The organism is Thermus sp. LT1-2-5, assembly GCF_040363165.1.
Taxonomy (GTDB): domain Bacteria; phylum Deinococcota; class Deinococci; order Deinococcales; family Thermaceae; genus Thermus.
This window is the reverse complement of sequence record NZ_BSRG01000001.1, coordinates 109,846-163,739: the sequence shown is the minus strand read 5'-3', so window position 1 is coordinate 163,739 and position 53,894 is coordinate 109,846. Positions and strand designations below refer to the sequence as shown.

General features: G+C 67.8%; 58 protein-coding genes (2 of these 58 only partly in view). 32 read left to right on the top strand and 26 right to left on the bottom strand.

The genetic code is table 11. The annotated features are described in order from the left end of the window. From ABXG85_RS00845 to ABXG85_RS00780, 14 genes are all read left to right on the top strand, one after another. A protein-coding gene (locus ABXG85_RS00845; RefSeq protein WP_353511842.1) for a VWA domain-containing protein crosses the window boundary here: on the top strand, window positions 1–1,245 show its 3' portion. It extends 66 nt beyond the left edge of the window; only the last 1,245 of its 1,311 coding nucleotides appear in the window; its start codon lies off the left edge, out of view; its stop codon occupies window positions 1,243–1,245. 7 nt (window positions 1,246–1,252) lie between these two features. Continuing rightward, window positions 1,253–1,678: a DUF1999 family protein gene (locus tag ABXG85_RS00840; protein WP_353511841.1), complete on the top strand. Its 426-nt coding sequence runs from the start codon at window positions 1,253–1,255 to the stop codon at window positions 1,676–1,678. Between the two features lie 5 nt (window positions 1,679–1,683). Further along, a complete protein-coding gene (locus ABXG85_RS00835) occupies window positions 1,684–1,893 on the top strand; it encodes a heavy-metal-associated domain-containing protein (RefSeq protein WP_039459244.1) in 210 nt (69 codons plus the stop codon). A gap of 12 nt (window positions 1,894–1,905) precedes the next feature. Next, a complete protein-coding gene (locus ABXG85_RS00830; RefSeq protein ID WP_353511840.1) occupies window positions 1,906–3,063 on the top strand; it encodes an acyl-CoA dehydrogenase family protein in 1,158 nt (385 codons plus the stop codon). Beyond that, window positions 3,064–3,966: a DNA polymerase III subunit delta gene (gene holA, locus ABXG85_RS00825; protein WP_353511839.1), complete on the top strand. Its 903-nt coding sequence runs from the start codon at window positions 3,064–3,066 to the stop codon at window positions 3,964–3,966. A gap of 9 nt (window positions 3,967–3,975) precedes the next feature. After that, complete coding sequence (locus ABXG85_RS00820; RefSeq protein ID WP_353511838.1) at window positions 3,976–5,370, top strand: TldD/PmbA family protein; 1,395 nt, start codon at window positions 3,976–3,978, stop codon at window positions 5,368–5,370. Then, window positions 5,367–6,680 carry a TldD/PmbA family protein gene (locus ABXG85_RS00815; RefSeq protein ID WP_353511837.1) on the top strand — a complete coding sequence of 438 codons (1,314 nt, stop codon included), beginning with the start codon at window positions 5,367–5,369 and terminating at the stop codon, window positions 6,678–6,680. Before ABXG85_RS00820 ends, ABXG85_RS00815 begins: the two co-directional genes overlap by 4 nt. Next, on the top strand, window positions 6,677–7,615 hold the full coding sequence (locus ABXG85_RS00810) for a 2-hydroxyacid dehydrogenase (protein WP_353511836.1): 939 nt from the start codon (window positions 6,677–6,679) through the stop codon (window positions 7,613–7,615). The genes ABXG85_RS00815 and ABXG85_RS00810 overlap by 4 nt, the downstream gene beginning before the upstream one ends. 5 nt (window positions 7,616–7,620) lie before the next feature. Then, entirely contained in the window at window positions 7,621–8,373 is a 753-nt protein-coding gene (locus ABXG85_RS00805; RefSeq protein WP_353511835.1) for a sulfite exporter TauE/SafE family protein, read from the top strand. 57 nt (window positions 8,374–8,430) lie between these two features. After that, window positions 8,431–8,760: an SPW repeat protein gene (locus ABXG85_RS00800; RefSeq protein ID WP_353511834.1), complete on the top strand. Its 330-nt coding sequence runs from the start codon at window positions 8,431–8,433 to the stop codon at window positions 8,758–8,760. Between the two features lie 200 nt (window positions 8,761–8,960). After that, window positions 8,961–9,506, top strand: coding sequence for a bifunctional pyr operon transcriptional regulator/uracil phosphoribosyltransferase PyrR (gene pyrR / locus ABXG85_RS00795; RefSeq protein WP_353511833.1), 546 nt, complete (start codon window positions 8,961–8,963; stop codon window positions 9,504–9,506). Continuing rightward, window positions 9,503–10,411, top strand: a complete 909-nt coding sequence (locus ABXG85_RS00790) for an aspartate carbamoyltransferase catalytic subunit (protein ID WP_353511832.1) — start codon at window positions 9,503–9,505, stop codon at window positions 10,409–10,411. Before pyrR ends, ABXG85_RS00790 begins: the two co-directional genes overlap by 4 nt. After that, entirely contained in the window at window positions 10,408–11,688 is a 1,281-nt protein-coding gene (locus tag ABXG85_RS00785; RefSeq protein ID WP_353511831.1) for a dihydroorotase, read from the top strand. The genes ABXG85_RS00790 and ABXG85_RS00785 overlap by 4 nt, the downstream gene beginning before the upstream one ends. Before the next feature lie 4 nt (window positions 11,689–11,692). Further along, window positions 11,693–12,172: a Uma2 family endonuclease gene (locus tag ABXG85_RS00780; RefSeq protein WP_353511830.1), complete on the top strand. Its 480-nt coding sequence runs from the start codon at window positions 11,693–11,695 to the stop codon at window positions 12,170–12,172. Here the strand turns inward: ABXG85_RS00780 and ABXG85_RS00775 are convergent. Beyond that, window positions 12,162–13,196 carry a quinone-dependent dihydroorotate dehydrogenase gene (locus ABXG85_RS00775; protein WP_353512060.1) on the bottom strand — a complete coding sequence of 345 codons (1,035 nt, stop codon included), beginning with the start codon at window positions 13,194–13,196 and terminating at the stop codon, window positions 12,162–12,164. The genes ABXG85_RS00780 and ABXG85_RS00775 overlap by 11 nt on opposite strands. Before the next feature lie 28 nt (window positions 13,197–13,224). Here ABXG85_RS00775 and ABXG85_RS00770 point away from each other — a divergent pair, with 28 nt between their 5' ends. Both ABXG85_RS00770 and lon (ABXG85_RS00765) read left to right on the top strand, forming a co-directional pair. Further along, window positions 13,225–13,749 (top strand): lipoprotein, encoded by a 525-nt coding sequence (locus ABXG85_RS00770; protein WP_353511829.1) that lies wholly within the window; start codon window positions 13,225–13,227, stop codon window positions 13,747–13,749. A 59-nt stretch (window positions 13,750–13,808) separates the two neighbouring features. Next, window positions 13,809–16,196 (top strand): endopeptidase La, encoded by a 2,388-nt coding sequence (gene lon, locus ABXG85_RS00765; RefSeq protein ID WP_353511828.1) that lies wholly within the window; start codon window positions 13,809–13,811, stop codon window positions 16,194–16,196. Here lon (ABXG85_RS00765) and ABXG85_RS00760 read toward each other — a convergent pair. After that, entirely contained in the window at window positions 16,193–17,827 is a 1,635-nt protein-coding gene (locus ABXG85_RS00760) for a hypothetical protein (RefSeq protein ID WP_353511827.1), read from the bottom strand. The genes lon (ABXG85_RS00765) and ABXG85_RS00760 overlap by 4 nt on opposite strands. Before the next feature lie 230 nt (window positions 17,828–18,057). On the opposite strand from ABXG85_RS00760, the gene ABXG85_RS00755 reads away from it, so the two are divergent. The 6 genes from ABXG85_RS00755 to ABXG85_RS00730 all read left to right on the top strand — a co-directional run bounded on the left by ABXG85_RS00755 (window position 18,058) and on the right by ABXG85_RS00730 (window position 24,554). Beyond that, window positions 18,058–18,858 (top strand): hypothetical protein, encoded by an 801-nt coding sequence (locus ABXG85_RS00755; RefSeq protein ID WP_353511826.1) that lies wholly within the window; start codon window positions 18,058–18,060, stop codon window positions 18,856–18,858. A 68-nt stretch (window positions 18,859–18,926) separates the two neighbouring features. Then, entirely contained in the window at window positions 18,927–19,664 is a 738-nt protein-coding gene (locus ABXG85_RS00750) for a hypothetical protein (protein WP_353511825.1), read from the top strand. Window positions 19,665–19,675: 11 nt separating this feature from the next. After that, on the top strand, window positions 19,676–20,380 hold the full coding sequence (locus ABXG85_RS00745) for a hypothetical protein (RefSeq protein WP_353511824.1): 705 nt from the start codon (window positions 19,676–19,678) through the stop codon (window positions 20,378–20,380). 56 nt (window positions 20,381–20,436) lie between these two features. Next, window positions 20,437–21,222, top strand: coding sequence for a P pilus assembly protein, chaperone PapD (locus tag ABXG85_RS00740; RefSeq protein ID WP_353511823.1), 786 nt, complete (start codon window positions 20,437–20,439; stop codon window positions 21,220–21,222). Further along, window positions 21,222–21,692 carry a hypothetical protein gene (locus ABXG85_RS00735; protein ID WP_353511822.1) on the top strand — a complete coding sequence of 157 codons (471 nt, stop codon included), beginning with the start codon at window positions 21,222–21,224 and terminating at the stop codon, window positions 21,690–21,692. Before ABXG85_RS00740 ends, ABXG85_RS00735 begins: the two co-directional genes overlap by 1 nt. Before the next feature lie 3 nt (window positions 21,693–21,695). Further along, window positions 21,696–24,554 carry a hypothetical protein gene (locus tag ABXG85_RS00730; protein WP_353511821.1) on the top strand — a complete coding sequence of 953 codons (2,859 nt, stop codon included), beginning with the start codon at window positions 21,696–21,698 and terminating at the stop codon, window positions 24,552–24,554. Here the strand turns inward: ABXG85_RS00730 and ABXG85_RS00725 are convergent. From ABXG85_RS00725 to gap, 10 genes are all read right to left on the bottom strand, one after another. Next, window positions 24,551–25,108, bottom strand: coding sequence for a molybdenum cofactor guanylyltransferase (locus tag ABXG85_RS00725; protein ID WP_353511820.1), 558 nt, complete (start codon window positions 25,106–25,108; stop codon window positions 24,551–24,553). The genes ABXG85_RS00730 and ABXG85_RS00725 overlap by 4 nt on opposite strands. Window positions 25,109–25,117: 9 nt before the next feature. Then, window positions 25,118–25,993 carry an FAD-dependent oxidoreductase gene (locus ABXG85_RS00720; protein ID WP_353512059.1) on the bottom strand — a complete coding sequence of 292 codons (876 nt, stop codon included), beginning with the start codon at window positions 25,991–25,993 and terminating at the stop codon, window positions 25,118–25,120. After that, the gene (locus tag ABXG85_RS00715; protein WP_353511819.1) at window positions 25,990–26,322 is read right to left on the bottom strand and encodes a hypothetical protein; all 333 of its coding nucleotides are present in this window, start codon (window positions 26,320–26,322) and stop codon (window positions 25,990–25,992) included. The genes ABXG85_RS00720 and ABXG85_RS00715 overlap by 4 nt, the downstream gene beginning before the upstream one ends. Before the next feature lie 9 nt (window positions 26,323–26,331). Continuing rightward, window positions 26,332–27,654, bottom strand: a complete 1,323-nt coding sequence (miaB, locus tag ABXG85_RS00710) for a tRNA (N6-isopentenyl adenosine(37)-C2)-methylthiotransferase MiaB (RefSeq protein ID WP_353511818.1) — start codon at window positions 27,652–27,654, stop codon at window positions 26,332–26,334. A gap of 69 nt (window positions 27,655–27,723) precedes the next feature. Further along, on the bottom strand, window positions 27,724–28,704 hold the full coding sequence (locus tag ABXG85_RS00705; protein ID WP_353511817.1) for an alpha-ketoacid dehydrogenase subunit beta: 981 nt from the start codon (window positions 28,702–28,704) through the stop codon (window positions 27,724–27,726). Beyond that, the gene (pdhA, locus tag ABXG85_RS00700; RefSeq protein ID WP_353511816.1) at window positions 28,704–29,744 is read right to left on the bottom strand and encodes a pyruvate dehydrogenase (acetyl-transferring) E1 component subunit alpha; all 1,041 of its coding nucleotides are present in this window, start codon (window positions 29,742–29,744) and stop codon (window positions 28,704–28,706) included. Before pdhA ends, ABXG85_RS00705 begins: the two co-directional genes overlap by 1 nt. Beyond that, entirely contained in the window at window positions 29,734–30,858 is a 1,125-nt protein-coding gene (locus tag ABXG85_RS00695; protein WP_353511815.1) for a pyridoxal phosphate-dependent aminotransferase, read from the bottom strand. The genes pdhA and ABXG85_RS00695 overlap by 11 nt, the downstream gene beginning before the upstream one ends. 10 nt (window positions 30,859–30,868) lie before the next feature. After that, a complete protein-coding gene (tpiA, locus tag ABXG85_RS00690) occupies window positions 30,869–31,621 on the bottom strand; it encodes a triose-phosphate isomerase (protein WP_353511814.1) in 753 nt (250 codons plus the stop codon). 55 nt (window positions 31,622–31,676) lie between these two features. Beyond that, window positions 31,677–32,846, bottom strand: a complete 1,170-nt coding sequence (locus tag ABXG85_RS00685) for a phosphoglycerate kinase (RefSeq protein ID WP_353511813.1) — start codon at window positions 32,844–32,846, stop codon at window positions 31,677–31,679. Further along, window positions 32,847–33,842 (bottom strand): type I glyceraldehyde-3-phosphate dehydrogenase, encoded by a 996-nt coding sequence (gap, locus tag ABXG85_RS00680; protein WP_353511812.1) that lies wholly within the window; start codon window positions 33,840–33,842, stop codon window positions 32,847–32,849. 187 nt (window positions 33,843–34,029) lie between these two features. On the opposite strand from gap, the gene ABXG85_RS00675 reads away from it, so the two are divergent. Further along, complete coding sequence (locus ABXG85_RS00675; protein ID WP_353511811.1) at window positions 34,030–34,635, top strand: biotin transporter BioY; 606 nt, start codon at window positions 34,030–34,032, stop codon at window positions 34,633–34,635. Further along, window positions 34,636–35,397: a carbon-nitrogen hydrolase family protein gene (locus ABXG85_RS00670; RefSeq protein WP_353511810.1), complete on the top strand. Its 762-nt coding sequence runs from the start codon at window positions 34,636–34,638 to the stop codon at window positions 35,395–35,397. It abuts the gene before it with no gap. On the opposite strand, the gene ABXG85_RS00665 is transcribed toward ABXG85_RS00670, so the two are convergent. Next, window positions 35,328–35,750, bottom strand: coding sequence for a hypothetical protein (locus tag ABXG85_RS00665; RefSeq protein WP_353511809.1), 423 nt, complete (start codon window positions 35,748–35,750; stop codon window positions 35,328–35,330). The genes ABXG85_RS00670 and ABXG85_RS00665 overlap by 70 nt on opposite strands. Then, the gene (locus ABXG85_RS00660; RefSeq protein ID WP_353511808.1) at window positions 35,747–37,177 is read right to left on the bottom strand and encodes a polymerase; all 1,431 of its coding nucleotides are present in this window, start codon (window positions 37,175–37,177) and stop codon (window positions 35,747–35,749) included. Before ABXG85_RS00660 ends, ABXG85_RS00665 begins: the two co-directional genes overlap by 4 nt. A 65-nt stretch (window positions 37,178–37,242) precedes the next feature. On the opposite strand from ABXG85_RS00660, the gene ABXG85_RS00655 reads away from it, so the two are divergent. The 3 genes from ABXG85_RS00655 to bshA are packed head-to-tail and all read left to right on the top strand — an operon-like array spanning window position 37,243 to window position 40,120. Next, window positions 37,243–37,863, top strand: coding sequence for a hypothetical protein (locus ABXG85_RS00655; protein WP_353511807.1), 621 nt, complete (start codon window positions 37,243–37,245; stop codon window positions 37,861–37,863). Next, window positions 37,860–38,966, top strand: a complete 1,107-nt coding sequence (locus ABXG85_RS00650) for an LptF/LptG family permease (protein WP_353511806.1) — start codon at window positions 37,860–37,862, stop codon at window positions 38,964–38,966. Before ABXG85_RS00655 ends, ABXG85_RS00650 begins: the two co-directional genes overlap by 4 nt. A 56-nt stretch (window positions 38,967–39,022) precedes the next feature. Then, window positions 39,023–40,120 (top strand): N-acetyl-alpha-D-glucosaminyl L-malate synthase BshA, encoded by a 1,098-nt coding sequence (gene bshA, locus ABXG85_RS00645; protein ID WP_353511805.1) that lies wholly within the window; start codon window positions 39,023–39,025, stop codon window positions 40,118–40,120. 4 nt (window positions 40,121–40,124) lie between these two features. On the opposite strand, the gene lon (ABXG85_RS00640) is transcribed toward bshA, so the two are convergent. After that, window positions 40,125–42,539 (bottom strand): endopeptidase La, encoded by a 2,415-nt coding sequence (gene lon / locus ABXG85_RS00640; RefSeq protein WP_353511804.1) that lies wholly within the window; start codon window positions 42,537–42,539, stop codon window positions 40,125–40,127. Window positions 42,540–42,653: 114 nt separating this feature from the next. Between lon (ABXG85_RS00640) and ABXG85_RS00635 the strand changes: the two genes are divergently transcribed. The 4 genes from ABXG85_RS00635 to ABXG85_RS00620 all read left to right on the top strand — a co-directional run bounded on the left by ABXG85_RS00635 (window position 42,654) and on the right by ABXG85_RS00620 (window position 45,754). Continuing rightward, window positions 42,654–43,478: a DUF1517 domain-containing protein gene (locus ABXG85_RS00635; protein WP_353511803.1), complete on the top strand. Its 825-nt coding sequence runs from the start codon at window positions 42,654–42,656 to the stop codon at window positions 43,476–43,478. Between the two features lie 158 nt (window positions 43,479–43,636). Continuing rightward, window positions 43,637–44,575, top strand: a complete 939-nt coding sequence (locus tag ABXG85_RS00630; protein ID WP_353511802.1) for an alpha/beta hydrolase-fold protein — start codon at window positions 43,637–43,639, stop codon at window positions 44,573–44,575. Continuing rightward, on the top strand, window positions 44,572–45,246 hold the full coding sequence (locus tag ABXG85_RS00625) for a TerC family protein (RefSeq protein ID WP_353511801.1): 675 nt from the start codon (window positions 44,572–44,574) through the stop codon (window positions 45,244–45,246). Before ABXG85_RS00630 ends, ABXG85_RS00625 begins: the two co-directional genes overlap by 4 nt. Further along, window positions 45,239–45,754 carry a class I SAM-dependent methyltransferase gene (locus ABXG85_RS00620; RefSeq protein WP_353511800.1) on the top strand — a complete coding sequence of 172 codons (516 nt, stop codon included), beginning with the start codon at window positions 45,239–45,241 and terminating at the stop codon, window positions 45,752–45,754. Before ABXG85_RS00625 ends, ABXG85_RS00620 begins: the two co-directional genes overlap by 8 nt. Here ABXG85_RS00620 and ABXG85_RS00615 read toward each other — a convergent pair. Next, window positions 45,744–47,729 (bottom strand): (Fe-S)-binding protein, encoded by a 1,986-nt coding sequence (locus tag ABXG85_RS00615; protein WP_353511799.1) that lies wholly within the window; start codon window positions 47,727–47,729, stop codon window positions 45,744–45,746. The two genes, ABXG85_RS00620 and ABXG85_RS00615, sit on opposite strands and share 11 nt — an antisense overlap. 74 nt (window positions 47,730–47,803) lie before the next feature. Here ABXG85_RS00615 and ABXG85_RS00610 point away from each other — a divergent pair, with 74 nt between their 5' ends. Further along, window positions 47,804–48,004 carry a hypothetical protein gene (locus tag ABXG85_RS00610; RefSeq protein ID WP_353511798.1) on the top strand — a complete coding sequence of 67 codons (201 nt, stop codon included), beginning with the start codon at window positions 47,804–47,806 and terminating at the stop codon, window positions 48,002–48,004. Here the strand turns inward: ABXG85_RS00610 and ABXG85_RS00605 are convergent. From ABXG85_RS00605 to ABXG85_RS00560, 10 genes are all read right to left on the bottom strand, one after another. Next, complete coding sequence (locus ABXG85_RS00605; protein ID WP_353511797.1) at window positions 47,983–48,438, bottom strand: divergent PAP2 family protein; 456 nt, start codon at window positions 48,436–48,438, stop codon at window positions 47,983–47,985. The two genes, ABXG85_RS00610 and ABXG85_RS00605, sit on opposite strands and share 22 nt — an antisense overlap. Next, window positions 48,422–49,273, bottom strand: coding sequence for a tetrahydrofolate dehydrogenase/cyclohydrolase catalytic domain-containing protein (locus tag ABXG85_RS00600; RefSeq protein ID WP_353511796.1), 852 nt, complete (start codon window positions 49,271–49,273; stop codon window positions 48,422–48,424). The genes ABXG85_RS00605 and ABXG85_RS00600 overlap by 17 nt, the downstream gene beginning before the upstream one ends. Window position 49,274: 1 nt before the next feature. Next, entirely contained in the window at window positions 49,275–49,730 is a 456-nt protein-coding gene (gene nusB / locus ABXG85_RS00595; protein WP_353511795.1) for a transcription antitermination factor NusB, read from the bottom strand. Then, complete coding sequence (locus ABXG85_RS00590; protein WP_353512058.1) at window positions 49,723–50,052, bottom strand: Asp23/Gls24 family envelope stress response protein; 330 nt, start codon at window positions 50,050–50,052, stop codon at window positions 49,723–49,725. The genes nusB and ABXG85_RS00590 overlap by 8 nt, the downstream gene beginning before the upstream one ends. Before the next feature lie 12 nt (window positions 50,053–50,064). Further along, the gene (gene accC, locus ABXG85_RS00585; protein WP_353511794.1) at window positions 50,065–51,402 is read right to left on the bottom strand and encodes an acetyl-CoA carboxylase biotin carboxylase subunit; all 1,338 of its coding nucleotides are present in this window, start codon (window positions 51,400–51,402) and stop codon (window positions 50,065–50,067) included. Further along, on the bottom strand, window positions 51,399–51,896 hold the full coding sequence (gene accB / locus ABXG85_RS00580; RefSeq protein WP_353511793.1) for an acetyl-CoA carboxylase biotin carboxyl carrier protein: 498 nt from the start codon (window positions 51,894–51,896) through the stop codon (window positions 51,399–51,401). Before accB ends, accC begins: the two co-directional genes overlap by 4 nt. 96 nt (window positions 51,897–51,992) lie before the next feature. Further along, window positions 51,993–52,547 (bottom strand): elongation factor P, encoded by a 555-nt coding sequence (efp, locus tag ABXG85_RS00575; RefSeq protein ID WP_353511792.1) that lies wholly within the window; start codon window positions 52,545–52,547, stop codon window positions 51,993–51,995. Beyond that, window positions 52,544–53,446: a quinate 5-dehydrogenase gene (locus ABXG85_RS00570; RefSeq protein WP_353511791.1), complete on the bottom strand. Its 903-nt coding sequence runs from the start codon at window positions 53,444–53,446 to the stop codon at window positions 52,544–52,546. Before ABXG85_RS00570 ends, efp begins: the two co-directional genes overlap by 4 nt. 6 nt (window positions 53,447–53,452) lie before the next feature. Further along, on the bottom strand, window positions 53,453–53,617 hold the full coding sequence (locus ABXG85_RS00565) for a hypothetical protein (protein WP_353511790.1): 165 nt from the start codon (window positions 53,615–53,617) through the stop codon (window positions 53,453–53,455). 11 nt (window positions 53,618–53,628) lie between these two features. Beyond that, on the bottom strand, window positions 53,629–53,894 hold the final stretch of the coding sequence (locus ABXG85_RS00560; protein WP_353511789.1) for an alpha/beta hydrolase family protein. Its footprint extends 619 nt past the window's final position; only the last 266 of its 885 coding nucleotides appear in the window; the start codon falls outside the window, past its right edge — the gene reads right to left on this strand; its stop codon occupies window positions 53,629–53,631.

Genomic DNA, 53,894 nt, shown 5'->3' with positions numbered 1-53,894 from the left:
CGGCCCTGGGCGGGGGTGTGGCTTTGGCACAAGGGAAAAAGCCGCCGCTTCCGCCCTCGGCTCGACCTAAGGCTATTCCTCCTGCTTCTGGCCGCAGCCCTCCTGGTCCTGGCCCTGGACGACCCCCCCTTGGGCCCCTCCCCCATGGTCTTCGTGGTGGACGCCTCCGCCAGCATGAGCGCCAACGAAGGCGCCAAAACCCGCCTGGACTTGGCCAAGGAAAGGCTTCTTCCCCTCCTGGAAAGGGCCCCGGAAGCGGTGGTGGTGCGGGCCGGGGAAACCCCCATGGCCTTCGGCCCCGCCCCGGGGGTGGCCCTGCGGGACGCCCTCCTGGCCCTAGAGGCGGAAGACCGCCAGGCGGACCTGGAGGGGGCCATGGCCTTAGGGAGGAGGCTCCTAAGGGCCCCGGTGGTGGTGGCCACGGACGGCCCCCCGCCCCCGGGGGCGGAGGGGTACGTGGGGGTGGGAAGCCCCCGGGAAAACCTGGGCCTGGTGGCGGTGGACCGGGGGTTTTTGGCCCTGGGGAATAGCGCCCAAAGGCCCCTTACCGCAGAGGTGGAACTGGAGGGGAAGCGCTTTCGCCTGGAGGTTCCCGCCCGGGGGTATGCCCGCCTCCCGGATCTCCCCCCCACCTTCGCCGCCCGGCTTAGGGGCAAAGACGCCCTGGCCCTGGACGACGAGGCGGGCTTTGGCCTTAGGCGGCCTGGGGTGGACTACCCCAAGCTGCCCGCCCTGGTGCGGCTATTTTCCCTCCTTGGGGTTAGCCCGGGGAGGGAGGTCTTGGTACGGCTTGGGGTGCCGGAAGGGGCCCCCGAAACCCCTACCCTCTTCCTGGCCCCAAGGGGCGGCGCCCCCATCCCCGTCCTCCTCACCGCCCCTCACCCCCTCTTGGAAGGGGTAGCCCTCCTGGGGGAGGCCCTGCCCCCGCCCCCTAGGCCCCAAGGCCCCTGGCGGGCCCTGGCCGAGGGGGAAGGTGGGGTGGGGCTCCTCTACGCATCCGACGGGGGGCTTTACCTTCCCTCCTTGGAAGCCCTCCAGGACCAGCCCTTCTTTCCCCTTTTGGTCTACAACTTCCTCAAGCCCTACCGGGAGGTGCGCGCCGGCCTCCTCGCCCCCGAGGAAACCCTCCTTCCCACCCCGGGGGAAAGCTTCCTGCCCAAGACCCCAGGGGGCGGGGGGAGGTTCTTCGCCCTCCTGGCCGCTTTCGTCCTCCTCCTGGAGGCCCTCCTCTTCCGGAGGCGATAATGGGGCCATGCGCTTTCGCCCCTTCACCGAGTTTGACCTCGAGGCCCTGAACCAGGTGGCGGGAGACCGTCCCCTAAGCCTCGGCGCCGTGCGCCACTTCGCCCGCACGGGCCACTCCTTCCTGGCCGAGGAGGGGGAAGCGCCCCTGGGCTTCGCCCTGGCCCAGGCGGTATGGCAGGGAGAGGCGGCCACCGTCCTCATCGCCCGCATAGAGGGGCAAAGCCAAGAGGCCCTGGAAGGCCTTCTCGCCGCCGTGGTCAAAAGCGCCTACGACGCCGGGGTCTACCAGGTGGCCCTCCACCTAGACCCTGAACGGAGGGACCTGGAGGAAGCCCTAAAGGCCCAGGGCTTCGCCATCGGACCCTTGGTCCTGGCGGTGCGGGTCTTGGGCAGCCGGGGGGCGAGGGGCGAGACCCGGGGCGTCTTAGAATGAGGGGCATGAACCGCGTCCTCATCGGCATCCGGGGGGAACCCACCCCCGAGGGGATGGAAAGGATCCTCACGGCGCTCAAGGCCCTGGAAGGGGTGGCCCAGGCCCAGGCCACCGGCCCCGCCCAGGTCCTGGTGGAGTACGACCCCCAGTCCCTCACGGTCATGGACCTGATCCGCACCATCCGGGAAGAGGGCTTCCTGGCGGGTATGCTCTAGAAGAGGTGCCCCATGCTGGACTTTTACGCCCTGGAAGACCTCCTTACCCCCGAGGAGAAGGAGGTACAGAAGGCCGCCCGCCGCTTCCTGGAGAAGGAGGCCCTGCCCTATATCCGCGACTGGTGGGAGGAAGGGGTCTTCCCCACCCACCTCATCCCCCGCTTCGCCGAGTTGGGCTTCCTAGGCCCCACCCTGCCCCCGGAGTACGGGGGGGCAGGGGTTTCCAGCGCCGCCTATGGCCTCATCGCCTACGAGCTGGAACGGGTGGACTCGGGGTTAAGGAGCTTCGTGAGCGTGCAGAGCTCCTTGGTCATGTACCCCATCTACGCCTACGGGAGCGAGGCGCAAAAGCGGGAGTTCCTGCCTAAGCTCGCCCGGGGGGAGCTGGTGGGGTGCTTCGGCCTCACCGAGCCCGACGGGGGCTCGGACCCCTACGGCAACATGAAGACCCGGGCCCGCCGGGAGGGGGACACCTGGGTCCTCAACGGCACCAAGATGTGGATCACCAACGGCAACCTGGCCCACCTGGCCGTTATCTGGGCCAAGGACGAGGAGGGGCGGGTTCTGGGTTTCCTCGTCCCCACGGACACCCCTGGGTTCCAGGCCCGGGAGGTGAAGCACAAGATGAGCCTCAGGGCCTCGGTGACCAGCGAGCTCATCCTCGAGGAGGTGCGGGTGCCCGAGTCCTTGCGCCTGCCCAAGGCGGAAGGGCTCAAAGCACCCCTTTCCTGCCTCACCCAGGCCCGCTTCGGCATCGCCTGGGGGGCCATGGGGGCCCTGGAGGCGGTCTACCAGGAGGCGGTAGCCTTCGCCCAAAGCCGCGCCACCTTTGGCACCCCCATCGCCCAAAAGCAGCTGGTGCAGGCCAAGCTGGCCGACATGCTTTCCTGGCACACGGAAGGGCTTCTTTTGGCCTGGCGGCTCGCCCGGCTTAAGGACGAGGGGAAGCTCACCCCAGCCCAGGTCTCCCTGGCCAAGCGGCAAAACGTCAAGAAAGCGCTGGAGGCGGCCAGGCTCGCCCGGGACATCCTGGGGGGAAGCGGAATCACCCTGGAGTACCACGCCATCCGCCACATGCTCAACCTGGAAACCGTCTACACCTACGAGGGCACCCACGACATCCACACCCTGGTCCTGGGCCGGGAGGCCACGGGGCTTAGCGCCTTCTAGATGGTCCTCGCCTTCACCGGCGACCCCTTTTTGGCCAAGGAGGCCCTCCTGCAAGAGGCCCGGGTCTGGGGGCTTTCCCGCTTCACGGAGCCCACCCCGGAGGCCTTGGCGGAGGCCCTCTCCCCGGGGCTTTTCGGCGAGGCGGGGGCCCTTTTGGATCTAAGGGAGGTGGGGGAGGGGGAGTGGAAGGCCCTCAAGCCCCTCCTTGAGCGAGTTCCGGAAAACGTCCCTGTCCTCCTCCTGGACCCCAAGCCCACCCCCGCCCGGGCGGCCTTCTACCGCTCCCGAGAGCGGCGGGACTTCCCCACCCCCAAGGGCAAGGACCTCCTGCGCCACCTGGAGAACCGGGCCAAGCGGCTGGGCCTCAAGCTCCCTTCGGGGGTGGCCCAGTACCTGGCCAGCCTCGAGGCCGACCTGGAGGCCTTGGAAAGGGAGCTGGAGAAGCTTGCCCTCTTAACCCCGCCCCTCACCCTGGAAAAGGTGGAGCGGGTGGTGGCCCTAAGGCCCCCCGTCACCGGGTTCGACCTGGTGCGGGCGGTGCTGGAGGGGGACGCCAAGGAGGCCTTCCGCCGCCTTAGGGCCCTTTGGGAAGAGGGGGAAGAGCCCCTCAAGGTCCTAGGGGCCTTTTCCTGGCAGTTCGCTCTCCTGGCCCGGGCTCACCTCCTTCTCAGGGAAAATCCCAGGCCCAAGGAGGAGGACCTCCCCCGCCTCGAGGCCCACCCCTACGCCGCCCGGCGCGCCCTGGAGCTCGCCCGCACCCTCGAGGCCCCCGCCCTCCGGGAAGCCCTGGACGTCCTCATCGCCGCCGAGCGCCGGGCCAAGGAGGGGAAGGACCCCTGGCTTGCCCTGGAAGGGGCCGTCCACGCCCTCCTCCCCTTGACCCGCCGGTCAGTCTCCGGGTAGAGTCTTGCCATGCTCCCAACCGAAACGGTGGAGGCGGTGCTCCGGCGGGCCCTTCAGGGCGGGGCGGACTTCGCCGAGGTCTACGCCGAGCGCTCCCTGAAACGGCGCATGCGGGCGCGCTCGGGAAGGCTAGAGGAGGCTATCTCCGGCCTAGACTACGGGGCGGGCATCCGGCTTTTCTTCGGCCCCCAGGTGGTCTACGCCTACACCAACCAGCTCACCCGCGAAGGCCTCCTGGAGGCCTTGGAAACCCTCCTCCGCGCCCGGGGAACCTTGGGACGGGTGGACGAGCGGGGCCAGGGGGGCTTGGACTTCCGCAAGCGCCTCCCCCAGGGCCTCCACGCGCCCAAGGTCCCCCTTTCCGCAAAGGACAAGCGCTACCGCTTAGAGCGCCTCCGGGAGGCGGAAGCGGGGGCCCGCATCGCCCCAGAGATCAAGGAGGTGGAGACAACCCTCTTGGAGTGGGAGCAAGAAGTCCTCATCGCCAACAGCGAGGGCACCTGGGCCGAGGAGAGGCGGGTCCGCACTCGGCTCCACGTCCTGGCGGTAGCCCAGGACGGGGCCGAGGTGCAGACCGGGGTGAGCGCCCCGGGGAAAAGCGTGGGCCTAGAGCTTTTTGACCTCTACCCTCCTAAGGCGGTGGGGGGAAAGGCCGCCCGCCAGGCCCTGACCAACCTCCGGGCCAAGCCCGCCCCCGCCGGCACCTTCCCCGTGGTGGTGGGCAAGGGCTTCGGTGGGGTCCTCTTTCACGAAGCGGTGGGCCACCTCCTGGAGACCACCAGCGTAGCCAAAAAGGCCAGCGTCCTGGCGGACCGCCTCGGGGAGAGAGTGGCGAGCCCCGCCGTCACCTACATCGACGACGGAACCCTGCCCCACGCCTGGGGCTCCAGCGAGGTGGACGACGAGGGCCACCCCACGGAGCGCACGGTGCTCATTGAAAAAGGGGTTCTAAAGGCGTACATGGTGGATCGGCTCGGCCACCTCCTCACCGGCTACCCCCTCACGGGCTCGGGCCGCCGCCAGGACTACACCTTTGCCCCCACCTCCCGCATGCGCAACACCTTCCTTGCCCCCGGGGACAAGGAGGTGGAGGAGCTCTTCCAGGGCATAACCTTCGGCCTCTACGCCAAGGAGATGGGCGGTGGCCAGGTGAAGCCGGGATCGGGGGAGTACAACTTCGCCGTGCAGGAAGGGTACATCATCCGCCACGGGCGCATAGAGGAGCCGGTGCGCGGGGCGGTGCTCGTGGGCAAGGGGCCAGAGACCCTAAAGCGGGTGGTGGCGGTGGCCAAGGACCTGGAAAACGCCCCCGGGATGTGCGGCAGCCTTTCCGGCTTCGTGCCGGTGGAGGTGGGCCAACCCCACGTCCTGGTGGAGGCAATGGTGGTGGGAGGCCAGGCATGACCGTGGAAGAAGCTAAGCGGTACGTGCTCCTGCGGGCGAAGGAGATGGGCCTCGAGGCGGAACTCCTTTTCCTGGAGGAGAGGGAGCTTTCCCTCCGGGCCCGGGAAGGCGCCTTAGAGGAGGTCAAGGAGGCGCGGCAGGGAGGCTTGGGCCTCCGGGTGGTGGCGGGGGGAAGGGTGGGCTACGCCTACACGGAGGACCTGCGGCCCGAGGCCCTGGACTGGGCCCTGGCGGAAGCCCGGGAAAACGCCCTCCTCACAGAGCGGGAAGGAAGCCTTCCCCCGGGAAAGCCCCTCGGCAGCCAGGACCTCCTGGGCGAGGGGCTTTCTGCCCCCCTGGAGGCCAAAAAGGAGGCCGCCTTGGCCCTGGACGCCGCCCTCCGCCAAGACCCCCGCACCCAGGCCCTCCTCTTCGCCACCTACAGCGAGCGGGAACGCCGCCTGAGCCTCGCCAGCACCCTGGGGACGGAAGGGAGCTACCGCACGGGCCTCGCCGCCCTCATGGGCAGCTTCGTCTTGGCCGAAGGGAATAGCCGCAAACAGGGGTGGGACCTTGCCCCGAGCAAGGAGTTTCACGCCCTGGACCCCGGGCGCACTGCCTTGGCCTTCCGGGAAGGGACCTCCCGCCTCCTCCACGCCCGGCCCCTCAGAACGGGCCGCTACCGGGCCTACCTGGAACCCCGGGCCATGGCGGGCCTCCTGGCCATCCTGGCCGAGGCCCTTTCTGGCCAAAACGCCCTGGAGGGGAAAAGCCGCCTCCTGGAGCGCCTGGGGGAAAGGATCGCAAGCCCCCTCGTCACCCTCCTGGACGACCCCACCCTGCCCCAGGGCTTCGCCTCTCGCCCCTTCGACGCGGAGGGCACCCCAGCCAGGCCCGTGACCCTCATCGAGGAGGGCGTGTTCCGCACCTTCCTCCACAACTCGGAAACCGCAAGGGCCCTGGGCCAGGCCAACACCGGCCACGCCCACAGGGGCTACCGCACCGCCCTGGGCGTGGCCCCAAGCAACCTCTACCTGAAGCCTCTCGGCAACCTCACCTTGAAGGAGGGTGTCCTAATTGCGGAGTTCATGGGCCTCCACGCCGGGGCCAACCCCATCACCCTGGACTTCTCCCTGCAGGCCCTGGGGCTTTGGGTGGAAGAGGGCAGCCCCCAGTACGCCGTGGAGAACTTCGCCGTAAGCGGGAACCTCCTTGAGCTCCTGCAAGGGGTGGAGGGCCTCGGGGCGGAGCTAAAGTGGCACCCCATGGGTCCAAGCGCCTACGGCAGCCCCATGGTGGCGGTGGCGGAGCTCTCCTTCGCCGGAGCATGAGGGTCTTCGTCACCCGCACCCTACCAGGGCAGGCCCTGGAACGCTTGAAGGCAAAGGGCCTAACGGTGGAGGTCCACGAAGGGCTTTTCCTCCCCCGGGAGGAGCTCTTGAGGAAGGTGGAAGGGGCGGTGGGCCTCATCCCCACGGTGGAAGACCGCATAGACGCCGAGGTCATGGACCGGGCGGGCAAAAGCCTCAAGGTCATCGCCTGCTACAGCGTGGGGGTGGACCACGTGGACCTTGGGGAGGCCCGGCTCCGGGGCATCCGGGTCACCCACACGCCCGAGGTCCTCACCGAGGCCACCGCCGACCTCACCCTAGCCCTCCTCCTGGCCGTGGCCCGGCGGGTGGTGGAAGGGGTGGACTATGCCCGGGAGGGGCAGTGGCGGGCCTGGCACCCCGAGCTCCTCTTGGGCCTAGACCTCCAGGGCCTCACCCTGGGCCTCGTGGGCATGGGCCGCATCGCCCAGGCGGTGGCCCAAAGGGCCCTAGCCTTCGGCATGCGGGTGGTCTACACCAGCCGCACCCCGAAGCCCCTCCCCTACCCCTTCCTGTCCCTGGAGGCGCTTCTCAAAACCGCGGACGTGGTCTCCCTCCACACCCCCCTCACCCCGGAAACCCACCGCCTCATGAACCGGGAAAGGCTTTTCGCCATGAAGCCCGGGGCCATCCTCCTCAACACCGCCCGGGGCGCCCTGGTGGACACCGAGGCTCTGGTGGAGGCCCTAAAGGGCCACCTTTTCGGAGCGGGCCTGGACGTCACCGACCCCGAGCCCCTGCCCCCAGGCCACCCCCTCTACGCCCTGAAAAATGCCGTCATCACTCCCCACATCGGCTCGGCGGGAAGGCGCACCCGGGAGCGCATGGCTGAGGTGGCGGTGGAAAACCTCCTGGCGGTCCTGGAAGGCCGAGAGCCCCCAAACCCGGTAGTATGAGCCCCATGAGCCTTCTCATCGGCTTCCTGGGCGGGGCTTTTGGGGGCTTGGTGGGCCTGGGCGGGGGCACGGTGATGATCCCCCTCATGGTGGGCGTCCTCAAGCTTTCCCAGCACAAGGCCCACGGCACGAGCTTGGTGGCCGTCTTCTTCACCGGACTGGTGGGCGCCCTCACCTACGGCCTCCAAGGTTCCTTGGACCTGAAGGCGGCCTTCCTCCTGGCCCTCACCGCCGTCCTCACCGCCCGCCTGGGCGCCCGTTACGCCCACGGCCTCCCGGAGAAGGAACTCAAGCGGGCCTTCGGCGGGTTCCTCATGGCCGTGAGCCTCCTCCTTCTCCTCAGGCCTTACCTGGCCCCCGTGGGGCTGGTGCGGGGCGAGCTCTTAGAGGACCTCACCCTCCTCTTGGCGGGGGCCTTCACCGGCTTCCTCTCCGGGATGATGGGGGTGGGCGGGGGGACCATCATGGTCCCCGCCATGGTCCTCCTTCTGGGCATGCCCCAGCACGCCGCCCAGGGGACGAGCCTCCTCGCCATGGTGCCCGCCAGCCTGGTGGGGGCCTACACCCATCTGCGCCTGGGCAACGTGGAAAGGGAGCTGGCCTTGGGCCTGGTGCCCGGGGTGCTCTTGGGCACCTTTTTCGGAGGGGAGCTCGCCCACTTCCTGCCCGAGGGCGCCCTGCGGGGGGTCTTCGCCGCCGTCCTCCTCTGGACGGGGTGGCGGTACGTCCGTCCCTCCCGGGGAAAAGGTAACTTTTGACACTATTCCTCGCGCTCAACCCCTTTCACAATAAAGGCTGAAAGGAGGTGGGCAACCATGACGCGTTGGCAGGACTGGGCCAATCTCGTCCTGGGCGTATGGCTCATCCTCTCCCCGTGGCTTTTGGGCTTTAGCGGCGCCCCCGCCGCCATGTGGAACGCGGTGATCGTGGGGGTGGTGGTGGGCCTTATGGCCCTCATGCACCTCAGGGGCGGCCCCATGTGGGAGGAGTGGCTGAACGTCCTTTTGGGCGTTTGGCTCATCCTCTCCCCTTGGATCCTGGGGTTTAGCGGGATGGCGAACGCCCTGTGGAACGCCGTTCTCGTGGGCCTTTTGGTGGGCGCCTTGGCCCTAAGCGTCACCCGGGAAAAGCCCAAGGCGGCCTAAGGCCTGCCCGAACCCCCCGCCCAGGGCTTCCTGGGCGGGTTTGGCTTGCGTCGAGCTGAGCCAGGGTGTAAGGTGGGGTTGGCCTTTAAACCGGTCCTGTGAGGCCGGAAAGGGGGAAGACGTGAAAGGACCAAGGACGACACGGCCAACAGAAGGAAGCGCGGGGGGTTTGGCCCCCGCTTTTTTTATGGGGGTGGGCCGTGCGCTTTAAGGCGGAGCTGATGAACGCCGAGGAAATGCGCCGGGCCCTCCACCGCATCGCCCACGAGATCGTGGAGGCCAACAAGGGGGTGGAGGGCCTGGCCCTCATCGGCATCCACACCCGGGGGATCCCCCTAGCCGAGCGCCTGGCCCGCTACCTCCGCGAGTTTGAGGGGAAGGAGGTGCCGGTGGGCACCTTGGACATCACCCTCTACCGGGACGACCTCACGGAAATTGGGGTGCGGCCCAAGGTGCGGGAAACCCGCATCCCCTTTGACCTCACCGGCAAGGCGGTGGTCCTGGTGGACGACGTCCTCTACACCGGCCGCACCGCCCGGGCCGCCTTGGACGCCCTCATGGACCTGGGCCGCCCCCGGCGCATCTACCTGGCGGTCTTGGTGGACCGGGGCCACCGGGAGCTCCCCATCCGCGCCGACTTCGTGGGCAAGAACGTCCCCACCGCCAAAAACGAGGTGGTGAAGGTGAAGGTTCTGGAGGTGGACGGGGAGGACCGGGTGGAGCTATGGGAAAAGGAGGAGGCATGAGGCACCTCCTGGACTTCCAAGGCTGGAGCCGGGCCCAGGTGGAAAGCCTCCTGGACACCGCTCGGGTGATGCGGGAGGTCCTAGAAAGGCCGGTGAAGAAGGTGCCCGCCCTCCAGGGCTTCACCGTGGCCACGGTGTTCTTCGAACCCTCCACCCGCACCCGCATCTCCTTTGAGCTGGCAGCCCGGCGGATGTCCGCGGACGTGGTGTCCTTCGCCGCCGCCACCTCCAGCCTCCAGAAGGGGGAAAGCTACAAGGACACCCTCCTCACCCTCGAGGCCATGGGGGTGGACGCCTACGTGATCCGGGCCGACGCCGCCGGGGTGCCCCACCAGGCCACCCGTTGGGTGAAAGGGGCCATCATCAACGGCGGGGACGGGCGCCGGGCCCACCCCACCCAGGCCCTCCTGGACGCCTACACCCTCCTGGAAGCCCTGGGGGGCCTGGAGGGGAAGAAGGTGGCCATCGTGGGGGACATCCTCCACTCCCGCGTGGCCCGCTCCAACGCCGAGCTCCTTTCCCTCCTGGGGGCCGAGGTGGTCTGCGCCGGGCCCCCCAGCCTTCTGCCCCAAGCCCTCCCCGGGGCAAGGCTCACCCCGAGCCTCGAGGAAGCCCTGGAGGAGGCGGATGCGGTCATGGTCCTCCGGCTGCAAAAGGAGCGGATGGAAGCCGGGCTCATCCACCTGGAGGACTACATCGCCCGCTACCAGGTGACGGCGAAAAGGCTCAAGCGGGCCAAACCCCAAGCCCCCCTCCTCCACCCGGGCCCCATGAACCGGGACGTGGAACTGGAGGGCACCTTGGCGGACTCGGAAAGGAGCCTGGTGAACCGGCAGGTGCAAAACGGCGTGGCGGTGCGCATGGCGGTGCTCTACCACCTCCTGGTGGGAAGGGAGGGAGCGTGATCCTCATCAAGAACGTGCGCCTGGTGGACGCCGCAGGGGAAAGGGGCCCTGCGGACGTCCTCATCGGGGAAGGCCGGGTCCTTTCCCTAGAAGGGGGAAAGGCCCAGAGGGTGGTGGACGGGACGGGGTGCTTCCTTGCCCCCGGCTTCCTGGACCTCCACGCCCACCTCAGGGAGCCCGGGGAAGAGGTGAAGGAGGACCTGGCCTCCGGCCTCCTGGCGGCGGTTAGGGGGGGGTACACGGACGTGGTCAGCATGCCCAACACCAAGCCCCCCGTGGACACCCCCGAGGCGGTGCGGGCCCTCAGGGAAAAGGCGGCGGCCCTGGGCCTCGCCCGCCTCCACCCCGCCGCCGCCCTCACCCTGGGGCAGGAGGGGAGGCACCTGGCCCCAGCGGGGCTTCTACAGGAAGCGGGGGCGGTGCTCCTCACGGACGACGGCCGCACCAACGAGGACGCCAGCCTCCTGGCCCTCGGCCTGGTGCAGGCCGCCCCCCTGGGCCTTCCCGTGGCGGTGCATGCGGAGGACGCCTCCTTGCGCCGGGGCGGGGTGATGAACGATGGGCTCCTGGCCGACCGCCTGGGTCTGCCCGGAAACCCCCCCGAAGCGGAGGCGGCCCGGATCGCCCGGGACCTGGAGGTCCTCCGCTACGCCCTGCGGCGTAGCCCGGCCAGGCCCCACCTCCACGTGCAGCACCTCTCCACCCGCCGGGGCTTGGAGCTCATCCGGGAGGCCAAGCGGCAGGGCCTCCCCGTGACGGCGGAGGCCACCCCCCACCACCTCACCCTCACGGAGGAGGCCTGGGCCAGCTTGGATCCCCTCTTCAAGGTGGCCCCGCCCCTCCGGAGCAAAGAGGACCAGGAAGCCCTCCTGGAGGGGCTTCTGGACGGCACCCTGGACGCCATCGCCACAGACCACGCCCCCCACACCCAGGCGGAAAAGGAGATGGACCTTCTGAGGGCTCCCTTTGGCATCCCGAGCCTCGAGGTGGCCTTCCCCCTCCTCTACACCGAGCTCCACCTCAAGCGGGGCCTGCCCCTTCCCCGGCTGGTGGAGCTCTTCACCGATGGCCCGAGGCGGGTCCTGGGCCTAACACCCCTCCGCCTGGAGGTGGGGGCGGAGGCAAGCCTCGTCCTCCTCTCCCCCAAGGAAAGGCCCGTGGATCCCAAGGCCTTCGCCTCCAAGGCCCGCTTCTCCCCCTGGGCGGGTTGGGTCCTCGGGGGGTGGCCCGTCCTCACCTTGGTGGAAGGCCGGGTGGTCTACGAGGCGCTAAAATAGAGGCATGCTGAAGAAGCTCCTGGAAGCGGACGAGGTCGGCCTCCGGCTGGAATGGGTGGTTGGGCTTCCCCTCTGGGAGGCCCATCCCCCCTACCGCCACCAAAAGGCCGTGGACCGCATCCGCCAAAGCATCCGCCCCAGGGAAGGCGCCTCCTGCCCGTGCATCCACGTGGCCGATGTGTACGTGCGCTTCCCCGATGGCTCCTACAAAAGGCCTGACATTGCCCTCTTCTGCCGCAAACCCGAGGAGCTGGACGAGGCCATCACCCTCCTCCCCGAAGCGGTGGTGGAGGTGGTGAGCCAGGGCTACGAGGCCAAGGACCTCGAGATCGCCCCCCGCTTCTACCTCTCCCAAGGGATCAAGGACGTGGTGGTCTTTGACCCCTTCACCCTCCTCGTGCTCCACCTGCGCCAAGACGGGGCCTTCCGCTACGTGTCCCCGGTGGAGCTGGAACTCCGCTGCGGCTGCCGCCTCACCGTCTGAGGTCCCTTATGGCGGCCACCCCTTCCGCCGCCATGAGGGCGAGAAGGCCCTTGAGAAGCCGCCTCGGGAAAAGGGGCCCCCCGTAGACGAACCCGGTGTAAACCTGCACCAGGCTCGCCCCCGCCTTGAGCCGCTCCCAGAGGTCCTCTGGGGTCTCCACCCCCCCCACGCTCACCAGGGTGAGGCCCGGGACCTGGGCCAGGTGCCGCAGGACCTCCAGGGCCCTCCGCTTCAAGGGCCTTCCCGAAAGCCCCCCCGCCTCGCGGGCCAAGGGGCCCCTCAGCCCCTCGCGGCTCAGGGTGGTGTTCACCGCCACCAGGCCCTCGAGGCGGTGCTTTAGGGCCAAGGCCACCACCTGGTCCAAGGCTTCCCAGGAGAGGTCGGGGGCCACCTTGAGGAGGAGGGGCTTAGCCGTGGCGGGGCGAAGGCGAAAGAGGAGCTCATCCAGAAAAGGGCCCTCCTGAAGGGTGCGCAAGCCTGGGGTATTGGGGGAGCTCACGTTGAGCACGAAGTAGTCGCCGTGGGGCTCCAAAAGGCGAAGGGCCTCCAGGTAGTCCTCCGCCGCCTGTTCCAAAGGGGTTTCCCGGTTCTTCCCCAGGTTCACGCCCACGGGAAGGGGAAGCCCCCGCGCCCGGAAGGCGGCGAGCCGTTTTGCCGCCTCGAGGACCCCGCGGTTGTTGAACCCCATGCGGTTGATGAGGGCCCGGTCCTCCGGCAGGCGGAAGAGCCTCGGCTTGGGGTTTCCCTCCTGGGGCCTGGGGGTGAGGGTTCCCACCTCGGCGAAACCGAAGCCTAAGGCCCACCAAGCCCCCAGGGCGCGGGCATCCTTGTCCATCCCCGCCGCCAGGCCCAAGGGGTTGGGGAAGGCGAGGCCCAAGGCCTCCACCCTAAGCCTAGGGTCTTCCACCCTAAGGAGCCTTCCCGGCACCCGCAAAAGGGGCCCCCTCCCCGACCAAAAGGCGAGGGCCTGCAGGGTGAGCTCATGGGCGGTTTCCGGATCCAGGGCGAAGAGAAGGCGGTGCATCGTTTCCATTCTCCGGTAGAATGACCGCGTGCGGAAGACGCTTTTTTTCTTCCTCCTAGCCACTCTCCTCGCCGCCTGCAGCTACACCCTCACCATGGACCTAGGCTCCACGACCCTCGACCTCAACAGCCTTCCCCCCACAAACCCGTTTGGGGAGCCCTACGTGGTCTACCCCACCACCCCCCTCACCCTAAGCCCGCCCCCCTTGGACGTGGTGCGGGCCCTGCGGGTGGAGGGCGTGGCCCGTGCCAACGTGCCCCTTCAGGCCCGCATCCACGTATACGCCCACGCCCGGGACCCCCGGGAGGAGGAAGGATGCCAGAGCCTGGGCGAGCTGGTCCTTTGCCCTGCCAGCAAAGCTGGGGAAAGGGTGGGAACCCTGGACTTCGGAGGTCGGCCGGAAACCGCCTTCACCCTCACGGGGGATACCCTACTCCAAGGCCTCCGCCAGGGGCGGCTCTGGCTGGGGGTAGCCGTGGAGGGTAGCCTGCCGCCCGGGCTTAGCGAAATCCGGCTAGAGGAAATGAAGGCCCACGTCACCGTGGGCCTCTAAGCCTTCTTTGTGCCCTCGGGCGCTAAAGCGCCCGCCCCCTGTCTTATCATGGAAGGCAGATGAAGGACGTCTTGCGCCTGGAACTTCCCGTTCTCCCCTTGCGGAACACCGTAATCCTCCCCCACACCACCACCGGGGTGGACGTGGGCCGCCCCAAGAGCAAGAAAGCGGTGGAGGAAGCCTTGGCCGCCGACCGCCTCATCTTCCTGGTGGCCCAGAAGGACCCAGAGGTGGACGACCCCACCCCCGAGGACCTCTTTGGGGTGGGCACCTTGGCGGTGGTCAAGCAGGCCATGCGCCTCCCCGACGGCACCCTGCAGGTGATGGTGGAGGCCAGGAGCCGGGTGCGCCTCCAGGGCTTCGTGGCCGCCCCCTACCTGCGGGCCGTGGGCGAGGTCCTCCCCGAACCCCCCTTGGCGGACGCCGGCCTGGCCCGGGTCTTGGTGAGCGAGGTGCAGGAAGCCTTTGAGCGCTACCTGCAAAACCATAAAACCCTGCGCCTGGACCGCTACCAGCAAGAAGCCGTCAAGAGCACCCTGGACCCCGCCGTCCTGGCGGACCTGGTGGCCCACCACGCCACCTGGGCCCTGCAGGACAAGCAGGACCTCCTGGAAACCCCGGAGGTGGAGGAGCGCTTGAAGAAGGTCCTGGCCCTGCTCCTCCGCGACCTGGAGCGCTTTGAACTGGACAAGAAGATCGCCGCCCGGGTCAAGGAGCAGATGGACCAGAACCAGCGGGAGTACTACCTCCGGGAGCAGATGAAGGCCATCCAGAAGGAGCTCGGGGGCGGGGAGGACTTCCTCACGGAAATCGAGGAGCTCAGGGAGCGCATCGAGCAAAAGGGCATGCCCGAACCCGTCAAGGAGAAGGCTCTCAAGGAGCTCAAGCGCCTGGAAAGGATGCAACCCGGCTCCCCTGAGGCCACGGTGAGCCGCACCTACCTGGACTGGCTCCTGGACGTCCCCTGGACCGAGGCGGACCCCGAGGTCCTGGACATCTCCGTGACCAAACGGGTCCTGGACGAGGACCACTACGGCCTGAAGGACGTCAAGGAGCGCATCCTGGAGTACCTGGCGGTGCGCCAGCTCACCCAGGGCAAGGAGGTGCGGGGCCACGCCCCCATCCTCTGCTTCGTGGGGCCGCCGGGGGTGGGCAAGACCTCCTTGGGCAAGAGCATCGCCCGGAGCATGAACCGCAAGTTCCACCGCATCTCCTTGGGCGGGGTGCGGGACGAGGCGGAAATCCGGGGCCACCGCCGCACCTACATCGGGGCCCTTCCCGGCAAGATCATCCAGGGGATGAAGCAGGTGGGGGTGGTGAACCCCGTCTTCCTTTTGGACGAGATCGACAAGCTCTCCTCCGATTGGCGGGGAGACCCGGCCTCGGCCCTTCTGGAGGTCTTAGACCCGGAGCAGAACCACACCTTCACCGACCACTACCTGGACGTGCCCTACGACCTTTCCCGGGTCTTCTTTATCACCACCGCCAATACCCTCTCCACCATCCCCAGGCCCCTTTTGGACCGGATGGAGGTCATAGAGATCCCTGGGTACACCCTGCCGGAAAAGCGGGCCATCGCCCGACATTTCCGTTGGCCCTTCCAGGTGAAGGAAGCGGGGCTTGAAGGGAGGCTGGAGATCACCGACGCCGCCATTGACCGCATCGTGCAGGAGTACACCCGGGAGGCGGGGGTGCGGAACCTGGACCGGGAGCTTTCCAAGGTGGCCCGCAAGGCGGCCAAGGACTACCTCGAGGCCCCCTGGGAAGGGGTAAGGGTGGTGGAGGCGAAGGACCTCGAGACCTACCTGGGGGTGCCCAAGTACCGGCCCGACCGGGCGGAAAAGGCTCCCCAGGTGGGGGCAGCCCAGGGCCTCGCCTGGACCCCTTATGGGGGCGCTCTCCTCACCATCGAGGCCGTGGCCGTGCCCGGCACGGGCAAGGTGAACCTCACCGGAAACCTGGGCGAGGTGATGAAGGAGTCGGCCCACGCCGCCCTCACCTACCTCCGAGCCCACCGGGAGGAATGGGGTCTCCCTGAAGGCTTCCACAAGGACTTTGACCTGCACGTCCACGTGCCCGAGGGGGCCACGCCCAAAGACGGCCCCTCCGCCGGCATCACCATGGCCACCGCCTTGGCCAGCGCCCTCACCGGCCGCCCCGTGCGCATGGACATCGCCATGACCGGGGAGATCACCCTAAGGGGCAAGGTCCTCCCCATCGGCGGGGTGAAGGAAAAGCTCCTCGCCGCCCACCAGGCGGGAATTAAAAGGGTGATCCTGCCCAAGGAGAACGAAGCCGAGCTCAAGGAGGTGCCGGAGGAGGTCCTGAAGGACCTGGAGATCACCTTTGTGGAGGAGGTGGGGGAGGTCCTGAGGCTCCTCCTCCTGCCCCCCCCTCCCCCGCCCGTGGGCGCCGGGGACCGGCCCCAGCCTGGGGCGGGGGCCTAAACCTCTACCAGGGCACCCATGGAGACGAGAATTGGGGTGTCGCCTTGGGTGATCCGGTTGGCGCCCACCCTAAGGCGAGCCAGTCCCCGCGTACCCAGGCTCAAGCGGTAAACCCCCGGGGGCAAAGCGAAACGGTAGGCAAGGGGCGCGTCGGGAAGCACGGTGCCCCAGAAGAAGGAACTGGGCCCTCTAACCGGGAGGAAGTATACCTCCCGGTTTGCCCCGGCGAGGCGCAAGGGAAAATGCTCCTGTTGAAGCCCCAAACCCAGGGGAAGTTCCTGCCAGACCTCCCCTTCCAGACTCAGTATGAGGGGTTCCTCCACCGCAAAGGACACCTCCGCCACCTCGCCATCCCAAGAAACCAGGAGTAGCTCCTCGGGTAGATCCAAAGAAACCCTCCTCCCCAAACCCAACGTCGCCTGGGGAGGAGGGTGGTCCTTCCAAGGAAAAGCCGGGTCCCCCACCAAACGCCGCCACCCTTTAAGCTGGCCCAAAAGGGCGTGGGCCTGAAGGGCTTCCCCCGCCTTAACCCAGTGGTAAAGGCTTGCCACCTCGTCCCCCAAAGATAAGAAGTGCTCCGCCATCCTTCGGTGTAGGTGGAGGCGCTCCCCCAAAGCCAAGGCCTCGGCCAGGTAACGCCTTAGCGCAGGCTCGCACCACCCGTAGCGCTTCTCCCGCAAGCAAAGCCAACCCCTGTGCTCCAGCTCGCCCAAGGCTCCCGCCACCCCCAAAGCCCCCGCTAGGGAGGGAGGAAAAGGCCCGGGGTGAAGGGCCAAGACCTCCAAGGCCCTTCGCGCCTCCAGGGGAAGGTAGCGGGCCTCCAGGGCCACCTTAGCCCGCACCCTTTGGGGTAGGGCCTCCGGGCTTCCCATGGCCAAAAGCTCCCTGAGGATACCCGGCCTACCCCCGCTGGCCAGGTAATAGCGAGCCGCCTCTCTAAAGGGCAAGTGGGCCAAAAAGCGCTCCTTGGCCTCCTCCCAAGAAAGCCGGGGCACCTGCAATACGAAGGTGGACTCGGCAGGAAAGCGGGCCCGAAGGGCCAGGAGAAGCCCTGGGTCCTCACCAAAAAGGCTCCGGGCCAGGACCAAAACCCGCCCGGGAGCCGGCGTTTCCCTAAGGCCCTCCTCCTTCCCCGGCAAGGGGTCCGCCAGGTAAAAGACCCCCTGGCCCGGGCCCAGGGCTTCCCGGAAAGGGAGGCCAAGCCTCTGGGCCAAGGCCCGGGCCAGGGCCTCGCGGCCCGACCCCGGAGGGCCGATGAGCACCACCAAGGCGGGCGGACGCACCTCCTTGAGGCGCTCCGGTAAGGGCGGAAGAGCGTTCGCCACAAGCTGAAGGCGCTTGAGTTGAAGCCAATCGTCCCACGCCGGGCTTAGGCCCTCGAGGCCCTCCAAAGGCTCCCCAACCCCAGCCGAGCGGTCCAGCTCCACCCCGGGGGGAAGCTCCAGGACCCGGCCCCACAAGGCCTCCCGCCCCAGGAAGCCCCGCAGGTGGGCCAGCTCAGCCCGGAGGTTCTGCAACGCCGCCCCGTGGCCCCAAAGGAGATCAGCAAGCCGCTCCCTTCGGCTTGGGCCCTCCAGGGCCAGGTAGTAGAGGAGGGCCAGGGCCTTACGCCGCAAAGGTAGGGGTCCCATCGGCCCTTCCGCTCGGGCAGGACCGTAGAGGGGAAGCCGGATACGCCGTCCCATACGAGATCCCCTTCGTGCCGTGAAGCGAAGCGTTAACTACCCGTGAAATCCCCTGCTGGCCTCCTAGGTATAGATTAACGTCCGCGTGTCAACTTCCTGTGAAATCCGCACATCTCTCCTTCACGCTCCCTTCACATCCCCTAGCGTAGCCTGCCCCCGGAAGGGAGGTGAGAAGGATGAGGCTTGGTACTCTGGGCCCGTTGGTTCTGCTACCCCTCCTCCTTGGGGCGGCGGGCCCCCAAGCCTCGGTGCGGATACAGGTGATCCTTCCCGAACGGGCAGCCCTGGTGCTAGAGCCCCCGGCGGTAGGGGGTTGGAAGGCCGAACCGCTTTGGGCCAGCCGCGACGGCGGAAGTCCGCGGCAACCCCCTTACTGCCCCAGAAACCCCAGCGACCCCACCCTCTGCCTCCGGGACCCGGTGGTGGTCTTCGATCTCCGTTGCGCCACCTTGGGGCCGGTACCGCCCCACTGCGCCACCCTATACGGAGGGAACGGCCGCTTCCTGGACGAGGAGGGCCGGCCCTACCCCCCCTACCTCCTGGACGGGGAGGGCCGGGTGATCCCGGGCTCCAAGCGCTTCCCCCAGTTCTTCACCCACCCTTCCATGCGGCTTCACGTCTTCACCCAGCGGCGGCACTGGGCCTTGGAGGTGGCCTTTGAGGTGGAGCCCGCAAGCCCCGAGGGCCACGTTCTGGACGCCAGCCACTTCGCCGTGCACTCCATCCTCACGGGCCGGGGGGGCTTACCCCCCACGCCCCCTTGGAAATGTATGGCCTACCACCCCGACTGGGACCGCCCCCCCTCCCACCTCTGCCCCGCCCCCCAGGGGCCCCAGGGCGGAGTGCTCCTGGAGGAGGTGACGGACCACCCGGGGGGCTGGCAGTCCGTGACCCTGGGCATCAAGCTTCGCCTGGACGGCTCTGAAGCACCGGGGGAGTATGAAGGTTGGCTCGTCTACACCCTCACCCTGCTTTAGGCTCAAGGCTTTCGGCACGGTAGGCATGATCAAGGCGTTTAGGCAACCCAGCGGATAGGAGGTAAACCATGCGGAAGTGGCTCGTTGGTCTCTTGGCCCTGGCCCTCGCCGTGGGCTACGCCCAGGTGAACTTCCCCAGCGAGGGCGATCTGGACAGCGACGTGGAGGAGCTTTACGACGATAACCACGACCAGGCGGCGGTGAAGGAGAAGGTGCGGGTCATCATCCCGCCCCGCTACGCCCTCCACCTCACGGAGGACGAGTGGAACCTGGACCTTAACAACCCCCCTGAGGCCCCGGGGAACTACGCATATGATCCCAATAACCCCCAACCCCCCGCGGAGGGGTGCTACCTGGTGCCCAAGACGGTGAAGACCATCCAAGGCCTGATCCAATACTTCAATAGTGGCGGCGTCTTCCGCCCCATCGGCACCTACCCCGCCGCTAAGGACTACGACAACGACGGCATGTTGGAGAACGACGAGAAGGGCACCCTCATCTGCGTGAACCACAAGGTGCTCCAGAAGTTCTCCAATGACCCCGACGGGTGGCAGCTTTCCGTCTCCGTCACCGGCCAGCCCGCTAGCGGCTTCGGCTACTTCGGCCTGGCCGACTACACGAACACGACGCCCATGGGAGGCTTCTACACCAACCAGCTGCCCGTTGGCCCCGTGGCGGTGGCCCAGGGCCCAGGCACCACCAACGGCTGGCTGGACGACCTCATCGTGGAAGCCTTCTGGTTTGACGGGACGGAGCTGGACGGCACGTACACCCTCGACGTGACCTTCACCCTGGCGGGGCTCTAAGGAGGTGAGCCATGCGGTTTAGGAAGCTGAGCATCCTCGCTACCCTGGCCCTGATCGTGGGGGTTCAAGAGGGTTGCAACACCGCCCTCGCAGGCGAGGCCGTCAACGCGGGCGACCAGCAGGCCACGGTCACGGAGCGGATCAACCTCACCATCCCCCAGCGGGTGGCCCTCCACCTCACGGAGGACGAGTGGGTGGTGGACCTGAACAACCCCATCCCCGGGCAAAACGGAGAGGGGTGCTACCTGGTGCCCAAGGGGTACCAGGGTTCGCTGGAGCAGGCCATCCAGGACGCCTTGGATGGCGACTTTACCCCCATCGACACTTACCCCGCCATCAAGGACCTGAACGGCAACGGCCAGATTGACCCCGGGGAGAAGGGCACCCTCATCTGCCTCAACCAGAAGGTCCTGCAGAAGTTCTGCAACAACGGCGACGGGTGCGAGCTGGACCTCAAGGTAACCCGCACCCTGGGTGGCCCCACCTACGGCCAGCTCGGGGTGGTGGACCAAGCCCAAGACATCGGGCACTCCAGTTTCGTGCAGATCCAGCCCGGCTCTACCGACGACGGCGACCCCTTGGAACTCCTGAAGGTGCTCAACGCACGCCTTCCCGGGTGGCTGGACGACCGCATCATAGAGGCCTTCTGGTTTGACGGGACGGAACAGGCGGGCACCTACGAGTTCAACTTCCTCTTCCAGCTGGCGGCGCTCTAAGGCCCTTGGGGCTGCCCCCACTGGGGGGCAGCCCCTTTTTTGCCTAGAATGGAACCATGCGGAAACTCCTTCCCCTTCTAGCCCTCCTAACCCTGGCGGCCCAGGCCCAGACTGGGGTGGGGGTGAGCCCCCCCCGGGCCCTCTACCCGGCAACCCCGGGGGCCAGCCTCACGGGAAGCGTTCTGGTGGACCACCCGGGGCGAAGCGGCACCCTGCAGGTGGAAGTGGTCTTGCAGGACGTTCTCCTCCAGGCGGATGGGCGCCCCCTCTACCTGGACCCGGGAAGCCACCCCCGCTCCTTGGCCCGCTGGCTCTCCGTAAACCCCCTCACCTTTTTCCTCCAGCCCCAGGCCACCCAGGAGGTGCGCTACACGGTGCAGGTGCCGGGCGGCGTGGGGCCTGGCACCTACTGGGGGATCATCTTCTTCGAGTCGGCCCCGGCGGGGGCCCGGGAAGGCCAGGGGGGGCTAGGCATCCGGGTGAAGACCCGGGTGGGCCACGTGGTCTACGTGGAGGTGGGGCAGGTGACCCGCTCGGGGCGGATCCAAGGCTTCCGCTACCTGCCCCCAAGCCGGGAGGGCCCCGCCCAGGTAAGGCTTTCCTTCCAGAACACGGGCACGGGCCTGTTGCGCCTAAAAGGCCGGGTGGAGGTGCGGGACCTCCAGGGCCGCCCCCTAGCCCAGGCGGAGGTCCCCGAGACGGCCAGCCTCCCCGGGGCCACCCACGAGATTCCCGCCCCCCTCAAGGAGCCCTTGGCCCCCGGGCGCTACCTGGTGCTAGCGGTGCTGGACTACGGTAGCCCCAGCCTCATCGCAGGGGAAGGAAGGATTGAGGTGAGGTGATGCGTCTACTGGCCTTGGCCCTTGTCCTCGGCTTCGCCTGGGCCCAGGTGCCCATTGGGGTCAACCTGCCCGAGGGGAGCTCCCTCTCCCTGAGCGCCGAGGAGGTGGTGTTCGACCTGACCCAAGCCCCCTACCCTCCGCCCCAGTTCCCCTACGCCTACCCCCCCACCCGGCCCAGCGGGGCGCTCAGCCTGCGGCTTTTCACCAACCTCGAGGGCGGGTTTGCCCTCGAGGTAGAGGCCACACCCCTCCTCTCAGAAACGGGGGCGGAGATCCCAGCGGCCCAGGTGGAGTACCGCCTGAACGGGGGCCCCTGGATCCCCTTAGGCCCCAAGGTGATCCTCCTCACGGGGACCGGGCCCACCGCAGGCTACCAGACCTATGCCCTGGAGTTCCGCTTGGTGCTCACGGGGCAGGAGGTCCCAGGGACCTATCGGGGAAGCCTCCTCTTCACCCTGTCCCGCCTCTAGGCCATGCGGATTGTAGCCCTTCTCCTCCTCTTGGGCCTAGGGGTAGCCCTGGAGGCCCCTGAGGCCCTGGAGGCGCGCTCGGGGGAGTTCGTGAGCCTCCCGGTGCGGGGAGAGGGGCAGATCGCCCTCCTGGAAGTCCCCCCCGGCGTCATCCCCCTCACGGAAGAGGTGGAAGGGGAAGGAGTCTTCAACCTCCTCGTGGGGCCTGAGGCGCGGGCGGGCACCCACCTTCTCCGCCTGCGGGACGCCCGGGAGGAGCGAAGGGTGCGGCTCAGCATCCTCCCCCGGGCCGGGGTAGAGCTCCGCCTCCCTCCCGGCGGGGAAGGGGTGGAAGGGGAAACCCTTACCTACACCCTCCTGGTGCGCAACATCGGCAACGCCAAGGACCAAATCCGCCTGGAGGTGCGAAGCCTCCTCCCCGCCCGCCTCAACCCGGAGGTGGTGGAGCTGGAGCCGGGGGAGGCCAAGGAGGTGAGCCTAGAACTCCGCCTCACGGGGCGAAACCGGGACACGGCCACCCTCTTCGCCTATTCGAGCCTAGACCCCACCGTGCGGGCCTACGGGGTGCTGGAAACCCTCATCCAACCCTTCGCCGGAGCGGAAAGGCTTTCCCGGCAGGCCCTCCTCTACCGCTTCGGCCTCACGGGGCGCTATGGGCAAAGCGGCTTCGCCTATGCCCTCGGCCTCAATCTGTCTGGAGCGCTTTCCGACTACGTGCGGCTCGGCTCCCGCCTGGAGTGGGGCAAGGATCGCATGGTGGGAGAAGCGGGGATCTTCGGGGAAGGGTTTTTCCTCGGCTTTCGCGCCTACGAAGGGGTGTACCGCCTCGAGGGGGAGCTCGGACCCCTCCAAGCCTACGCCGCCTGGACCGCCGGTGGCCTGGGCCTGGGCGGGCTCTACCAGGAGGGCCCTTGGAAGGCGGCGGCCCACCTCTCCGCCTTGGGCCAGCGGTTTAGCGTGGGGTACACCTTCCAAGAAGGGGGCCTTGCCCTAACCCCTTACGGCCTCCTCTTCCGCCGAACGGACCCGGCAGGGGTGGTGGGGGGCGGAGGCCTGGAGGGCCGGCTAGAAAGCCCCGAGCTTAGCCTCTCGGGGCGGCTTGAGTACCTGGAAGGTTGGCGCTTTCACCTGGGCGGGGGCACCCGGCGGCAGGAGCCTTGGGGGGTCAAGGGGGACCTGGCGTACGCGGGGGGGCGCCTCCAGGCCTCGGCCCAGCTGGGCCACCGTTTGGACGAGGCCACCACCCAAAGCCTCTCCCTCCGGGCCGGGGATAGTGCGGGCGTGTTCTACACCCTGGCCTTCCGCCCCCCGGGCCAGCCCTTTTCCCTGGCAGGCACCCTGGGAAGCCAAGGGGGTTTGGTCCTGGGGGCTTCCGCCCGCTTCCGCGAGGGTGGGCTGGAGGTGGGCGGTAGCGCTAGCAGAACCCCGCAGGGCAACGCCTTCGGCCTCTATGCCGCCTACCGGGAACAGGCCTTCGCCCTGCAGGGAGGCTACAGCCAAACCCCTGACACCCGGCGCCTCCTCCTCCAGGGCCAGGGCAGCTTCCCCCCTTGGGAGCTGGGCCTAGCCCTAGGCTACGACGTCGACACGCGAACCGCGGACGCCCGCTTCGGGCTTGCGTACCGGGAGGGCATCCTCGGGTTTGGGCTCACGGGGAGCTACCAAGGGGGAACCCTCACCCTCCAAGTCCTGGGCGCGGTGGAGCTCAAGGGGGGCTTCGACACCCCGGAAGCGGTGGTGGCCCTCTTCGGAGGCCGGGCCACGGGCTTCGTGGCCGGGATGGTCTTCCACGACCGCAACCGGGACGGCCTAAAAGGACCGGACGAGCCCCCTTTGCCGGGGGCCAGAGTGCGGGTGGGGGCTTTAGAGGCGGTGGCGGACGGGGACGGCCGCTACCGCCTGGAACTCTATCCCGGCAGCTACCGCCTGGAGGTGGGGGGCCTCGAGGCCAACCTGGCCCTGCGCCGCCCGGTGGAGGTGCGGGTGGAACGGGGCCTAACCCTTCCCGTGGACCTTCCCGTGGAGACCGTGGTGGGGCTCCTGGGGCAGGTTTACCTGGACGAGAACCGCAACGGGACCCGGGACGAGGGCGAGCCGCCCCTCCCCTACGCCCGCATCCTGGTGCGGGGCGCCGAAGCCCGGCAGGCGGTGGCCGACGGCAGGGGGGTCTTCGTGGTGGGCGGGCTACTCCCCGGCCCCTACACCGTAAGCCTGGATCCAACTAGCCTGGATAAACTCCGGGAACCTGGGGAACCCCTCACCCTGGAACTCCAGCCCGGTCCCCTGCCCCAGGTCCTCCTGGCCGCCCGCCCGGTAGTGCGGGAGGTGGTGCGCACCCTCACGGAGGAGTCCTTAAGCGTGATCCTCCTCCCCTTGCCCAACCCCTTGCCCCCGGGGGCGGAACTCCCCCTCAAGGCCCAGGTGCAGGGGCGGCCCAGACGGGTGGTTGCCGAACTCATGGGACGGAGCTTCCCCCTAGAGGCCCTAGAAGAAGGCCTCTATGGGGCCTACATCCCCGTGGAGGGCACGGGGACCTTGGAGGTGCGGGTGGTGGCGGAAGGGGAAGGGGAGCGGGCCGAGGCCACGGCCTTCCTCACCCTGCGCCCGGGACCCCTGGCCACCCTCCAGGCTAGCCCCGCCCTCCTGGACCCGGGGGAAGAGGTCCGCCTCGAGGCCCGCCTGCTCCGCCGGGCTAGCCGGGTGGAGGTGCGCTTGGGCCCCTTGATTATCCCCCTGGAAAAAGTGGACGACCTCACCTACCGGGGCAACCTCCTTGCCCCCAAAACCCCAGGGGTCTACCCCCTGGACCTCTACCTGGACGGCCAGCCCGTCCACTCCACCCGCATCCGGGTGCGGGACTAGGGGAGCTCCTCCTTGCGGTTGGCGTTGAGGAACACCTTCGGACCAAACCGCCCCACCACCTCCTCCGCCGCCACCTGGGTGGCCCCCAAGGCCTCCATCACCCGACGCAGGAGGAAATCCCCCTCCCGGATCTGCCGCTCCACCTGGGGCAGGCAGTCCTTGTGGTAAAAGGCCATGAGGGGTTCCAGATGGCCCTCCGGGTTCACCGCCACCACCACCGGGTGGGGAGAGGCCTGGGCCTTTTCAAACAGAAACTCCCAGTAGGCCCGGGAGAGGAAGGGCAGGTCGCAAGCGGCCACCGCCACCCAGGGGTGGCGGGCAAGGGCCAAGGCGGTGTGCAGGCCGGAGAGGCTATCCGCCCCCGGCAGCAGGTCGGGGTGAACAGGAACGCCAAAGCCCTCGTAGGGGCGGTTCGCCACGATGAAGCGCTCCGCCGCCCCTTCCAGGCTTTCCAGAACCCAGGCCAAAAGGGGCTTTCCCCGGTAAGGGTATAGCGCCTTATCCTCCCCAAAACGCCGGGACCTCCCCCCTGCCAGGACCGCGCCGCTGTACACCATCCCAGTCTAGAGCATTTCCGCAAGCCGCGCCGCCAAAAGGGGTGCGTACAGGAAGCCCGTGGAACCAAGGCCAGTAAAGGCGTACCCCCCTTCCACGGGAAAAAGGTAAGGGAAGCCCCCCAGGCGGAAACGCACCCCCCGCCAGGCGGAGGCCACCTGGGGCCGGTAGCCCACCAAAGCCTCCGCCCCCGAAAGCAGCCACTCCACCTCCCCTTCCGTGGGGGGCGGGGGGTCCGGGCCCTCCTCCTGGGGCAGGTAGCTTCCCCCCAGGGCGCTTCCCGCCAGGTAAACGCGGTAGCTTATGGCCCGGGGGAAGTAGTCCAAGAGGGTAAGGACAAGGCCGGGAACGTGCCGGCCCAAAAGGCCCAGGAGGTGCGCCCCCCGCCCGCCCCCGGCGTAGACCAAAACCTCCCCCCGCACCCGCTCGCCCCCTTCCAGCAACAGGTAAGGCGGGTCCCAGGCCACCACCTTGCGGCGAAGGAGGGAAAGGCCTTCCGCAAGCTGTGCCAAGAGGGGCCTGGGCTCCAGCCAAAAGGCCTCCTCCAGCACCACGCTTTCCCCTTCCCAGCGGTGCCGCAGCCCTCCAAGCCGCTTGGCCACCTTGTCCCGCTCCCCCTCGGGCACGGGGCGGTAGACGCCGAGGTGTAGGGGCACATAGCGGCCATAAAAGGCAAGGGCCGCCTCGAGGGCCTTTTCCCCTTCCTCGGCCAGGGTGAAGCGCCGCCCCCGCAAGGGGTTCACCAGGGCCACGGGCGGGCGGCTCGCCTCCCCCAAGCCTTCCGCCACCACCAAAACGGACCGCCCCTGCTCCCAAAGGAGGCGGGCCAGGGTGAGCCCCGCCACCCCAGCCCCCAGGACCACCACCCCGGCTTCCCGCATCAGAAGCGGTACCCTTCCCCCTCCTTGCGGCAAAGCCCCCGGGCAGCCAGGCCCTCCAAAAGCGCCCTCGCCTCCCCTTCGTCCATGTAGGCGGAGAGGTCATGGGGGCGCAGCAGACCACCCCGCCGCCAGGCCTCCTTCATGGCAAGCCGCTCCAGGGCCGCTTGGGTAGGCCCGCGTCGCAGCATCTGAGCCTGCCAGCGGGCCACCCCCAGGTAGGCCAAAACCCCAAGGCCCAGGGCGAGAAGAAACCCCCAGGCGGCAAAGCGGAACCCCGCCCAAAAGAGAAGAAAGAGGGCCAAGGCGGCGCTGAGGGGCAGGACCGGGCCCACATTGCCTCCCTAGGCCACGGGCAAGGGGATGGGCGCGGGCTCCCTCGCCCCCACCACCTCCCCGAAGAGAAGGTGGGGCGTGGCCTGCTTGATCTCCACCTGGTACAGCCCGGGGGTGGGGGCCTGGGCCGCGGGGATCAGGACCGGGTGGTTCCCCCGGTCATGCCCCTGGACGAAGCCCTCCTCCTTGGCCTCGCCCCGCACCAGGACCTCCACGGTCTTCCCCACCCATTCCAGGTTGCGGCGGTAGCTCCACTCCTTTTGCTTCTCAATAAGCCGCTGTAGCCGCTCCACTTTCACCTCCCGGGGCAGGTCCTGGAAGTGCTTGTAGGCAGGGGTACCGGGGCGGGGGGAGTAGATGAACATGTAGGCCTGGTCGTAGCCCACCTCGTCGTAGAGGGAAAGGGTTTCCTGGAAATCCTCCTCGGTTTCTCCGGGGAAGCCCACGATGATGTCGGTGGAAAGCACGGCGTCAGGCAATACCTCCCGGATGCGCCGGATTCTCTCCAGGTAGTGGGCCCGGCGGTACTCCCGGGCCATGCGCCGGAGCACCCGGTCGGAGCCCGACTGCACGGGAAGGTGGATGTAGCGGCAAATGGCGGGGGTGTCGGCGATGGCCTCGAGGATGTCGTCGGTGAAGTTCACCGGGTGGCTGGTGAGGAAACGCACCCGGGGAATGCCCATCCGCCCCACCATCCGCAGTAGTTCGGCGAAGCTGGGGTAGCCCGGCTGGTCCTTACCGTAGGAGTTCACGTTCTGGCCCAGAAGGGTGATCTCCACCACCCCCGCCTGCTTCAAAAGCTCAATCTCCTTGAGGATGAGGTCGGGATGGCGGGAAACCTCGGGGCCCCGGGTGGTGGGCACGATGCAGTAGGTGCAGTGGTGGTTGCACCCGCGGATGATGCTCACGTGGGCGGAAAGAGCCCCCTTAGGGGGCGGAGGGATGTAGTCTAAAAGATCGTCCCGGAAGGTGAGGTCGTAGAAGCGCTCGTTTTGCTTCAGGGCCTCGGGCAAGGAGGTGAGGGCCCCAGGGCCCAAGAGGATGTCCACCCCGAACTTCTTGGCCATCTGCTGGCCCTCGTCCAGCTGGGCCAGGCAGCCCATCATGCCAATGAGGAGGCCCCGCTTTTCCTTCTCCTTGCGGAGCTGGCCCAAAAGGGAGCGCACCTTTTCCACGGGCTTGCCCCGCACAGCGCAGGTGTTCACCAAGACGAAGTCCGCCTCCTCCACCGTGTCTACCAGCTCCCACCCCAGGCTCACCAGTTCGCTGGCCACCAGGTGGGAGTCATACTCGTTCATCTGGCATCCGTAGGTAATGATGTGCGCGCGCATACGCCTCCTAGGGCTACCGGGGGGATCCCGGACCCTGCGCTCCCCAGTGTAGCAGCCCTCAGGCCGCCCTTAGTAGCGAAGCACCCGGCGTAAGGCGGCGAGGACCCTTTTAGCGTTGGGGCGGTAGAAATGCTCTACGGCGCTAAAGGGCGGGTAGGGGGCGTCGTAGCCCGCCACCCGCACCACGGGAGCCTGGAGGTAGTCTATGGCCCCCTCGGCGATGCGGGCGGCGATCTCCGCCCCGAAGCCCCCGGTGCGCATGGCCTCGTAGACCACCACAGCCCGGCCCGTTTCCCGGACGGCGGCGAGGAGGGTGTCCTCGTCCAGGGGCACTAGGGTTTCCAAGTCCACCACCATCACCTCTACCCCTTCCCTAGCCGCCACCTCCGCCGCCTCCAGCATCACCTCCACCATGCCCCCGTAGCCGATGAGGGTGGCGGCTTTCCCCTCCCGCAGGATGCGGGCCTTCCCTAGGGGGAGGGTGTAGTACCCCTCGGGGACCTCCGCCCGCACCCCCCGGTAGAGCTTGATGGCCTCGAGGAAAAACACGGGGTCCGGGTCCTCAAGGGCGGCGAGGAGGAGGCCCTTGGCCCGTTCGGGGCTGGAGGGGATAACCACCTTCACCCCGGGGGTGTGGCCGAGGATGGCCTCGGGGGAGTCGGCGTGCTGCTCGGGGGTGTGCACGCCCCCGCCGTACGGGGCCCGCACCACCACGGGAAGCCCCACCCGGCCCCGGCTGCGGTGCCGCCAACGGCCCAGGTGGGAGAGGATCTGGTCTAAGGCGGGGTAGAGAAAACCGGCGAACTGGATCTCCGCCACGGGACGCATCCCCCCCATGGCGAGGCCGATGGCCAAGCCCAGGATGCCGCTTTCCGCCAAGGGGGTGTCGAAGACCCTGTCCTCCCCATACTTGGTCTGAAGGCCCTCCGTCACCCGGAAGACCCCCCCGAGCCGCCCCACGTCCTCCCCAAAGACCAGGACCCGCTCGTCCCTGGCCAGGGCCAGGTCCAAGGCCTCGTGGATGGCCTGGACAAGGTTCAGGACGCGCATCAGCCCACCTCCTCCAGGTGGAGGCCCCGCCTCAAGGCCTCCCACACCCGCTTTTGGTCCGGCCCCATCTCGGCATAGACGTGCTCCACGATCTCCTCGGGCCGGGGCTCGGGAGCGCTGTCCGCCAGGGAAAGCTCCCGCCCGAACTCCTCCTCCAGCTCCTCAAGAAGCGCCTTTTCCCTCTCCTCGTCCCAAAGCCCCTTGTCCTCCAGGGCCTTCCTCAGGCGGAGCACGGGGTCTTTTTGCCGCCAGGCCTCCTCCTCCTCCTTGCTCCGGTAGCGGGAGGGGTCGTCGGAGGTGGTGTGGGGGGCGAGGCGGTAGGTGAGGGCCTCGAGGAGGGTTGGGCCCTCCCCCTTCCGCGCCCGTTCCACCGCCTTCTTGGCCTCCAGGTACACGGCGAAGGCGTCGTTCCCGTCCACCACCACCCCGGGCATCCCGTAGCCTTCGGCCCTTTGGGCGATATAGTCCACCCGCATCTGCCGGCTTTTGGGGACGCTGATGGCGTAGCCGTTGTTCTGAACCAGGAAGACCACGGGGGCCCGGAAGACCGCGGCGAAGTTAAGCCCCTCGTGGAAATCCCCCTCGCTGGTACCCCCGTCCCCGATGCTGGTGGCCACCACCCATTCCTCCCCCCGGTAACGCCCCGCCAAGGCCAGCCCCACCGCCTGGGGAATCTGGGTGGCAATGGGGATGTAGGGGTTCACCGCCCGCACCCCCTCAGGGAAGCGCCACCCTGCGGGGTGGGCCCGCCAGTAAAGGATGAGGGTGTGGATGGGAAGCCCCCGGGCGAGGAGCAGGGCGCTTTCCCGGTAGCTGGGCACCACCCAGTCCCCCTCCCCCAGGGCCAAGGCCACCCCCACCTGGGCCGCCTCCTGGCCCATGAAGGGGGCATAGACGCCAAGCCGCCCCTGCCGTTGCAGGGTCAAGGCCTTTTCGTCAAAAAACCGGGCCCGCCGCATGGCCCGGTAAAGGGCGAGGGCCTCCTCCGCCCCCAAGGGGAACTCCCCCCGATCTAGGTACCGCACCACCTTAAGCTTCACGGGGGGAGTTTACCACACGCCCAAGCCGCTCTAGGGCGAGGATTAGCTCCTCCTCGCTTTTGCAGAAGGCGAAGCGGAAGAGGTACGGGGGCGGGTCCTCCCGGTAGAAGGCGGAGGCGGGGATGAGGGCCACCCGGGCCGCCTCCAGGAGGGCGAAGGCCTCCCACCCAAATAGCTCGGCCATGAGGAAGTAGGTGCCCTCAGGGAGGTAAACCCTAAGCCCCAAGGCCCTTAGGCCCTCCCAGAGGAGGTCCCGCCGCCTGCGGTAGCTTTCCCGCAAGGCCTCGTAATAGCCTTCCCGCCGCGCCACCCGCAAGGCCTCCGCCACCCCCGCCTGCAGGGGGGTAGGGGCGGAAAAGCTTGTCCACTGGCGCATACCCGCCAGGGTGGGGGCGTACTCGGGGGGGCCCACGACCCAGCCCACCCGGTAGCCCGTGGCCTCGAGGCGCTTCCCCGCACTCCCCACGGTGAAGGTGCGCTCGGGGGCGAATTCCCGCAGGCGCTTTGGCCTTTCCCCAAAGTAGAGCTCATCGTAAACCTCGTCCGACACCAAAAAGAGCTGGTGCTTCCGGGCCAGGGCGGCGATGGCCCTAAGCGCCTCCTCCCCGAAGACCAGGCCCGTGGGGTTCATGGGGGTGTTGAGGAGGATGGCCCGGGTCCTCGAGGTGATGGCCCTCTCCAAAGCAGCGAGGTCCAGGCGGAAGCCCTCCGGGGTCAGGTCCAAGCGCACAAGCCGCGCCGTTGCCCCCGCCAAGAAGGCGTCGGGGAGGTAAACGTCAAAGAAGGGCTCCAGGACCACCACCTCCTCCCCTGGCCCCACAAGGCTCTGCAGGAGGACATAAAGCGCTTCCGTGGCCCCGGAGGTCACCACCACGCCCTCCGGGGCCACGCCAAACTCCTCCGCCAGGGCCTCCCTGAGGGCGGGAAGCCCCGCCGGGGGCGCATACTGGTCGTGGGTGCCCAAGGCCTTGCGCACCGCCTCCAGCAAAAAAGGAGGCGGGGGGTTGGAGGGGAAGCCCTGCCCCAGGTTCACGGCGCCCAGCTCCCGCGCCAGGGCGCTCATCTTGGGGAAGATGCTCTCCTTGGCCGCCTGGGTCCGGGGGTGGAGTTGCATAACTATGAGTTTAGCCCGCCATGCGCAGGAGGGCGAGGAAGCTTTCCAAGTCCAGGCTCGCCCCGCCCACCAGCCCCCCGTCCACGTTGGGCATGGAGAGGAGGTCGGCGAAGTTCTTGGGGTTCACGCTTCCCCCATAAAGGATGCGCACCCGCCCGGCAAAGCCCTCCCCGAACCGCTCCGCCAAGGCCTGGCGGATGGCCCGGTGCATGGCCTCGGCGTCCTCGGGGGTGGCGTTCCTGCCGGTGCCGATGGCCCACACCGGCTCGTAGGCGATGACGAGGCGGTCAGGGGAAGGGGGCTCCACCCCTTCCAGGCTCGCCCGGAGTTGGGCCAGGGTGTAGGGCACCGCCTCGCCCCGTTCCCGCACCTCCAAGGGCTCCCCCACGCAGAGGATGGGGGTGAGGCCCTCCTCCAAAAGCCGCTTCGCCTTCTCCGCCACCAGGGCGTCGGTTTCCCCGTGGTAACGCCGCCTTTCCGAGTGGCCCACGATGGCGTAGCGGCAGCCCAGGTCAGCCAGCATCCGGGCCGAAACCTCCCCCGTGTAGGCCCCTTCCCGGTGGGCGGAGACGTCCTGGGCCCCGTAGGCCACCTCTGTCCCTCCAAACACCTCCTTGGCGGCGGGAAGCATGGGGTAGGCGGGCAGAAGGGCCACCTCCGCCTGCAAGGGAGGCAGGAGCCTCTTTAGCTCGGCGAACCAGACCCGGGCCTCCGAGGGAACTTTATGCATCTTCCAGTTGCCTGCCACCAAAACGCGGCGCATGGGGCCATCCTAACAAACTCCCGCCCCCCACATGGGGGGCGGGGCGGAGAGGGGGTTATTCCAGGACCTCGATGCCGGGGAGGGTGCCCTTCTCCAAGAACTCCAGGCTCGCCCCACCCCCGGTGGACACGTGGCTGAAGCGCTCCTTGAGCCCCAGGCGGTTTACCGCCGCCACGGAGTCCCCACCGCCCACCACGGTGAAGGCGCCCTCGAGGGCGGCAATGGCCCGGCCCACGCTCAAGGTCCCCTGGTCAAAGGGCGGCACCTCAAAGACCCCCATGGGCCCGTTCCAAAACACCGTCTTCGCCCCATTTAGCGCCTCGGCGAAGGCGGCTTGGGTCTTGGGGCCGATGTCTAGGCCCATGTAGGGCACGGGGATGGCGTCTGCGGGATACACCCGGGTCGCCACCCCAGGGGCTATGCTCTCCGCCGCCACCACGTCCAAGGGCAGGTGGACCTTCACGCCCAGGCTTTCCGCCCGGGCCAGGAGGTCCCGGGCCAGGTCCAGCCGGTCCTCCTCCACCAGGCTCTTCCCCACCTCGCCCCCCAAAGCCTTGAGGAAGGTAAAGGCCATGGCCCCCCCGATGAGCAGGCGGTCGATGCGGGGCAGGAGGCTTTCGATCACCCCGATCTTGTCGGATACCTTGGCCCCGCCCAGGACCACGGCGTAGGGGCGCTCGGGGTCTTGCAGGAGGCGGGAAAGCGCCCGCACCTCCTTCTCCATGAGAAAGCCGGCGTAGGCGGGCAGAAGCCGCGCCACCCCCACCACGCTGGCGTGGGCCCGGTGGGCGCTCCCAAAGGCGTCCAGAACGAAGGCATCCCCCAGCCTAGCGTAGCGGGCGGCAAGCTCGGGGTCGTTCTTCTCCTCCCCCGGCTCAAAGCGGACGTTTTCCAATACCGCCACCTCCCCCGGCCCCAAGGCCCGCACCGCCTGGAAGGCCTCCTCGGAACCGGGGCTATGGGGAAGGAAGCGCACCCCGGGAAGGTAACGGGCCAGGGCCTCGGCCACGGGGGCCAGGGAATGCTTGGGGTCAGGCCCCTTGGGCCGGCCCAGGTGGGAGAGGAGGACCAAGGAAGCCCCCCCTTCCAGGAGGTGGCGCAGGGTGGGGAGGCTTTCTTGGATGCGGGTTTCGTCCTGGACCACCCCGTCTTGGATGGGGACGTTGTAGTCCACCCGCACCAACACCCGCTTCCCCCTGGGGTCCAGCTCGCGCAGGGTGCGCATCTAAACCCCCTTCTTCAGGACAAGCTCCACCAGATCCGCCACCCGGTTGGCGTAGCCCCACTCGTTGTCGTACCAGGCGAAGACCTTCACCAGGTTGCCCAGGGCCTTGGTGAGCTTGCCGTCCACGATGGAGGAGTGGGGGTCCATGACGATGTCCTGGAGGACGATCTCGTCCTCGGTGTAGGCCAGGATCCCCTTAAGGGAACCTTCCGCCGCCGCCTTGAGGGCAGCGTTCACCTCCTCCGCCGTCACCTCCCGCTTGAGGAGAGCGGTGATGTCAGAGATGCTCCCCGTGGCGGTGGGCACCCGGAGGGCGGTGCCGTCAAAGCGCCCCTTGAGGGAAGGGAGGACCAAGGCCGTGGCCTTGGCCGCCCCGGTGGTGGTGGGGATGATGTTGATGGCGGCGGCCCGGGCCCGCCTGAGGTCCTTGTGGGGCAGGTCCAGGACCCTCTGGTCGTTGGTGTAGGAGTGGACCGTGGTCATGAGGGCCTTCTCCACCCCGAAGGCCTCCTCCAGCACCTTCATCACCGGGGCCAAGGAGTTGGTGGTGCAGGAGGCGTTGGAGAGGATGTGATGCCGGGCGGGATCGTAGGCCTCGTGGTTCACCCCCATGACGATGGTGAGGTCCTCCCCCTTGGCGGGGGCAGTGATGATCACCTTCTTGGCCCCGGCCTCGAGGTGGGCCTTGGCCTTGTCCGCATCGGTGAAGACCCCGGTGGACTCCACCACCACCTCCACCCCCACCTCCTTCCAGGGGATCTCCTTGGGGTCCTTGACGGCGGTGGCGCGGATGGCCTTGCCACCCACGTAAAGGTTTTCCTCGTCGTAGGCCACCTCGCCGGGGAAGCGGCGATAGATGGAGTCGTACTTCAACAGGTGCGCCAGGGTGCGGTTGTCCGTGAGGTCGTTGACCAGGGCCACCTCCACGCCCCGGGTATAGAGGATGCGGAAGACCTGACGCCCGATGCGGCCGAACCCGTTAATGCCTACCTTCATGGTTCACCTCCTATATGGAAACCCTTCCACCCTTGCCACCCCAAGGCAAAGGGCTTGGGAGGCCAAGGCAAAGAAGGCACGGCTCCAGTATACCCCTGGATCCGTAAGGACCCTGACCCACACAGGTAAGACCCTTGACATGTAAACCTTTCATAGCATAGGTTGGTTGACGAGCGAGGAGGTACCTATGAAGACTGAAGCTCTGGCGTACACCCCTTTGGCTAAGACCCTGTGGCCCAGGCGCACCCTGGCCCGCGACCTAAGCCTCATCCTGGCGGGAAGCCTCTTCGTGGCCCTCACCGCCCAGGTGGCCATCCCCCTCCCCTTCACCCCGGTGCCCCTCACCCTCCAGACCCTGGGCATCCTCCTGGTGGGGGCGGCCCTGGGGAGCCGGCTCGGCTTCCTGGCCCTCTTGGCCTACCTCCTGGAAGGGGCCATGGGCCTTCCCGTCTTCGCCGGGGGCACGGGGGGGGTGGCCAAAATCCTGGGGCCCACGGGGGGGTTCCTCCTGGCCTTCCCCTTGGCGGCGGGACTTGTGGGGTTTTTGGTGGAGCGGTTCGGCCTGGACCGCAGTTTCCTCGGTACCCTCCTCGCCATGCTCCTGGGGAACGCCCTCCTCTACCTGGTGGGGCTTCCTTGGCTTGGGGCCTGGCTTATGGGGGTGGACAAGTTCACGGGGGTAGGGGGGCTCTTGGCCATGGGGCTTTTCCCCTTCATCCCCGGGGACCTAGTGAAAGCGGTGCTGGCGGCCTTGCTCCTGCCCACGGCCTGGCGCTTCCTGGGCCGGCGGTAGATGCGCCTCGCCCTGGCCCACCTGGCTAAGCGGGATAGCCCGAAGGAACTCCTAAAGGTCCTCCGCCCCCTGGCCCAAGAGGCGCGGGCCGAGGGGGCGGGGCTTCTCCTCCTTCCCGAGCTCATCCTGGGCAAGCGGGCGGCGCCGGACCTGACCCAGGCCCTGGAGGCACTGGCGGGGGAAGCGGGCCTCAGGGTGGCGGCGGGCCTTCTTCACCAAGGGCAGAACCGCCTCCAGGTCTTCCCCCAAGGCCCCGCCTACGCCAAGGTCCACCTCTACCGGACGCCGGGGGAGGAGGGGGACGAGGGGCTCCGCCCAGGGGAAGGTCCCGTGCCCCTCCTCCACGAGGGCCGCACCTTCGGCCTTGCCCTCTGCTACGACCTGGACTTCCCCGAGCTCTTCCGCACCTACGCCCTCCTGGGGGCCCAAGGCTTCCTGGTGGGCGCCGCCTGGCCGGGGGCCTACGCCGAGCTCATGGAGGTCCTGGCCCGGGCCCGGGCGGCGGAGAACCAGGCCTACCTCTTCCTGGCCAGCCGGGCGGACACGGGAAGCCCCAGCCTCTTCCTAGGGCCAGACGGGCGGGTGCTGGGCCGGAGGGAGGAGGAGGGCCTCCTCCTGGCCGAACCGGACTGGAGCTTCCTCGAGGCCTACCGGGCCCGCTATCCCCTCCTCCACCATCGGCGAGAGGAAGCCTACCGCCTGCCCTCAGGCACCACCCTAAGCCCCCGCAGGAAGAGGTTCCGGTCCTCAGGGGGCAGGTAGAGGTCATCGGCGAAGACCAGGGCCGTCATGGCCTGGCCCGAAACCTTCACCTGGAGGGTACGCCGGCCCAACACTTCCCCCTCCCAGAGCACCCGTTCCCCCTCCACCACCAGGGTGTGGGGCCCTTTACCCCGGGCGGGGGTGCCCTCGAGGTCCAGGACCAAGGTGGCGGGGCGGCACACGGGAAGCTCCACCGCCCCCGTGGTCCACAGTTCCGCCCGCTCCGGCAAGGGGCCCGCCCGGCAGGGCGCCAGGGGCACGCCCCCAGGGCGGAAGGCCCGGGGCAAGGCGCTAACCGCCAGGAGGAACGCCGTCAGAAGCCCCACCCCTCCCAAAACCCACGCCCACCTCACCGCACCACCTCCCGCTCCAACAGGTAAACCGGCCGTTGCGCCAGGCGCCCTGGGGCGAAGAGGAGGACCCGCAAGCGGTAGGTCCCGGGCTCCAAATCCTCGGGAAGGCGGAAGGCGATGGACTGGCCCCCATCCCATTCCCACCCCACCCGGCGGCACCCCTTGGCGCAAAGCCACACCTGGGCCCTATACCCTTCCCCCGCCTCGAACCGCACCACCCCACCCTCCCGGCCCAAGGCGGCGTAGAGGAGGCGGGGCGCTGGCGGTAAGGGCGCTAAGGCCAGGTAGAAAAAGGGCAAGGCCCATAGCAGGGTAACCCCCCCAGCCAGGCCCAAGGCGGCGGGTCCCGGCGCACGGCGGGAAAGGGCGATGCCCCCCGCCAGGAAGAAGATTTCCCCACGGAAGGGGCTTGGCACGCTAAAGGGGTTGTCCACCATCCCCATGGCCACGTAGGCCAGGAGAAGGGAAAAGAGAAGCCCCTCCCCCCAGGCGGCGGCGAGGAAGCCCCCCACCAAAAGGACAAGCCCCAAGGCTCCCCCCACCCCGCTTTCCCCCAGGGCGTGGAGGAGGTGGTTGTGGGCGAAGGTCCATAGACCCCCCAAGGGGGCCAAGGCCTCGGGGCAACGGAGGCCCTTGGCCTCGAGGAGGGGAAAGAGGAAGCAATCGCCAAAAAGCACCCCCTTGAGGTAATCCCCCAAGAGGTACGGCCCCACCCCGGTCCAGGGGTGGGCGGCGTACACCTCGTAGGCCCTAAACCATAGGCCCTCCCGCCCGGAAAGGTGCCCCTGGAAAAACCGCTCCGTCACCGGGGTGTCCAAGAAAGCCGCGGCGAAGAAGAGGAGCCCCGCAAGCCCCAAGGCCCAAAGCCCCCGGCCCCGGAAGAGAAGCCCCCCCGCCCCCCCAAGGAGGAGGCCCAGCATCCCCCCCCGGCTTCCCGAAAGCAGGAGAACAGCCCCTCCCAAAAGCCCCAGAAGGAGGCGAAAGGGCCAAGGATAGCGCACGTAAAGGGCCAGGAACACCCCCACCGTTCCCATGAGCCCAAGCCCCACGGGGCTATGAAAAGGGTGCATGAGGCGCACCTCCACCGCCTTGTCCCCGTAGGCCCAGTAGGTGGCGGCGAAGGCGGTGAGGTAGAGGAAAAGGAGACCCACCCCCAAGGGAGCCAAGGCCCGGCCGGAAAAACGCCTTCCCAACGCCACCCCCGCCCCCACGAGCCCAAGCGCGTAAAGGAGGCGGAAAAGGGCCAAGGGAAGGGCTAGGGGCTCGGGGGCAAAGAGGGCGGGAAGGAGAAGGGACAAAGCGTAGGCCAAAAGGAGCCAAAGGGCAACCCGGGGTAGGAAGCGAAGCTCTAGCAGGAAAAGGGGAGCTAGCCAGGCCAGGAAGGGAACAAGGGGCGCAAGGGCTAAGCCGAAGGGCAGGAAGCGCACGGCCTAAACTCTACCAAAACCCCCGGCTAACGTGGCGCTAAGGGAAATGGGATAAAGTGCTCCCCATGAGAGGACTTCTTATCCCCCTTTTTCTCGGCCTCGCCCTGGCAGCCCGCTTCGCCACCTTTAGCGTGGAGCCAGCAGGACCCCAGCGGGTGAACCTAGAAACGGGCGTCACCACCCTTCCCCAGGGGGGCATCCTGGTGGACAACGAAAACGGCCTCCGCCTCAAGGGGAGCTACATCGAGTACAAAGAGGGGAGCTTCGTACGGGCCAAGGGGGTGGAGCTCCTTTCCGGCAAAGAAACCTTCCAAGCCCAAAGCATGGAACACGACATCCCCAAGCAGGAAGCTCGCTTCCAAGGCCTGGTCTTCGCCAACGCCGACTTCAAGGGCCTCCGGGCGGAAAGGGCCCTCGCCCTCTTCGCCGAGGACGTGGTGGTCCTGAAGGGTAAGGTCCAGGCGGATAGCCCCAAACTCCAGGCGGAAACCCTGGTGGTGGACCTCAAAGGGCGGGAAGCCTTGGCCTTGGGAAGCTTCACCTACCAGGAGGGTAAAGCCACCCTCAGGGGACAGGGGGCCTCCGCCCGGCTCCACCTCCGCTTTCAAGGAGGAAAGGTCCTAGCCTCTACCAAGGTGCCCGAGGGCGCTTTGCGCCTGGTTGCCTTCGCCAGCCGCCTCCCATGACCCTTTACCGCTACGTCCTGAGGGAAAGCCTTCCCGTCCTCCTCCTGGCCCTGGCCTTTCTCACCGCTGTGTACCTTTTCGGGTTCTTCTACGCCGGAGCCCGGTGGCTGGAAGGGGTGCCCCTTGTAAAGGTCCTTCGCTGGCTCTCCTACCACGTGCCCGGGGTTTTGGTCCAGGTTTTTCCCATCGCCACCGTGGTAACCACGGTTCTGGTTTTTGGCCGGCTCTCGGCGGAAGGGGCCCAGTTTGCCCTCCTTTCGGGGGGCATTCCCCTCCACCGGGCCGCCCTGCCCCTCCTGGTGGTGGGGGGGGTGCTCTCGGGCGTGGCCCTTTACCTGCAGGAGTACGTGGTGCCCCACTCCAACGAGCGGGTGCGGGTGGCCTGGTGGGACGAGATCCACACCCAAGGGGCGGGGCTTCACCGGCTCGTGGGGCTCCAGATCCCCATCGGCAAGGGGAAAAGCCTCTACTTCGAGGGCTTTGACTGGCAGACCAAGGAGATGCTCCAGGTGAGGATCAGCGCCTTCCAGGGGGAAGAAGGTACCTTCCTCTTCGCCGAGCGGGGCCGGTGGGAGGGCAAGGTCATCACCCTAGAAAACTACCGCTACTACCGGGTGGACTTTAAGGCGGTGCCGGGCCTGGAAGGAGCGAAGGACCTCCTGGGCCAGGTGCGCCGCGTCTTCCAGGTGGTAAGCCAAGGGCCCCTTTTGGAGGTGGAGTCCGACCTTTCCCGGGCCCGGGCCATCGCCGATTACGCCGACACCTTTAGCTTTGGCCAGGACAGCCTTTCCGAAGCCTGGAAGAAGGCGCGGGACCCCTTCTTGGCCCCCGTGGAGCGCTGGCGCGCCCGGCTGGAGTTCCACTCCAAGCTGGCCTTGCCCCTCGCCAACCTGGTCCTGGTCCTCCTGGCCGCGGCCATGGCCCTGCGCTACGGGAGGAGCACGGGGCTCGCCCTGGGGATGAGCGTGGTCCTGGCCCTGGCCTACTACGGGGCCTTTTTCCTCGGGCGCTCCCTGGCGGGGATCGGGGCTTTGCCCCCCGAGTTTGGGGCTTGGGGGGCTAACCTCCTCTTCCTCGCCTTGGGGGCACGGGCCCTACGCTAGACTTGGGGCATGGTCCCTTTTAGTCCGGCACGGCAAGGAAAAGGAGGGCGCGCCGGGTGAGGGCGCTTAGGCTCGGCCTCGTGGCCTATCCGGGCCTGGGGGGAAGCGGCATCGTGGCCACGGAGCTGGCCCACCGCCTGGCCCGGATGGGCCACCGGGTCTACCTCTTCGCCACGGAGCGCCCCTTCCGCCTGCCCAAGGAAAGCCCCGTGGCCTTCGTCCCCGTGGACCTCCCCTTCTACCCCGTCTTCCCCGGGCCCCTCTACACCCTGTCCCTGGCCGGGACCTTGGAGCGGGAGGCCAAGCGGTTGGAGCTGGACCTTGTGCACACCCACTACGCCATCCCCCACGCCGCCGCAAGCCTCCTGGCCTTCGGCGAGGGCTTTCCCGTGGTCCACACCCTCCACGGCACGGACGTGTCCGTCTTGGGCATGGACCCCGCCTTCCACGGCCCCACCAAGCGGGCCCTCCGGGCGGCCAAGGCCACCACCGCCGTGAGCCAGGCCTTGGCCCGGGAGACGGAAAAGGCCTTTGGCGTGAGGCCCACGGTGATCCACAACGCCGTGGACCCCGAGCGCTTTTACCCGCGCCCGGAACGCAAGAGGCTTTACGCCGAGGAGGGGGAGTGGCTTTTGGTGCACGCCTCCAACTTCCGGCCCATCAAGCGGGTGCCGGACATCGTGCGGGCCTTCGCCAAGGTGCGCCCTAAGGCCAAGGCCCGCCTCCTCCTCCTGGGAAAGGGCCCGGAGGAGGCGGAGGCCAGGCGGGTGGCGCGGGAGCTGGGGGTGGAGCCCTGGGTCACCTTCCACCCCCCCACGCCCCACCCCGAGGAGGTCCTAGGGGCGGCGGACCTCTTCCTCCTGGCCTCGGAGGAGGAGTCCTTCGGGCAGGCGGCCCTCGAGGCCCTGGCCTCCGGGGTGCCCGTGGTGGCCACGGCGGTGGGCGGGGTGCCGGAGCTGGTCCGGCCGGAGGTGGGCAGGCTGGTGGAGCTTGGGGACCTCGAGGGCTTCGCCGGGGCTATCCTGGAGCTTTTGGCCCACCCCGAGCTCCAAAGGATGCGGCAAAGGGCCCGGGAGTACGCCCAGGAACGCTTTCATCCCGAGCGCATCACCCGGCAGTACCTGGAAGTGTACGAGAAGGCCCTCCAGGGCTAGCCCCTTAGGCGTGGGCCACCAGCTCCTTCTTGCCCCGCTTGGGCTTGGCCTCCTTGGCGCGGGCCTCCAGGGCCTTCAACCCCCCCACCAAAGCCAGGTCCAGGACTTGGTCCAGGTGCTCCACGAAGCGGAAGGTCATGTTCTGGCGCAAGGGGGCGGGGATGTCGGCAAGGTCCGCCTGGTTGGGCTTGGGCAGGATCACCTCGCGGATCCCGGCCCGCCTGGCCCCCAGGACCTTCTCCTTCACCCCGCCGATGGGCAGGACCCGCCCGGTGAGGGTGATCTCCCCGGTCATGGCGATATCGTGGCGCACGGGCACCTCCGTGAGGGCGGAAACCAAGGCGCTCACGATGGCCACCCCGGCGGAAGGCCCCTCCTTGGGGATGGCCCCAGCGGGGACGTGGATGTGGATGTCCGATTTCTCGAAGCGCTCCAGGGGGATGCCGAAGCGGAGGGCGTTTTTCTTGGCGTAGGAAAGCGCCGCCCGGGCCGACTCCTTCATCACGTCCCCCAGTTGCCCGGTGAGGATCAGGTTGCCCTTGCCGGGCATGACGGAAACCTCCACGAACATGATGTCCCCGCCCACGGGGGTGTAGTACATGCCCGTGGCCACGCCCACCTGGGGGTGGCGGGCCTCGGTCTCGGGGAGGAAGCGGGGCGGGCCCAGGTACTTCTCCAGGTCCTTCTCCGTGATGCGCACCCGCTTCTTGCCCTCCTCCAGGATCTGCCGGGCCGCCTTGCGCAACAGGGCCCCGATCTCCCGCTCCAGCTGCCTAACCCCCGCTTCCCGCGTGTAGTGGGTGATGAGGCGCATGAGGGCCGCCTCGGTTACCACCACCTGCCCCTCGGCCAGGCCCGTTTCCCGAAGCTGCCGGGGCAGGAGGTAGCGCTTGGCGATCTCCAGCTTCTCCTGCTCGATGTAGCTGGTGAACTCGATGGCCTCCATGCGGTCCCACAGGGGGGCGGGGATGTTCTGGGGGAAGTTGGCGGTGCAGATGAACATCACCTCGCTGAGGTCGAAGGGCACCCCCAGGTAGTGGTCCACGAACTCCTTGTTCTGGGCGGGGTCCAAGACCTCCAGAAGGGCGGCGGCAGGGTCCCCTTGGTAGGAGATGCCAAGCTTGTCCACCTCGTCCAGGAGGAAGACGGGGTTCTTGGTGCCCGCCTGCCGCAGGCCCTGGATGATGCGCCCGGGCATGGCCCCGATGTAGGTGCGGCGATGGCCCCTGATGTCCGACTCGTCCCGCACGCCCCCCAAGGAGATGCGCACGTACTTGCGGCCCAGGGCTTCGGCGATGCTCTTGGCGATGGAGGTCTTCCCCACTCCTGGGGGCCCCACGAAGAGGAGGATGGGGCCCTTGTTCACCTCCTCCTCGGGGATTTCGCCCCTTTTGGCCCTTTCCGCCTTAAGCTTGCGCACCGCCAAGAACTCCAGAACGCGGTCCTTGACCTTCTCTAGGCCGTAGTGGTCCCGCTCCAGGATCTCCTTGGCCCGCTTGAGGTCCAGGTTGTCCTCCGTGCGCTTGTTCCAGGGAAGGTTGACGATCCAGTCCAGGTAGGTGCGGATGACGCTGGCCTCGGCGGAGTCGGGGTGCATGCGGGCGAAGCGGTTGAGCTCCCGCTCCACCTCCTGACGCACCACGGGGGGCAGGTCGAGCTCCTCCACCTTCTTGCGGAACTCCTCCACTTCCTGCTCTCCTTCCTCCCCGTGGAGCTCCCGCTGAATGGCCTTCATCTGCTCCCGGAGGAAGTACTCCCGCTGGTTGCGGTCAATCTCCTCCTTGACCTGCTGCTGGATGCGCTTTTGCGTTTCGATGAGGTCCAGCTCCGCCTGCAAGAGGACCAAAACCCGCTTGAGCCGTTCGGCCACGTCCGCCGTTTCCAGGACCTTCTGCTTGTCCTCCAGGCGGAAGTCCATGTGGAAGGCGATGTAGTCGGCAAGCTGGGAAGGGTCTTCCAGGTTGAGGACGAACTGGACCACCTCCGGCGGCAGGTACCGCCCCTCCTTGAGGAGGGCCTGGAACTTGTCCTTCACCTCCCGGACCAAGGCCTTCACCAGGGTGGGGTCCCCGGGCTCGTCCGCCAGGACCACCCCCTTGGCCTCGAGGTGGTCCCCCAGGTCCAGCCACTCCGTCACCCGTACCCGGGCGAAGGCCTGCACCAGGACCTGGACGGAACCATCCGGGTTCTTGCGCATCTTCAGGATGTTGCAGGCGGTGCCCACCTCGTAGAGGTCGGAGGGCTTGGGGGCCTCCACCTCCTTGTCCTTTTGGCTCACGATGAGAAGCACCCGCTCCCGGGCCAGGGCCTCGTCGATGGCCCGGATGGAGATGGGCCGGCCCGCATCGATGGGCATGACCATGGTGGGGTAGATGACCGACCCCCGCACGGGGCAGACGGGCAAGGTTTCTGGCAGCATGGTTTCCCTCCTTTGGCTCGTTTCGTCCATAGTCTAAGCCTACCTATATCAAGTTTACTGCGAACCCCCGTTTAGCGCAAAGGGCCCCAAGGCACAAAGGCTTATGCTAAGGCGGTGGCGCGGCTTTGGGTGCTTCTCCTCCTCCTGGGCCTGGCCTTGGCCCAAAAGAGCGGGGGTGGGGTGGGGGGACGCCCCTACAGCCCAAGCCCCCCGCCCATGGCCCCCGGGCCCGCCCCCAGCTACCCGGTGCCCGTGCCCACCTATCCGGGCCCGGTGGTGGTCTACCCCGGGGGCGGGGGAAGCCTGGGCCTGGTACCGGTGGTGGTCTTCCTCGGCCTCGCCTTGGTGGCCTTCCTCATGGTGCGGGGGCTTAGGCAAGCGGGGGAAGGGAACGGGGCCAGCGTCGCCCGGTTGCGCCTCGCCCTCCTGCATCGGCCCCAGGTGCAGCAGGCCCTTAGGCGCCTGGCCCAGCAAGCGGACACCACCACCGCCAAGGGGCTTTCCGACCTCTTGGACGAGGCCGCCTTGCTCCTCCTAAGGGAGGAGCCCGCCTGGCGCTTCGCCCGCTACGAGGTGGAAACCGCCTCCGAGGAAGAGGCCCTGGCCCGGTTTGACGCCTGGCTGCTGGAGGAAAGGAGCAAGTACGAGGAAACCTTCCGCCACTTTGAGGGGAAGATGCGGGTGGCGGAGGCCTACCGGGCGAAGGCCGAGCCCGGGGGGCGCTACCTGGTGGTGAGCCTCATCCTAGCGGACCGCAGGCCCCTTAGCGCCAAGCACCCCTTGGGCCGGGAAGGGGTGAAGGAGGCCCTTTTGGCCTTGGCGGGGTCCACCCCCTTCACCCTCCTCGCCTTCTACCTCTCCTGGACCCCGGAGCGGGAAGAGGAAGCCCTCACCGAGGAGGAGCTTCTCCTCCTCTACCCCGATCTGGAGAAGGTGTGAAGGGGCGAAGGAACAAGGCGCCCATGGTGGCAGGGCTTGCCCCCGCGCAAGCATCCTTCCTCGCAGGCGCGCCGCCTTGGTCCTCCCAAGGGGGTGTGTCCGCCCCACCCAACCTCCCCCCGCTTACGGAACAGGGGCTACGCCAATAGAGTAGAGCCGTGGTACGGGTAGGCCGCAGGCACGTCACCTTCTACCCGCCGGAAGGGGCCAAGGCCCTCATCGGCGACTTCACCGACTGGGAACGAAACCCCATCCCCTTGGCGGGCCCCCTCACCCTGGAGTTCCCGGAAGGGGCGTACGTGGAATACGCCTTCTTGGACGGGGAAGGAAGGCCCTTCCCCGACCCCCATAACCCCGAGCGGGCGGATAACCCCTGGTGGACCTACCCCCGGGCCATAAGGCTTCCCGGCTTCCGCTACGAGGCGCCCCCCGAACCCAAGGAGGAGCCCCGGGTGGCCCGGCACCGCCTGGGGGAAAGGCGCTACTACGTGGCGGAAACGGGGCCTTCCCCTCGGGCCACGGTGGTGGCCCAGGACGGGGTGGCCTTCTACCGCACCGCTGGGCTCCACAAGGTGGCCCGCGCCCTCCTGGAGAGGGGGGAGATCCCCCCGGTGCGCCTGGTCTTCGTGGAACCCATCCGGCGCGAGGTGGAGTACCGCTTTTCCGAGGCCTATGAGGCGGAGTTCCACGCGGTTTTGGCCGAGGTGGAACGGGCGTATGGCCCCCTGGGGGAGGTGGTGCTGGTGGGGGCCTCCTTGGGGGGGCTTTTCTCCTTGTGGCAGGCCTGGCGCTATCCCGAGCGCTTCCCGAAGGTCCTCGCCCTCTCCCCCGCCCTCAAGGCCCACCCCGGGGGAATGGACGCCTACCGGGACGAGGAGTGGCTTTTGGCCCGCTTCGCCGAGGCGGAACGCGTTCCCCGGGTGTACCTGGAGGTGGGCCTGTTGGAGTGGCTCCTCGCCCCGAACCGCCGCTTCGCCGCCCTCCTCGCCGACAAAAGGACCCCCCACGCCTACCGGGAAAGGCCCTCGGGGCACAACTGGGTCACCTGGAAGCAGGCCCTGGCCCCGGGGCTTTCCTACCTCCTGGGGGAAGGATGAGCCTCGAGGCCCTCCTCGTCCTTGTCTCCGTGGCCGCCTTGGAGGCGCTCCTCTCCGGGGACAACGCCTTGGTCCTGGCGGTGATGGTGAAGCCCCTCCCGCCCCACCTACGACGGCGGGCCCTCTTTTACGGGATCCTCGGGGCCTACCTCCTCCGGGGCCTCGCCCTCCTCTTCGCCGTGTACCTCATCCAGCTCTGGTGGGTGGAGATCCTCGGGGGGCTCTACCTCCTTTACCTCATGCTCCGGCACTTCCAAAACCAGGAGGAGGCCAAACCCCTCCCCCAGGCCACCGCCCAGGCGTTTTGGCGGGTGGTCCTCCTCATCAACCTGGTGGACCTGGCCTTCGCCGTGGACTCCATCCTGGCGGTGGTGGCCTTCTCCAAGGAGCTTTTCCTCGTCTTCCTGGGGGTAGCCTTGGGCATCCTCTTCATCCGGCTCTTGGCCAGCAGCGTGGTGGCCCTCATGGAGCGCTTCCCCGGCCTGGAGAAGGTGGCCTACGCCCTGGTGGGCTGGGCGGGGGTGAAGCTGTTCTTGGAGGGGGAGTCCACCTTCGCCCACCTCCTGCACCGCCCCGAGCTGGCCTTCGAACTCCCCAAGGCCCTCTTCTGGGGAGGCACCCTCCTCATCCTCTTCCTGGGGAGCCTCCTCGCCTTCCGCCGCCATGCCTAGGGACTGGGACGCCTTCTATCGGGAAACCCAAGAAGACCGCCCCCCTGCCTTCGTGGTACGGGCCTACGGGCCCTTCGTGCCGGAGGGCCCCGTCTTGGACCTGGCGGGGGGCCTGGGGCGGAACGCCCGCTACTTCCTGATGCGGGGCCACCCCGTGGTCCTGGTGGAGCGAAGCCGGGTGGCCCTAGAGCGCCTAAAGGGCACCCCCGGCCTCACCCTGGTGGAACAGGACCTCGAGGCGGGCGCACCCCTCCCCTCAGGCCCCTTCGCCGGCATCGTTCTGGCCTACTACGTGAACCGGCCCCTCCTCCAATCCCTTGCCCCTCTCCTCCTCCCTGGAGGGCTCCTCCTGGTGGAGGGCTTCACCCAGAAGGAGGCGGAGCGGCGGGGCCGGGCGGGAAGCCCCTTTTACTGGCAACCTTACGAGCTCCTAACCTCTCCCCCAGGCCTGGTCCTAAGGGCCTACGGGGAGGGGTATCGGGCCTTTGCCGTTTACGTCAGGCCTTGAGGCCCTTCGCCACCAACTCGGCGATGTCCAATACCTCGGGGGGCCTTTCGTCCTGGGCCGTCTCCACGTTCATCATGGCCATGCAGAAGGGGCAGCCCGTGGCGATGACCTCGGCCCCCGTGGCCTTGAGTTCCTGGTAACGGTTTTGCGACACCCGCATGGCCCCGGGCTCCTCCTCCTTCCAGAACTGGGCCCCGCCCGCCCCGCAACAGAAGCTCTTCTCCCGGCTCCGGGGCGGCTCCACCAGGATTAGGCCCACCTCCTTCAGCACCTCCCGCGGGGCCTCGTAGACCCCGTTGTGGCGGCCCAGGTAGCAGGGGTCGTGGAAGACCACCTGGCGGGTTTCCTCGTTCACCCGAAGCCTCCCCGAGCGCAAGAGCTCGGCGATGAACTCCGAGTGGTGGACCACCCGGTAGTCCCCCCCGAAGTCCTTGTACTCATTCTGCAGGGTGTGGAAGCAGTGGGGGCAGGTGGTGACGATGGTCTTGGGGGCCACCTGGTTCAGGGTTTCCACGTTCTCCGTGGCCAGCTGGAAAAAGAGGTACTCGTTCCCCGCCCGCCGCGCCGCATCCCCGGTGCACTTCTCCTTCCGCCCCAAGACCGCCCAGTCCACCCCGCTGGCGTTCAGGATCGCCACCATGCTCCGGGCGATCTTCTGCGCCCTGGGATCGTAGCTGGGGGCGCACCCCACCCAGTAGAGGACCTCGGGGTGGGGCTTTTCCTCCACCGTGGGCACGCTAAGGCCCTCGGCCCAGTCCAGGCGCTTGTCCTGCCCGATGCCCCAGGGGTTGCCCGAGCGCTCCATACCCCGGAAGGCGTTGTTCAGCTCCTGGGGAAACTCCCCCTCCATGAGGACCTTAGCCCGGCGCACGTCCAGGATGTGGAGCATCTGCTCGTTGCCCACGGGGCAGACCTCCACGCAGGCCATGCAGGTGGTGCAGGCCCAAAGGGCCTCCTCGTTCAGGGCGAAGTCCATGAGGGGCCTGGGGCTTTCCCTGCCGGCGGCGAAGTCCTTCAGGATCTCGTTGAGCTCGTAGCGCTCGGAGATGAGGATGGCGGCGGGGCTTAGGGCCTTGCCCGTGGCGTAGGCGGGGCAGGCCTCCTGGCAGCGGTTGCACATGATGCAGGCGTAAGCGTCCAAAAGCCGCTTCCAGGAGAGGTCTTCCAGTTTTTCCGCCCCGAACTTCTCCTCTTCCTTTTCAAAGTCCAAGGGCAGGAGGGCCCCCGGTTTCTCCTTGCGGAAGGCCAGGTTGATGGGGGCCATGAGGAGGTGGATGTGCTTGGAGCGGGGGAAGTAGGGGAGGAAGAGGAGGATGGAGCCCAAGGCGCCCCACCAGAAGAAGTGCTCCATAAAGACAAGCGCGGCTGGGGATAGCCCCGCCAAAACCTGCGCCAGGGCGCTGGCCACGGGCTGGAAGGGGTCGGGGCCCTCCTGGGCCAAGCTGGACGCCTTGGAGAGGAGGCGGCTTCCCACGTGGAAGGTGATGAAGGCCCCCACGATGGCGGAGTCCTTGGGGATGCCCTGGCGCACCCTCTCGTGCAGGGGGACGTTGGGGTTCCAGGTGAAGTCCTTGGGAGCCACCACGTAACGCCGGAGCATGAGGCCGAGGATGCCCACCAGGATCAAGGCGGTGAGGAGGTCGGCGAGGAGGTTATAGGGGTTCCAGAGGCCCCCTTGGGTGTGAAGGGGAAAGTAGCCCTCCAAGAGGTCCACCAGGTTCACCAGGAGGTAGTAGACGAAGCCGTAGAAGACGAAGGCGTGGAGGAGGGACACCAGGGGCCTCCGCTTGAAGACGGTTTCCTGGGTTAGGACCACCCATATGGCCCTTCCCAGGCGTTCCGGCAGGCGGTCAAACCGGTCCTCAGGCCGCCCCCGCCGGATGGCCAGGTACACCCGGCGGAAACCGGTGTAGGCATAGTAAAGGCTTACCGCCGCCACCAGGAGGAAGAGGAGTTTTTCCGCTAGGGTCAACATGGAAGCGCCCTCCTTATACTCGGTAAAAGTTTACCCCATTCCCCGCCCATGGCAAGAGCGTACAATGGAGCCCCGTGGAAACCGTAGCCTTGGTGGTCCTGCTCCTCTTCGGGCTTTTGAACCTCTTCGTCTTCCACCGCTTCCAAAAACCCCTCTTGCCCCTGGTCTTGGTCCTCTTCCTGAGCCTTTTTGTCTTCTTCCTGGCCCCGGTCTTGGGCCTTCTCGTCTTCCTCTTGGGCCAGACCCTGGCCTTTTACGCCGCCGGGAAGAAGTGATAGCTGAGAAAAGCCACCAAGGCCCCCAGCAGGGCCCCCACCAGGACCTCGAGGTAGGTGTGGCCCAAAAGCTCCTTCAAGGGCTCGGGGGCGGGGCCTTTTTCCAACACCTTCTGGAGCTCCTGTACCAACTGGTTCAGGAGCTGGGCGTGGAGCCCGGCGGCGCGACGGATGCCGGTGGCGTCGTACATGACGATGAGGGCAAAGACGGCGGCCACGGCGAAAAGGGAGCTGCCAAACCCCTCCTCCAGGCCCACCGCCACCGCCAAGGCGCTCACCGTGGCGGAGTGGGAGCTGGGCATCCCCCCGGTTTCCAAAAAGCGCTCCCACTGGAAACGGCCCTCCAGCAGGTAGTAGAGGAAGAGCTTCAGGGTCTGGGCCAGGAAGTTGGCCAGGATGGCGGTCCAGAAAACCTGGTTATAGAGAAGCTCCATGCCGCCTCAGAAGGGCTGCCTTCAGGGTGTTGGCCATGAGCATGGCCACGGTCATGGGGCCCACCCCCCCGGGAACGGGGGTGAGGGCGGCGGCCACCTCCGCCACCTCGGGGTGGACGTCCCCGAGGAGCCTCCCCTCCACCCGGTTCACCCCCACGTCCACCACGATGGCCCCGGGGCGCACCCATTCCTTGCGCACCAGGTGGGCCTGGCCCACGGCCACCACCAGGATTTCCCCCCGGCGCGTCACCTCGGGGAGGCTTTCCGTCTTGGAGTGGGCCACGGTGACCGTGGCGTCCTCCCGCAGAAGAAGCCCGGCCAAGGGCTTCCCCACGATGTTGGAGCGGCCTAGGACCACCACCTCCTTGCCCTTTAGCCCCACCCCGTAGTGCCGGAGGAGGCGGAGGATGCCCAGGGGGGTGCAGGGGAAAAGCCCTTCCCCCCCACTCCATAGCCGCCCCACGTTCATCGGGTGGAAGCCGTCCACGTCCTTCAAGGGGTGGATAGCCTCGAGGACCCGTTCGGTGCGGATATGGCGGGGCAGGGGGAGCTGGACCAGGATCCCGTCCACCTCCTCGTCGGCGTTGAGCTCGGCGATGCGGGCCAGGAGGGCCTCCTCCGGGAAGTCCTCGGGGTAGACCTCCACCTGGCTCTGAAACCCAAGCTCCCGGGCCCGCTTGTCCTTGAGCCGCACGTAGGACACCGAGGCCGGGTCCTCCCCCAAGCGGATCACCCGCAAGGAGGGGACGAAGGAAAGGGTAGCGAGCTTCTTTCGGAGCTCGGCGTAGACCGCCTCTGCCACCTCGTGGCCGGAAAGCGTACGGGCCAGGGTCATCCTACGCCTCCTTGGCTACGGTCTTGAGCTCCCCCTCCTGGATCCGCCGGTACAGGCGGCCCAGCACCCCGTTGACGAAGGCCCCGGAGTGCTCCCCTCCGTAGCGGTTGGCGATCTTCACCGCCACCTCGATGAGGGGGGCGAAGGGGGTGGGCTCGTACAGCATCTCGTAGGTGGCCAGGCGGAGCACGGTGAGGTCGGTCTTGGACATCTGCGCAAAGTCCCAACCCTCCACCGTTTCCCCAAGGACCCGGTCCACCTCCTCCTGGTGGGCCTTGTACCCCTCTAGGAGCCGCTTGGCGAAGGCAATCCCCTCCTCGTCCAGGGCGTCGCCGTAAGGGTCGTCCTCCCCACCCATCTCCTCCAGGGCGTGGCGGAAGGCCTCCTCCAGGTCCACGCCCCCTTGGGTGTGGGCGAAGAGGGCGCGCATGGCCAGCTCCCGCGCCCGCCTAAGCATGGACCTCCTTGCGGTACTCCACCTGGGCCACGGTGAGGTTCACCGCCTTCACCGCTTCCCCGGTGGCCAGGAAAAGGGCCTCAGCCACCGCTTTTTGCACGGACTGGGCCAGCTCGGGGATGGCCAGGCCGTAGTCCACGGAAAGGACCAGGTCCACCACAAGCCCCTCCGGGGTCCTTTCCACCCTCACCGGCTTGGCGCGCCGGAAGACCTCCCCCAAGGAGCGGGGAGCGGCCTCCCAGGGCCGCACCCCCTCCAGGCCCTCCAAGGCGTGGAGGACCAGGGCCTCGAGGGCATGGTCGCTGATCTCGTACTCCACCATCACACGCCCAGTCTACATCTCCATGCGCCGGGCCACGAAGTTGGTGTAGACCGCCCCGCGGCGGAAGAAGGCGTTTTGCAGCACCTTTTGGTGGAAGGGGATGGTGGTCTTGAGGCCAGGGCCCTCGATGACCGTCTCGGAAAGGGCCCGTTCCATGCGGCGGATGGCCTCCTCCCGGGTGGGAGCCCAAGCGATGATCTTGGCGATGAGGCTGTCGTAATGGGGCGGGATCTGGTAGCCGGCGTAGAGGTGGCTGTCCACCCGGATGCCAGGCCCCCCGGGAAAGAGGAGGGTTTCCACCTTGCCGATGGAGGGCCTAAAGCCCCTCTCCGGGTCCTCGGCGTTCACCCGCACCTCGATGGCGTGCCCGCGGACCTCGATCTCCTCCTGCTTAAGCCAAAGCTTCTCCCCCTGGGCGATGCGGAACTGGGCCTGGACCAGGTCTATCCCCGTGATCATCTCCGTGACGGGGTGCTCCACCTGGATGCGGGTGTTCATCTCGATGAAGTAGAAGTTCCCCTCCTTGTCCACCAAGAACTCTAGGGTACCCGCGGACACGTAGCCCACGTGGGCCGCCAGGCGCACCGCCGCCTCGGCGATGGCCTTGCGGGTCTCGTAGGGCAGGATGCTTGGGGCCTCCTCCAGGAGCTTCTGGTGGCGGCGCTGGATGGAGCAGTCCCGCTCCCAAAGGTGGACCACCCGCTCCCCGTCCCCCAGGACCTGGATCTCGATGTGCTTGGGCTCCTCAATGTACTTCTCCAGGTAGACCGCTGGGTTGCCGAAGGCGGCCCGGGCCTCCTCCTGGGCCTGCTGCACCGCCCGCTCCAGCTCCTCCTCCGTGTGCACCACCCGCATCCCCCGGCCGCCCCCCCCGGCGGAGGCTTTAAGGATCACGGGGTAGCCGATCTCCAGGGCCGCCCGCTTGGCCTCCTCCACGCTCCCCACCTCGTCGGTACCGGGCACCGTGGGCACCCCCGCCTCCCGGGCCACCTTGCGGGCCGTGGCCTTGTCTCCCAGGGCCCGCATGTTCTCCGGGGTGGGGCCGATGAAGGTGATGCCGTGCTCCCGGCACATCTCGGCGAAGGTGGCGTTTTCCGCCAGAAAGCCGTAGCCCGGGTGGATGGCGTCTGCCCCGGTCACGATGGCGGCGGAGAGGAGGTTGGGGATGTTCAAATAGCTCTGGCCCGAGGGGGGCGGGCCAATGCAGATGGCCTCGTCCGCCAGGAGAACGGGCAGGCTCTTCTCGTCCGCGGTGGAATGGGCCACCACCGTCTTGATGCCGAGCTCCTTGGCGGCCCGGATGATCCTTAAGGCGATCTCGCCCCGGTTGGCGATGAGGACCTTTTTCATACCGGCTGGATGAGGAAGAGGGGTTGGCCGTACTCCACGGGCTCCCCGTTTTGCACCAGGATCTTCCTCACGATCCCGGAAACCTCAGACTCGATCTCGTTCATGAGCTTCATGGCCTCGATGATGCAGAGGACCTGGCCCTTCTCCACCCGGTCCCCTTCCTTCACGTAAGGCGGGGCGTCGGGGGCCGGGGCCCGGTAGAAGGTGCCCACGATGGGGGCGCGGACCTCCACGCACCCGGCGCATTCGTCCTCCTTGGGAGGCGCCGTAAGCGCTTCCGCCGGGGCGGAGGCGGGAGGCGGGGGAGGTGCGGCAACCTCTGCCTGGGGTACGGGGGCCAAGGCTGGGGCCGGCGCTGGGGCCGGCACCGCCACCACCTGTACCTCCCCCCCGCGCCGCACGGTGAGCTTGTAATCGGGGGTTTCCAGGGTGAGCTCGCTCACCCCGTGTTCCACCAAAGCCTGCAGGATCTGCTTGAGCTCCTTGGGCGTCATAGAAGCACCTCGTGGCATAAAGCTTACCCTAATGCCCGCTTAGACCGGGTCAAAGCGTGGGGGCCCGGGTACCCGGGCCCCCCTCCCTCCCTTCCCTCAGGCCCGGCCCACGTACTCGCCTGTGCGCGTATCCACCTTGATCACCTCCCCCGGCTCTACAAACAGGGGCACCTGCACCACCGCCCCGGTTTCCAAGGTGGCGGGCTTAGACCCTCCGGAAACCGTGTCCCCCCGCACCCCAGGAGGCGTGTCCACCACCTTGAGCTCCACCACCGTGGGCGGGGTGATCTTCAGGGGGCGACCCTCGTACATGTCCCCTAGGACGGTCATGCCTTCTTTGAGGAAGCGGGCCGCCTCCACCCGATCCTTAGGCACGTGGAACTGCTCGTAGGTTTCTAGGTCCATGAAGACGAGCTCGTCCCCCTCGGGGTAGAGGTACTGGAGCTCGCGGGTTTCCACGTAGATGTCTTCCAGCTTCTCCCCCGAGTTGAAGGTGCGCTCGATGGTGGCACCGGTTTCCAGGTTCTTGAACTTGGCGATCACCTTGGCCCCGCCACGGCCAATCTTCTGGTGCTGGTACTCCACGCACTCGAAGAGGCCACCCTCCATCTTCACCTTGGTTCCGGGTCGCAGGTCGGTCACGCTGATCATCTTTCCTCCTCTAGTTCCAACACCTGGGGCTTAAGCCCTAAGAGGTCAATATACCGGAGGTAGTCGGTCTCGGTGAGCTCCCGCCCAGCCAGGGCCACCAGAAGGGCCTCCATGACGTTGGTGCCAAAACTCCGGCCGTTCATGCGGGGAGTGGTGGTGATGAGGCGCTTCACGCCCCGCGCCCTTAGGAACTCCAGGTCCTCGAGGGTAGTGGTGTTGGTGAGCACCGTCTTCCCCCGCATGTCCTCGGGCATGTGGCGGCGGATGTAGTGCCAGTCCCCGGCCACCAGGTCAGCCCAGCGGTAGTAGCGGCTTCGCCAGTCCACCCTCCGCCCCTCCTGTTCCTTTCCCATGGGGTAAAGGAGGTGGAAGGGAAGCTGGGTGAGGAGGGGAAGGAGGAGGTAAGCAAGCTTTTGCAAAAAGGAAAGGCTATAGAGGGGAATGGGTAGGCCCAGGGCGAAGATGAAGTCGCCGTAGAGGACCTTAGCCCCCGCCTCCCAAAGGGCCTCCGCCAGCCCGAAGCGGTCCACGGCGGAGGGGAGGAGTACTTTGGTATGTTCCCAGTCTATTAGGGGGGCGAGCTCCCGCACCGCCCGTCGCTCCAGGGTGTGCTTGAGCCCCGAGCCGTCCACCACCGGCGTCTTTCGCGCCGCCTCCTTGAGGCGCTTGGCGTCCTTGATGACGTAGCGCCTGCCCCCGGCCACCAAATAGAGGTCAATCCCCCCGAGGCCGATGGCGTCCACCTGGCCGTCCAGTTCCCGGATCAGGGCCACAGCCTTCTCCAAGTCCCCGTCCGTCCCCCGCCTCTCCAGGACCACCTTCTCCCCCAGAAGCTCCACCTCCGCCACGGAGTCGCGGCGGCTCGAGCCCAGGGAAACGGATACCACGCGCTTGGCCACGGGGAGCTATTGTAGCCGAAGGAATAGGCCCAGGAGCCAGGCAAGAAGGCCAAGCAGGAGGAAGACCCTGCTCCCCCGCGCTCCCAAGACCCGGACCAAGGCAGCTAAGACCAAAAGGCCAAACCCCAAGGCGAAAAGGAGCTTGTCCCAAGCGGCAAACAAGGCAGCCATACCCTTAGAGCCTAGCGCAGGACCCGCCTTAAGAAGGCTAAGGCCCGTTCCCGGAAGCGGCGGTCCACCTCCCCTTGGAAGAGGTGCCCTCCCGGGTAACTAAAGCACTCCACGGGCTTGCCCAGGGCCTTAAGCCTGCGGCAAAGCTCCCACGACCACTCCGGAGGCACCTGGGCGTCCTGTAGCCCGTGGTGGACGCTGTAGGGCACGGCCAGTTCCGCCAGGTAGGTCCAGGGGGAAGCCTGGCGCAAGACCTCGGGGGCAAGGGTATAGAGCT

Coding starts and splice junctions, on each gene's coding strand:
- ABXG85_RS00840 (WP_353511841.1), top strand. CDS start 1,253: ATGCGCTTTCGCCCCTTCACCGAGTTTGACCTCGAGGCCCTGAACCAG.
- ABXG85_RS00835 (WP_039459244.1), top strand. CDS start 1,684: ATGAACCGCGTCCTCATCGGCATCCGGGGGGAACCCACCCCCGAGGGG.
- ABXG85_RS00830 (WP_353511840.1), top strand. CDS start 1,906: ATGCTGGACTTTTACGCCCTGGAAGACCTCCTTACCCCCGAGGAGAAG.
- holA (WP_353511839.1), top strand. CDS start 3,064: ATGGTCCTCGCCTTCACCGGCGACCCCTTTTTGGCCAAGGAGGCCCTC.
- ABXG85_RS00820 (WP_353511838.1), top strand. CDS start 3,976: ATGCTCCCAACCGAAACGGTGGAGGCGGTGCTCCGGCGGGCCCTTCAG.
- ABXG85_RS00815 (WP_353511837.1), top strand. CDS start 5,367: ATGACCGTGGAAGAAGCTAAGCGGTACGTGCTCCTGCGGGCGAAGGAG.
- ABXG85_RS00810 (WP_353511836.1), top strand. CDS start 6,677: ATGAGGGTCTTCGTCACCCGCACCCTACCAGGGCAGGCCCTGGAACGC.
- ABXG85_RS00805 (WP_353511835.1), top strand. CDS start 7,621: ATGAGCCTTCTCATCGGCTTCCTGGGCGGGGCTTTTGGGGGCTTGGTG.
- ABXG85_RS00800 (WP_353511834.1), top strand. CDS start 8,431: ATGACGCGTTGGCAGGACTGGGCCAATCTCGTCCTGGGCGTATGGCTC.
- ABXG85_RS00790 (WP_353511832.1), top strand. CDS start 9,503: ATGAGGCACCTCCTGGACTTCCAAGGCTGGAGCCGGGCCCAGGTGGAA.
- ABXG85_RS00780 (WP_353511830.1), top strand. CDS start 11,693: ATGCTGAAGAAGCTCCTGGAAGCGGACGAGGTCGGCCTCCGGCTGGAA.
- ABXG85_RS00775 (WP_353512060.1), bottom strand. CDS start 13,196: ATGCACCGCCTTCTCTTCGCCCTGGATCCGGAAACCGCCCATGAGCTC.
- lon (WP_353511828.1), top strand. CDS start 13,809: ATGAAGGACGTCTTGCGCCTGGAACTTCCCGTTCTCCCCTTGCGGAAC.
- ABXG85_RS00760 (WP_353511827.1), bottom strand. CDS start 17,827: ATGGGACCCCTACCTTTGCGGCGTAAGGCCCTGGCCCTCCTCTACTAC.
- ABXG85_RS00755 (WP_353511826.1), top strand. CDS start 18,058: ATGAGGCTTGGTACTCTGGGCCCGTTGGTTCTGCTACCCCTCCTCCTT.
- ABXG85_RS00750 (WP_353511825.1), top strand. CDS start 18,927: ATGCGGAAGTGGCTCGTTGGTCTCTTGGCCCTGGCCCTCGCCGTGGGC.
- ABXG85_RS00745 (WP_353511824.1), top strand. CDS start 19,676: ATGCGGTTTAGGAAGCTGAGCATCCTCGCTACCCTGGCCCTGATCGTG.
- ABXG85_RS00740 (WP_353511823.1), top strand. CDS start 20,437: ATGCGGAAACTCCTTCCCCTTCTAGCCCTCCTAACCCTGGCGGCCCAG.
- ABXG85_RS00735 (WP_353511822.1), top strand. CDS start 21,222: ATGCGTCTACTGGCCTTGGCCCTTGTCCTCGGCTTCGCCTGGGCCCAG.
- ABXG85_RS00730 (WP_353511821.1), top strand. CDS start 21,696: ATGCGGATTGTAGCCCTTCTCCTCCTCTTGGGCCTAGGGGTAGCCCTG.
- miaB (WP_353511818.1), bottom strand. CDS start 27,654: ATGCGCGCGCACATCATTACCTACGGATGCCAGATGAACGAGTATGAC.
- ABXG85_RS00705 (WP_353511817.1), bottom strand. CDS start 28,704: ATGCGCGTCCTGAACCTTGTCCAGGCCATCCACGAGGCCTTGGACCTG.
- ABXG85_RS00695 (WP_353511815.1), bottom strand. CDS start 30,858: ATGCAACTCCACCCCCGGACCCAGGCGGCCAAGGAGAGCATCTTCCCC.
- tpiA (WP_353511814.1), bottom strand. CDS start 31,621: ATGCGCCGCGTTTTGGTGGCAGGCAACTGGAAGATGCATAAAGTTCCC.
- ABXG85_RS00685 (WP_353511813.1), bottom strand. CDS start 32,846: ATGCGCACCCTGCGCGAGCTGGACCCCAGGGGGAAGCGGGTGTTGGTG.
- gap (WP_353511812.1), bottom strand. CDS start 33,842: ATGAAGGTAGGCATTAACGGGTTCGGCCGCATCGGGCGTCAGGTCTTC.
- ABXG85_RS00675 (WP_353511811.1), top strand. CDS start 34,030: ATGAAGACTGAAGCTCTGGCGTACACCCCTTTGGCTAAGACCCTGTGG.
- ABXG85_RS00670 (WP_353511810.1), top strand. CDS start 34,636: ATGCGCCTCGCCCTGGCCCACCTGGCTAAGCGGGATAGCCCGAAGGAA.
- ABXG85_RS00655 (WP_353511807.1), top strand. CDS start 37,243: ATGAGAGGACTTCTTATCCCCCTTTTTCTCGGCCTCGCCCTGGCAGCC.
- ABXG85_RS00650 (WP_353511806.1), top strand. CDS start 37,860: ATGACCCTTTACCGCTACGTCCTGAGGGAAAGCCTTCCCGTCCTCCTC.
- lon (WP_353511804.1), bottom strand. CDS start 42,539: ATGCTGCCAGAAACCTTGCCCGTCTGCCCCGTGCGGGGGTCGGTCATC.
- ABXG85_RS00625 (WP_353511801.1), top strand. CDS start 44,572: ATGAGCCTCGAGGCCCTCCTCGTCCTTGTCTCCGTGGCCGCCTTGGAG.
- ABXG85_RS00620 (WP_353511800.1), top strand. CDS start 45,239: ATGCCTAGGGACTGGGACGCCTTCTATCGGGAAACCCAAGAAGACCGC.
- ABXG85_RS00615 (WP_353511799.1), bottom strand. CDS start 47,729: ATGTTGACCCTAGCGGAAAAACTCCTCTTCCTCCTGGTGGCGGCGGTA.
- ABXG85_RS00605 (WP_353511797.1), bottom strand. CDS start 48,438: ATGGAGCTTCTCTATAACCAGGTTTTCTGGACCGCCATCCTGGCCAAC.
- ABXG85_RS00600 (WP_353511796.1), bottom strand. CDS start 49,273: ATGACCCTGGCCCGTACGCTTTCCGGCCACGAGGTGGCAGAGGCGGTC.
- nusB (WP_353511795.1), bottom strand. CDS start 49,730: ATGCTTAGGCGGGCGCGGGAGCTGGCCATGCGCGCCCTCTTCGCCCAC.
- ABXG85_RS00590 (WP_353512058.1), bottom strand. CDS start 50,052: ATGGTGGAGTACGAGATCAGCGACCATGCCCTCGAGGCCCTGGTCCTC.
- accC (WP_353511794.1), bottom strand. CDS start 51,402: ATGAAAAAGGTCCTCATCGCCAACCGGGGCGAGATCGCCTTAAGGATC.
- accB (WP_353511793.1), bottom strand. CDS start 51,896: ATGACGCCCAAGGAGCTCAAGCAGATCCTGCAGGCTTTGGTGGAACAC.
- efp (WP_353511792.1), bottom strand. CDS start 52,547: ATGATCAGCGTGACCGACCTGCGACCCGGAACCAAGGTGAAGATGGAG.
- ABXG85_RS00565 (WP_353511790.1), bottom strand. CDS start 53,617: ATGGCTGCCTTGTTTGCCGCTTGGGACAAGCTCCTTTTCGCCTTGGGG.